Below are 57146 nucleotides of genomic sequence, written 5' to 3' on the forward strand. Positions count from 1 at the left end.
GAAAATTTACACCCGCACTGGCGACAAAGGCGAAACCGGGCTTGGCGATGGTCGCCGGGTGCCCAAGGATCACCCGCGGATCGAAGCCATTGGCGAAGTCGACTCGCTGAACAGCCAGGTCGGTGTGCTGTTGGCCGGGTTGGCCGCAGAACGCATCACATATCCGGGGTTGAACGAGGTGATCGAGGTGTTGGCGCCTTGCCAGCACCGCTTGTTCGACTTGGGTGGCGAGCTGGCGATGCCGGAGTATCAGGCGTTGGACGCGGCGGAGATCGAACGTCTGGAAGCGGCGATTGATCACTGGAATGAAGAGTTGGGACCGCTGGAGAATTTCATACTGCCCGGCGGTTCAGCATTGATCGCTCAGGCGCATGTGTGCAGATGCCTGGCGCGCACTGCGGAACGGCGGTGCCAGCAGTTGAATGCGATTGAACCGTTGGCCGGGGTTGGGTTGGCGTATATCAATCGGTTGTCGGATGTGTTGTTTGTGGTGGCGCGGGTGATTGCCAAGCGGCAGGGGGTTGCGGAGATTTTGTGGCAGGCGGCGGTGAAACCTCAGGTTTAACCGGCGCCTGCTCGCGATGGGGGTGGCAGCTACTCCAAAGAATCCGGCCAGAACGCCCGAATCCCCGCCACGCCCTGAGCCCCGGCTTCCCAGGCTTGTTGCCGCTCTGCCGGGCCAACACCGCCCAACAGGAACACTGGCTTGCTGAAGCCCGTCATCAACGCCGAAGCCTGATCCCAACCCAACGGCTGCGCATCCGGATGAGTCTGGGTCTTCTGCACCGGCGAGAGGGTCACAAAGTCCACGCCCATTTGCTCGGCCAACGCCAGTTCTTCAGCGTTATGACACGACGCCGCCAACCAGCGCGACGCCGGCAGTGGTCGCCCGGCCGCTGCGTATTTACGCAACTGGGCGGAGGTGATGTGCCAACCGGCGGACGGGAAATCACCAAGCCATTCGAACGGCCCCTTGATCATCAGTTGCGCTTTGCCCGCACACAGCCCGGCTGCGTCCACCGCCAGGTCGCGGTACTTTGGATCGTAGCCGTTGGGCGCCCGTAGCTGGATCAACTTGATCCCACCGGCGATGGCTTTCTGAATGCCGCGCAGCAAGGCCGGGGTTTCCAGATCTTCGGGGGTAATCAGATACTCCGCGGGCAAGCGTGCAGCCGCGACGATCGGCTGGTTGGCCGCCGGGAACTCGTAGTTCAGCAGGTCGCGTGGTGACACCCATTCCAACGGCTGACCTTCGGCGCCGTGGGGTTCGCCGGTAAAAGCCGAGACCTCCCAGACATCCAGTAACACGTGCTTGTCCGGGTAGTCGTGATGAACTTTGATCAGCGGTCGCGCGGCGCTGACCACAATGCCCAGCTCTTCCTGAAGCTCACGACTCAGTGCGGTTTCGACGGACTCGTCGCCCTCGACCTTGCCACCGGGAAACTCCCACAAACCGCCCTGGTGCTGAGTGTCGGCACGGCGTGCGATAAGGATCTTGCCGCTGTTATCACGGATAACGGCAGCGGCTACATGAACTCGTTTCACTGCCCGACCTCCTCCAGACCTGCCTTCTGCCAGGCCTTGAACGCCGGCCATTGGTAGATGGCTTCGACATAGGCTTCGTCCGCTGCCGGCAATTTCACCTGATAGGTGCGCAGGCGTACGGCAATCGGGGCGAAGAACGCATCGGCCAGGGTTGCGCCGCCGAACAGGAACGGACCAATGTCAGTCGCCACCGTTCGGCATTCCGCCCACAACGCCAGCATGCGCTGGATATCGGCCTGAACATCATCAGGCGTCGGCGACAGCGGCGCATTGCGGCTCAGGTCGAACGGCATGTTGCCGCGCATGGCAAAGAACCCCGCGTGCATCTGCGCACAAGCCGAACGCGCCTGGGCTCGGGCGGCGGTATCTTTTGGCCAGAGACTGGCATTGGGGAACTGCTCGGCCAGGTACTCGGCAATCGCCAGGGAATCGGCGATGGTGCCGTGTTCGGTTTTCAGCAGCGGGACTTTGCCGGTCGGCGAATGCTTGAGCAGGCGTTCGCGGGTGTCGGGTTGACCCAGTTTGATCAATTCTTCGGTGTAGGCCGCGCCGGTCAGCTCGAGGGCCAGTGCGCCGCGCAGGGACCAGGAGGAAAGCAGTTTGTCGCCGATGATCAGGTGGAGGCTCATGTTCGGGACCTTTTTTGATGAGGGGTACAGACCGGAATCTTCGGTGTCTGGCCGTCCGTCATCGCGGGCAAGCCTGCCCCCACAGTGAACGCGTTGAACACAACCTTTGTGTACGCCACTGAACCTGTGGGAGCGGGCTTGGCCGCGATGGGGGTGAATCGATCTTAAGTACGGTACTCGGCGTTGATCTTCACGTATTCGTGGGACAAGTCGGTGGTCCAGATGGTTTCGCTGCAATCGCCGCGACCCAGCTCGATACGGATGGTGATCTCTTCCTGCTGCATCACTGCAGCGCCCTGGGCTTCAGTGTAAGTCGCGGCACGCGCACCACGGCTGGCAATGCACACGTCGCCGAGGAACACGTCGATCTTGCTCACGTCCAGGTTCGGCACGCCGGCACGGCCAACGGCAGCCAGGATGCGGCCCCAGTTCGGGTCGGAAGCAAACAACGCCGTCTTGATCAGCGGCGAGTGCGCCACGGTGTAGCCGACGTCCAGGCATTCCTGGTGATTGCCGCCGCCGTTGACTTCAACGGTGACAAACTTGGTCGCGCCTTCGCCGTCGCGAACGATGGCCTGGGCCACGTCCATGCACACTTCGAAAACAGCCTGCTTCAACTTGGCGAACAACTCGCCTTCGGCACGGGTGATTTCCGGCAGTGCAGCCTGACCGGTGGCGATCAACATGCAGCAGTCGTTGGTCGACGTGTCGCCGTCGATGGTGATGCGGTTGAACGACTTGTTGGCACCGTCCAACAACAGGTTTTGCAGCACATCGCGGGAGACTTTGGCGTCGGTGGCGATGTAGCCGAGCATGGTCGCCATGTTCGGACGGATCATGCCCGCGCCTTTGCTGATGCCGGTGACGGTGATGGTCACGCCGTCATGCTGGAACTGGCGGCTCGCCCCCTTGGGCAGGGTGTCGGTGGTCATGATGCCGGTGGCGGCCGCTTCCCAGTTGTGGATCGACAGGTCGTCAAGGGCTGCTTGCAGCGCGCCTTCGATTTTCTCGACCGGCAGCGGCTCGCCAATCACACCGGTGGAGTAAGGCAGCACCAGGCTGGCATCGACGCCCGTCAGCTCAGCCAGTTTGGCGCAAGTGCGCTCGGCGGCGGCCAGGCCAGGTTCGCCAGTGCCGGCGTTGGCATTGCCGGTGTTGGTCAACAGGTAACGCACCGGGCCTTGCACGCGTTGCTTGGCCAGGATCACCGGGGCGGCGCAAAAGGCGTTCAGGGTGAAAACGCCAGCGACGGTGGAACCTTCGGCGCAGCGCATGACCACAACATCCTTGCGCCCCGGGCGCTTGATGCCGGCCGAGGCGATACCGAGTTCAAAACCGGCAACCGGGTGCAACGTTGGCAAAGGACCAAGACCAACAGCCATGAATGCGCTCCTCAAAAAATGTAGTCATCACCGTCATGCGATGAACGGCGGTATTAAATGGCAAAACGCCGCGACGGCTGATGCCGGTCGCGGCGCGGGTATTTCAGCGTTTGAAACGGGTTTTACTGAATCTGCCCGTGGCAATGCTTGAATTTCTTGCCCGAACCGCAGTAGCACAGTTCGTTGCGGCCCAGCTTCTGCTCGTTACGAACCGGTGCTGCGGCGAGGGCGACATCAATATCTTCCCCCAGCGGTTCCACTTGCTCGAGACCCGGTGCTTCTTCGTGATGGAACTGCAAGCGTGCGGCCAGTGCTTCGGCTTCCTGACGCAGGCGTTGCTCTTCGGCTTCCGGATCTTCGCGGCGAACCTGAACGTGCGACAGCACACGGATCGAGTCGCGCTTGATCGAATCCAGCAGCTCGGAGAACAGCGTGAACGACTCGCGCTTGTACTCTTGCTTCGGGTTCTTCTGGGCATAGCCACGCAAGTGGATGCCATGACGCAGGTGGTCCATGGTCGACAGGTGGTCTTTCCACAGGTCGTCGAGCACGCGCAGTACGATTTGTTTCTCGAAGCTGCGCAGCGCTTCGGCACCCGCCTGGTCTTCTTTCTCGTTGTACGCCGCGATCAGCTCTTGCATCAGCTTCTCGCGCAGGGTTTCTTCGTACAGGTGATCGTCTTCGTCGAGCCATTGCTGGATCGGCAGCGCCACACCGAAGTCGCTCTGCAACGCAGCCTCCAGACCGGCCACGTCCCACTGCTCAGGCAGCGATTGCGGTGGAATGTGCGCGCTGACGGTAGAGTTGAGCACGTCCTGACGGAAATCAGCGATGGTTTCGCCAATGTTGTCGGCGGCCAGCAACGTGTTACGCATGTGATAAATCACTTTACGCTGTTCGTTGTTGACGTCGTCGAACTCGAGCAGTTGCTTACGAATATCGAAGTTACGGCCTTCAACCTTGCGCTGAGCCTTTTCGATGGCGTTGGTCACCATACGGTGCTCGATCGCCTCGCCTGGCTGCATGCCCAGGGCCTTCATGAAGTTCTTCACTCGGTCAGAGGCGAAGATGCGCATCAGACTGTCTTCCAGCGACAGGTAGAAGCGGCTGGAACCGGCGTCGCCCTGACGACCGGCACGACCACGCAACTGGTTGTCGATACGGCGCGATTCGTGACGCTCGGAAGCAATGACCTGCAAGCCGCCCGATTCGAGCACTTGCTGGTGACGCTTCTGCCAGTCGGCCTTGATCTGGGCAATCTGCTCCGGAGTAGGATCTTCCAGGGACGCCACTTCCACTTCCCAGTTACCGCCCAACAGGATGTCGGTACCACGACCGGCCATGTTGGTGGCGATGGTCAGTGCGCCTGGGCGACCGGCCTGGGCAATGATCTCGGCTTCCTTTTCGTGGAACTTGGCGTTCAGAACCTTGTGTTCGATGCCTTGTTCCACCAGCAGGCGGGACATGTGTTCGGAGGTTTCGATGGTCGCGGTACCCACCAGCACCGGACGGCCCGCCGCCATGCTTTCCTTGATGTCCGCCACGATGGCCGTGTATTTCTCGTCGGCCGTCAGGAACACCAGGTCGTTGTAGTCCTTACGGGCCAACGGCTTGTTCGGCGGAATGACCATGACCTGCAGGCCATAGATCTGATGGAACTCGAACGCCTCGGTGTCAGCCGTACCGGTCATGCCGGACAGCTTGTTGTACAGGCGGAAGTAGTTCTGGAACGTGGTCGATGCCAAGGTCTGGCTTTCGGCCTGGATGTTCAGGTTTTCCTTGGCTTCGATGGCCTGGTGCAGGCCTTCGGACAAACGACGGCCCGGCATGGTACGACCGGTGTGTTCGTCGACCAGGACAACCTGACCGTCCTGCACGATGTACTCGACGTTGCGGTGGAACAGTTTGTGCGCGCGCAGACCGGCATAAACGTGGGTCAGCAGGCCCAGGTTGTGGGCCGAGTACAGGCTCTCGCCTTCAGCCAGCAGGCCGAGGGAGGTCAGCGATTCTTCTACGAATTGATGGCCCGCTTCGTTGAGTTCAACCTGACGGGTCTTCTCATCGACGGTGTAGTGGCCGGCCTTGGTGACTTCGCCTTCAACTTCTTCGACGTGCAATTCCAGGCGCGGGATCAGTTTGTTGATCTCGATGTACAGCTTGGAGCTGTCCTCGGCCTGACCGGAAATGATCAGTGGAGTACGGGCTTCGTCGATGAGGATGGAGTCGACTTCGTCGATCACGGCAAAATTGAGTTCGCGCTGGAATTTTTCTTCCATGCTGAACGCCATGTTGTCGCGCAGGTAATCGAAACCGAATTCGTTGTTGGTGCCGTAGGTAATGTCAGCGGCGTAAGCCAGACGTTTCTCTTCCGGTGGCTGGAACGGCGTGACCACGCCGACCGTCAGGCCGAGGAATTCGTAAAGCGGACGCATCCAGTTGGCGTCACGACGGGCCAGGTAGTCGTTCACTGTCACAACGTGCACGCCCTTGCCGGACAGCGCGTTGAGGTAAACGCCCAGTGTTGCCACCAGGGTCTTGCCTTCACCGGTACGCATTTCCGCGATCATGCCTTCATGCAAGGTCATGCCGCCGATCAGCTGGACATCGAAGTGGCGCATACCCATGACACGCTTGCCGGCTTCGCGGGCGACCGCAAAGGCTTCTGGCAACAGCTTGTCGAGGGATTCCCCTTTGGCGATGCGGGCCTTGAACTCGTCTGTCTTGGCACGCAATTGATCGTCCGAAAGGGCCACCATTTGCTCTTCGAAGGCATTGACGAATTGCACCGTCTTGAGCATGCGTTTGACTTCACGCTCGTTCTTGCTTCCAAAAAGTTTCTTTAACAAAGGCGCAAACATATCGGCAGGATCTTCCACACTAAAGGGATGGAGGGCGGCCCCGTGAGTCGCCCGTGCAGCCCTCATGGCCGCATGCGAACGAGCATTCTACCCGGAAACGATGGTGAGGAAAGTGGCGTTATTCCACGATGCATGCACTGCGCTGTAACGGGGCTCACTTAAAATAAGGGCTTTTTGCTGAACTTCAAGCCGTTCACGGCAGAAGTTACTTGTTGATTTAATGGGTAAAGCGCGCGCAAAGCAATGGGTCAGGTGCAGGAGGTGCTTTCTGCTACCATAGCGGCTCTGTTACTTCAGGTGTCTGATCATGGCATTTCGCCCTCTTACGGCCAGAGCACCCGCCGTTCTGCTTCGCGAAGCCAAGCCGCTGAAAGCTATTTTTGGCCACGCTCAACGCCTGGGTCATTTACAACGCCTGCTCGAAAGCCAGCTGCAGCCCGCCGCTCGCGAACACTGCCATGTTGCTTCGTGGCGCGAAGGCAGTTTGTTGCTGATCGTCACCGACGGACACTGGGCAACGCGCCTGCGCTATCAGCAAAAGCGTCTGCAACGCCAGTTACAGATGTTTGACGAGTTTGCCAGCCTGACCCGGATTCTGTTCAAGGTGCAGCCACCGACCGTGCAACAAGGCGCGGCGGGGCACACCATCAGTTTGTCGTCCGATGCGGGCGCGACCATTCAGGCCACGGCCGACGGGATCAGCGATCCAAATCTGCGGGCTGCGCTGGAACGCCTTGCGGCGCACGCAAAACCAAAGACCTGACACGCCGATTTTTGTAGGCGCTGGGCTTGCCTGCGATGGGCGCGCCGCAGTGCAACAGATACACCGCGTTATCGTTCATCGCGGGCAAGCCATGCTCCTACAAGGTTCAGCGGCTTTTTTTGCCGCCGAGCAACGACCCCATCAACCCGCGTACCAATTGTCGGCCCAACTGATTAGCCGCCTGTCGCATCGCCGACTTCAGGGCCTGCCCGGCCGCCGTGCCGAGAAACTCCCCGGCCTGTTCGGTGAAACTTGGCTCTTGGGGCGCAGGTTTGGACGGCGCGGCCTCGGGATCAGGCGCCAACCCCTTGCGCCCCATCAGCACTTCATAGGCCGATTCCCGATCTATCGGCTTGTCGTAGCGTCCCTGCAACGGCGAACCGGCGATCAGTGCCGCACGCTCGGCCTCGCTCAACGGCCCGATCCGCGATTGTGGTGGCGCGATCAACACACGCTGAACCATCTCCGGCGTGCCTTTATCGGCCAGCGTCCCGACCAGCGCCTCGCCGATCCCCAGCTCGGTCAACACCGACAAGGCATCGAACGCCGGGTTCGGCCGGAAGCCCTCGGCCACGGCGCGCAGGGACTTCTGTTCCTTGGCGGTGAACGCACGCAAACCGTGCTGGATGCGCAGCCCCAACTGAGCCAGCACGTCATCCGGCAGGTCACCCGGCGATTGGGTGACGAAATACACGCCCACGCCTTTCGAGCGAATCAGCCGCACCACTTGTTCCAGTCGATCCTGCAGCGCCTTGGGCGTCCCGGCGAACAGCAAATGAGCTTCGTCGAAAAACAACGCCAGCAGCGGTTTGTCCGCATCACCGCGCTCCGGTAATTGCTCGAACAGCTCGGCGAGCAGCCACAGCAGGAATGTCGCGTACACCTTCGGGGCTTCGTGAACCAGACGACTGGCATCCAGCAAATGAATGCGCCCGCGACCGTCAGCAGTTGGTTGCAGAATGTCTTCGAGTTGCAGCGCCGGTTCGCCGAACAGCGCTTCGGCGCCTTGTTGCTCCAGCGTGGCCAGCCGCCGCAACAGCGCCTGACTGGAACCGGTGGTCATCAACGCGGCGTCATCGCCGAGCAATTCGGGGTTATCACGCAGGTGATTGAGCAGCGCCTTGAGGTCCTTGAGGTCGAGCAGCAACAGCCCTTCGCGGTCCGCCACCTTGAACGCCGCGTACAGCGCCGACTGCTGGCTGTCGGTCAGTTCCAGCAGACTGCCGAGCAACAACGGGCCCATTTCACTCAAGGTGGTGCGCAATGGATGACCGGACTGGCCATGAATATCCCACAGCGTCACGGGATACGCCTGGGGCTTGTGGTTCAGCCACGGCATCCCGGCGATGCGCTCGGCGATCTTGCCTTGGGGGGTGCCAGCGGCGCCGAGGCCACACAGATCGCCTTTGATATCGGCGGCAAACACCGCCACGCCTGCGTCGCTGAAGGCTTCGGCCATGCGCTGCAAGGTGACGGTTTTACCGGTCCCGGTAGCGCCGGCGACCAGGCCGTGACGATTTGCCAGACGCATGGCCTGGGCGATGGACTGGCCGGCAAGGTCGGCACCGAGAACGAGTTGCGATGAGTCAGGCATTTGGTCACCTAATGGTTAATCTTTGATCCGGCGCGGCCGATACAAAAAACGAGACTTCACAGAAATCAGCGCCGGTATTCCCTAAGGACAGGACAGAACTATCAGCTGCTTTTCACCCTGCCCGTTTTGCGTGCCTTTATAAAAGCACGCCCTGAACAATAAGACCTTAGCGGAACCCCAAGCCATGAACAAAAACCTGCGCTTCAGCCATAAAATTTTGCTTGCCGCCGCCCTCATTGTTATTGCTGCCTTCGCCTCGTTCACCCTGTACAACGACTATTTACAGCGCAACGCCATCCGCGAAGACCTGGACAATTACCTCAATGAGATGGGCGACGTCACCGCCAACAACATCCAGACCTGGTTGGCCGGTCGTATCCTGCTGATCGATAACCTCGCTCAAAACATCGCCATCAACCCAGAACAGTCCAATGTCGCCAGCCTGCTTGAGCAGAAAGCCCTGACGTCGACCTTCATGGCGTCCTACCTGGGCGATGCCACCGGCAGCTTTACCATTCGCCCCGACGCCAAGATGCCGGCCGGCTTCGATCCACGGGTTCGCCCTTGGTATAAAGGTGCCGAAAGCAGCAGCACCGCGACCCTGACCGAACCGTACATCGACGCGGCCACTGGCCAGACCATCATCTCCATCGCCACCGCCTCGAAGAAGGCCGGGCAAAGCGTCGGCGTGGTGGGCGGCGACCTGAGCCTGCAAACCCTGATCGACACCCTCAGCGCCCGTGATTTTGACGGCATGGGGTATGCCTTCCTGGTCAGCGCCGACGGTAAAATCCTGGTGCACCCGGACAAAGCCCTGGTCATGAAGTCCCTGGGCGAGGCGTACCCGAAAAATACCCCGCGCATCAGCAGCGACTTCAGTGAGGTCGACGTCGACGGCAAGACCCGTATCGTCACCTTCACCGCGATCAAAGGCCTGCCATCGGTCAACTGGTACATCGGCCTGTCGGTGGACAAGGACAAAGCCTTCTCGATGCTCAGTTCGTTCCGTGCATCCGCCGTGGTCGCGACCATTATTGCCGTGGCGATCATCATCGCGCTGCTGGGCATGCTGATTCGCATCCTGATCCAGCCGCTGCACGTCATGACCCGCGCCATGGAAGACATCGCCGACGGTGAAGGCGACCTGACCAAACGCCTGACCATCCAGAACAACGACGAATTCGGCATCCTCGGCACCGCGTTCAACCGTTTTGTGGAACGTATTCACACCTCGATTCGCGAAGTGTCCTCGGCCACCGGGCAAGTCAACGAAGTGGCACTGCGCGTGGTGGCCGCCTCGAACTCGTCGATGTTCAACTCCGATCAGCAGGCCTCGCGCACCAGCAGCGTCGCCGCCGCGATCAATCAGCTCGGGGCCGCCGCCCAGGAAATCGCCCGCAACGCTGCGCAAGCGTCGAGTCAGGCCAGCGATGCCCGCAGCCTGGCCGAAGATGGCCAGCAAGTAGTGGACCGCAGCATCAAAGCGATGAATCAGCTGTCGAGCATGCTCAGCGCCTCGAGCACCAACATCGAATCGCTGAACAGCAAAACCGTGAACATCGGCCAGATCCTCGAAGTGATCACCAGCATTTCCCAGCAAACCAACCTGCTGGCACTCAACGCGGCCATCGAAGCCGCCCGTGCCGGTGAAGCCGGCCGCGGTTTCGCGGTGGTAGCAGATGAAGTGCGCAACCTGGCGCACCGCACGCAGGAATCGGCGCAACAGGTACAGACCATGATCGAGGAGCTGCAAGTCGGCGCCCGCGAATCCGTCAGCACCATGAGCGACAGCCAGCGCCACAGTCAGGACAGCGTTGAAATCGCCAACCTGGCGGGCGAGCGGTTGAACAGTGTGACGTTGCGCATCGGCGAAATCGACGGGATGAACCAGTCGGTGGCCACCGCGACGGAAGAGCAGACAGCGGTGGTGGAGTCGATCAACGTCGACATTACCGAGATCAATACGCTGAACCAGGAAGGCGTGGAGAACCTGCAATCGACGTTGCGCGCGTGCTCGGATCTTGAGCAGCAGGCTTCGCGGCTTAAGCAGTTGGTCGGCAGTTTCCGTATCTAGTGTCAGTTAGGGCCCCATCGCGAGCAGGCTCACTCCTATAAGGTTTTGCACTGAACCTGTGGGAGTGAGCCTGCTCGCGATAGCGGTCTATCAAACGCCACAAAAGCCCCGCTAACACCCCACCACAAAACCCCAGCCGAACATCTATCCTTCATAAAGGTCAATCAAGGGAGAACAACAGACCGGAGGGCTGCTCATCGTGCATATCGCGGACATCACCATGTTCTACGCCCCGGCCAGCGGTGGCGTGCGCACGTATCTGGATGCCAAGCACCGTCGCCTGGTGATCAAGCCAGGCATCCGCCACAGTCTGTTGATTCCAGGCGCACACCTGAGTGAAACGGATGGCGTCTACACAGTTCCCGCCCCCGCCCTGCCCTTTGGCAAGGGTTATCGTTTTCCCCTCCGCCTCGCTCCCTGGCGAAATGTCCTACAGGATTTACAGCCCGATCTGATCGAAGTGGGCGACCCGTACCTCACCGCCTGGGCCGCACTCGACGCGCGGCGCCAACTGGATGTTCCGGTTATCGGTTTTTATCACTCGGACTTGCCGCTGCTGGTCAGCAACCGGATGGGGAATTGGGTTACCACCAATGTCGAGGCCTATGTCAGCAAGCTCTATGGCAACTTCGACCGGGTGCTGGCGCCGAGCCGGGTCATGGCCGACAAATTGAGCGGGCTGGGCGTGAAAAACGTCTATGTCCAACCTCTGGGCGTGGATTTGCACACCTTCAATCCCGATGCCCGGGACCCTGGCCTGCGCGCCGAACTGGGCATTGATGAAAATACGCATCTGCTGATTTTCGCCGGGCGCGGTTCCAAGGAAAAAAACCTGCCGGTGCTGCTCAAGTGCATGGCACGTCTGGGGCCGCGTTTTCACCTGCTGCTGGTGGGTTCGTCGATGCCGGCCACGGTGCCGGACAACGTCACGGTGGTCGATGGGTTCTGCCCGGCCGCACACTTGGCGCGCTTGATGGCCAGCGCCGATGCCTTGTTGCATGCCGGCGACCAGGAAACGTTCGGGCTGGTGATACTCGAAGCCATGGCCAGCGGTATTCCGGTGGTCGCCGTGGCGGCCGGTGCCTTTCCGGAAATTGTGACCGAGCACTGCGGTTTGCTTTGCACGCCGAACAATTCAACAGCCATGGCCGACGCCGTTCGCGAGTTGTTCAGCCAGGGCAGCGTGGCGCTGGGGAAATCAGCGCGCAGTCATGTCGAGCGCCAATACAGCTGGGACATGGTGGTCAACAGCCTGCTGGGGCACTATCACGCCGTTCTCGGCAGCCAATGGCCGCTGGTGGCTCATGGTTAACCCGATGAGTCCACCCAGCGTCTTACTGGTACTGCATGACGTTGCGCCGCCCACCTTGGCCGACTATCAACCGTTCGTTGAAGCCGTCGACGCCTTGGGCGAGGTGCCGATGACCTGGCTGGTGGTGCCGGATTTTCACAAACACAACGGCCTTGAAGCTCATCCGGAATTTCGACGTGTGCTCACCCATCGTGTTGCACGAGGTGACGAACTGGCCTTGCACGGCTACTTTCATTGCGATGAGGGCCCTCCGCCCGACACCCCGCGAGACTGGTTCATGCGTCGGATCTACACCCATGAAGGCGAGTTTTACACCCTGTCGCAACGCGCCGCGCTCGACCGGTTGCGCGCCGGCATTGAGGTCTTTGATCGTTACAACTGGCCGCTGGAAGGTTTTGTCGCCCCGGCCTGGCTGATGAGCGAAGGAACGCGCGAGGCCTTGCGGCAACTGCCACTGCGCTACACCAGCGATTCGCAGCATCTATATCAACTGCCGGATTTCACACCGATGGATGCACCCGGCCTGGTCTGGAGTGCGCGCAGTGCCTGGCGCCGGGGCCTGTCGAAACTGCTCAGCGATCAGCGCGAACAACAATGGCGCGAGGCGCCGGTCATTCGGCTGGGCCTGCACCCGGTGGACATGCGCCATGAGTTCTCCCGGCATTACTGGTTGCAAACCCTCAAGCGTTTGCTCGATGGCGGGCGCGTACCGATGACCAAATCGCAATGGCTGGCGCGGCAACGCGCCCCGCTCGGCCGCGCCGCATGAGCCGGGGCATTCTGCTGTTCGTCGCCCTGCTGGCGGCGGTGCTGATCCCGCTGCTGCTGGGCGGCAACCAAACCTGGGCGCGGCTGCAAAGTTTTCCAGTGAGTTGGCTGCTGATCATGTTCGGCATGATTCTGCTGTGCTGGGGGGTGAACACCCTGCGCCTGCGCCTGTTGCTGGGCGATCAGCGCGACAAGGTCAGCCCGCTCAAAAGCCTCGGCGTCGTCATGGCCGCCGAGTTTGCCTATTGCGCCACACCCGGCGGCAGCGGCGGACCGCTGGCGATCATGGCGTTGCTGGCACGCCATGGTGTGCGTCCGGCCAGGGGCAGCGCGGTGTTCGCCATGGATCAACTCAGTGATCTGCTGTTTTTTCTCTGTGCGCTGAGCGGGATTCTGATTTATGCGCTGTTCCAGCACCTCAGCCAGCGCATGGAGTGGCTACTGACCGTCAGCGTGATTTCGATGGTCGGTGGGTTGATCTGCTGCGTGATGGTTGCGCGCTACCATCGACTGCTGATTCGCCTGAGCGGGCGGTTACTGGCTCGCCTGAATGTAAAAAGCACAACGCGCCTGCGCTGGGCACGAAAACTCCTGCACTTCCTCGCCGCATTCACGGACACATTGAAGTTGCCCTTGCAGACATTGATCACGGTGTTTGCGCTGACCTGCGTGCATTGGGTGTTGCGCTACAGCGTGTTGTACCTGGCATTGCGCGGGCTGGGAGCGGATGTGCAGTGGGCCTGGTCTTTCTTGATCCAGATGCTCTCACTGAGTGCAGGGCAATTCAGCTTGCTACCGGGCGGTGCCGGGGCGGCGGAGTTGACGTCGGCCGCCTTGCTGGCGCCGATGGTGGGGAAATCAACCGCCGCAGCGGCGATTCTGATCTGGCGGGCGGTGACTTATTACTTCTACCTGATCGCGGGTGGCCCCGTGTTTTTATTGATGCTGGGGCGGCCGCTATTGAGGAAGTTGATGAAGTTCAAGCAGGCTTGATCTTGTCTTCAGGGGCTTGCTGTAACTGTTCCCACAACTCGGCAGCACCGGGGAACTCCGTACCGTCTTCCGGGCTCATGTCATCAGGGTCATAACGACTCAGACAACCTTCGCCCAAAGTAGCGGGCGCCTTGGAAGTGGCTTTGTCCAGTGGATCGACCATGGTCAATGTCCTCAGTGCAGAAACGGCGAAGGGCCTGAAGCGATTGAACGCCCAGGCCCTTCGAATTTCAACTGTAATGCACTGTTATCAGAACACGACTGTCTTGTTGCCGTGTACCAACACCCGGTCTTCCAGGTGATAACGCAGACCGCGTGCCAACACCATTTTCTCGACGTCACGGCCGAAACGCACCATGTCTTCAATGCTGTCACTGTGGCTGACACGCACCACGTCCTGCTCGATGATCGGGCCGGCATCCAGCTCTTCGGTCACGTAGTGGCAGGTTGCGCCGATCAACTTCACACCGCGCAGGGAGGCCTGATGATACGGCTTGGCGCCAACGAATGAAGGCAGGAAGCTGTGGTGAATGTTAATGACCTTGTGCGCGTATTCGCTGCACAACGCCGGCGGCAGAATTTGCATGTATCGGGCAAGTACCACCACTTCAGCATCGTGCTGTTTGACCAGACGCGAGACTTCGGCGAACGCCGGCTCTTTGTCCTGTGGATTGACCGGCACATGGTAATAAGGAATGCCGTGCCACTCGACCATGCTGCGCAAATCGTCGTGGTTGGAAATCACGCAGGAGATTTCGCAGTCCAGTTCATCACTGTGCCAGCGGTGCAGCAAGTCAGCCAGGCAGTGGGATTCGCGGCTGGCCATCAATACCACGCGTTTTTTCTGCGCGGTATCGGTGATGCGCCAATTCATCGAGAACTCTTCAGCTATCGGTGCAAAGGCTTCGCGGAAGGCTTCGATACCGAAAGGCAGCGAATCGGCACGAATTTCGTGACGCATGAAGAACCAGCCACTGAGGTTGTCCGAGTGATGGCTCGCTTCGGTGATCCAGCCGTTATGTGACGCCAGAAAGTTACTGACTTTAGCAACGATGCCGACGCGGTCCGGGCAAGCAATCACCAGCCGAAAAGTGCGCATGAGGGGGAAACTCCAGAACTTCGCAAAGGCCGCCATTCTAGCGATTACGCAACAAAACTGCAGTATTGATGACGTCTTGCCTGGCACACGGTCTGTGGAGCCGGCCAGGAAAGCACCCGTTCCCCGCGCGGTGGTGATCTTTTAGTCGATATCAAGAGTCCATTTGTGAAGATCTGTGATGACTGCATCACACTATTTAATCAGCTCTTCAATCTGCGCCCTATTCCTGACAACTAATTTAATTAAAACGCCGGTTAAATGTTTACTTGATGAAACACCCTGACTATTATTGCGGCACTGTCCCCCTGCCATCCAGTCTCCAACATAAGGTAGTCCTCATGTCCTTGATCAACGAATATCGTGCCACCGAAGAAGCTATCAAAGAGCTGCAAGCCCGTTTGAAGAACCTGTCCCAAGACGACAAACTGCAAACCGAGCTGGAATTCGAAGGCAAACTGCGCACCCTGATGGGCGAATACTCCAAGTCCCTGCGTGACATCATCGCGCTGTTGGATCCAGAGTCCAAATCCAAAGCGCCACGCGGCGGTGCAGTAAAAACTACTGGCACCAAGCGTGCTCGCAAAGTTAAACAATACAAAAACCCGCACAATGGCGAAGTCATCGAAACCAAAGGTGGCAACCACAAAACTCTGAAAGAGTGGAAAGCCAAGTGGGGCGGCGACGTGGTTGAAGGCTGGGCTACCCTGCTGGGCTAAGCCATAGCGCTTGTCACAGATAAAAGCGTGACAAAAAATAACGCCAGCGAAAGCTGGCGTTTTTTTATGCCTGCCATTGAGGCATGTCTATTTTCGTTTTCAAAGATTCAAACGTTTGCGTAATGCTTCGACATAATTTTGCCATTCATTGAGCACCTCTCGCTGAAACGATGTAGCAGTTTCATGCAATTGGGCCGCGGCTTCTGTAAAACTATTCAGCGTATTGGGTGCGCCACATTCGGGCACTGTCAGACGTTGCTGACAGAATAATTGCCAACGCGCTTGCTCCTCGGAATTCAACGTATCGGGGAAGTTGCGTGCGCGATATCGAAACAATAATTCCGGCAAGCGTTCGTCATCGAAAGGCCACTGCTCTTGTGATAATTGGGCAGGGTCCGCGGTTCGGACTTGCTCGCATAGACGCCGGTCCCGATCACCGATAAAACCATCGTATAACTGTTGCTCGGGGTCCTGGCTCGACGTGAAATCTTCGCGGGCATAAATCGCCTGCACTTTATCTCGCCACACTAGTTGTGCGTCGATTAGCCGCAGCGACCGTTCCTGATAAAGCGCCATGTCCAGCCCCAGACGTCGCTGATCGTCAGGTCGAAGTACCGACAACGGTGCGACCACCGGGCACTTGTTGATGTGAATGAGTTTAAGCGGCACCGGCAGTTCGCCTTCGAACAGCTCATCGCGACGGGTATACAGGCGCTGACGCAAGGTCTCGGCATCCAGATCCAGCAGGCCCTGAGGATCCAGATGCAGGTCACAGACAATCAAGGCGTTCTTGTTGCGTGGGTGCCAGGCCAGGGGCAGCACCACGCCGACGTAACTGCGCGCGGCCGAGAACCGCCCGGAAATATGCACCATCGGCTGCAACAGGCGGATCTGGTCCATCACCTTTTGCTTACTGCGCAACTTGAACAGCCAGTCATACAACTTCGGCTGTTTTTCACGAATCAGCCGCGCCAGCGCAATGGTGGCGCGAACGTCCGACAGCGCCTCGTGGGCATTGCCATGATCAATATTGTTGGCGGCGGTCAGACGTTCGAGCTTGAGCGTTACTCGCCCTTCTTCATCCGTCGGCCAGACGAGCCCGTCGGGCCGCAAGGCATACGCTGCACGCACCACATCGATCAGGTCCCAGCGGCTGTTGCCGCCCTGCCACTCGCGGGCATAGGGGTCGAAAAAATTTCGATACAGGCTGTAACGGGTCATCTCGTCGTCGAAACGCAGCGTGTTGTAACCCGCACCGCACGTGCCCGGCGCTGCCAACTGGGCATGCACACGGGTCATGAAGTCCGCTTCGCTCAAGCCCTGTTCGGCGAGTCGAGCGGGCGTGATTCCGGTGATGGCGCACGCCGCCGGATGCGGCAGGATGTCCTCACTGGGCTGGCAGTAAAGGTTGACCGGCTCGTCTATTTCATTGAGATCGAAGTCGGTGCGAATCCCCGCCACTTGCAGCGGACGATCGCAACGGGGGTTGATGCCAGTGGTTTCATAGTCGTACCAGAAGATCGAGGTCACGGGCTGTTCCTGAACTGAAGATCGGCAAAGTCTAGGCGTTCACATCCCGCCCCGGCCAGTAATCTGTCATTCAATCACCTCTGGCCACTCACCGTGCAATACATAGTTATGTCGTTTTCCCCCGAGAGGCTGCTAGCATCGGGTAGACATTGAATCCCGAACAGGCCACATAAGGTTGCCCATGCTCGAGACCACAGCACTGCCAAGGAAAGCGACGCTGTCCCCGCCACTGGATACGCGGTATCAAGTCGAAACGCCCGAAGGCATCGACTTGCCACTGCGCCCGGCCGGGTTGATGGTCCGTGCGCTGGCGTTCGCCATTGATTTAGGGATACGCGGGCTGATCCTCGGCCTGTTGTTTATCGTCTTGGCGTTTCTCGGAAAGCTGGGCGCCGGGCTGGGCTCGATCCTGCTGTTCGGGGTGAGCTGGTGGTACATGGTGCTGTTCGAAGTGCTCAATCAGGGCCGCTCGCCGGGCAAACAGTGGATGGGCTTGCGCGTGGTGCAGGACGACGGCACGCCGATCGGCTGGTCCGCTTCGCTGCTGCGCAACCTGTTGCGATTTGTCGACCTGCTGCCATTCGGCTATTTCCTCGGGGCCATCAGCTGCCTGCAACACCCGACCTTCAAACGCCTCGGCGACCTGGCCGCCGGCACGCTGGTGATCTACCGCGAACAACCGCTCACCCGACCGCAACTGCCCGAAGCCACCCCCCTGCGTCCGGCCTTCACCCTGACCCTGCCCGAACAACGCGCCATCCTCGCTTTCGCCGAACGCCAGGGTGAACTCTCCAAGGCGCGTACACATGAACTGGCGTCGATCCTGGCTCAACCGTTGCAGGTCTCTGCGCCACACGCGGTGGTCGCACTCAATGGCATCGCCCGCGGCTTGTTGGGGCCCGCATGAAGCAAAGCCATTTCGAAACCCACCACAGGGCCGAGTGGGAACAGTTTTCCCTGACACTGGATCGACTGGAGCGCGGCAAGGACGTCTCCCGAATCGCCGGTTTCCCCAAGGACTATCGGCAGCTTTGCCAACACCTGGCGCTGGCTCGGGAACGCGGCTACAGCAGTTTCCTGATCGATTCCTTGCAGCAACTCGTGCTGCGTGGGCATCAACAGCTGTATCGGCACCGCAGTCAACTGGGCGCCAACCTACTGGGCTTTATCCTGGCCGACTTCCCGCGCCTGGTGCGTGAACAGTGGCGGTTCGTACTGGCCGCCGGCCTGATGTTTTTTGGCAGTCTGATCAGCTTCGCGCTGCTGGTGTATCTGTTCCCGGACCTGGTCTACAACCTGATCCCGGCCGAGCAGGTCAGCGAGATGCAAAGCATGTACGACCCCGTCGCCGGCCATTTGGGACGCACGGCGGAACGCGCCGCCAGTGAAGACTGGGTGATGTTCGGTTACTACATCATGCACAACATCGGCATCGCCTTTCAGACCTTTGCCAGCGGTTTGTTCTTCGGTCTGGGGAGCGCGTTTTTCCTGCTGTTCAACGGCTTGATCATCGGCGCAGTGGCCGGGCACCTGACGCACGTCGGCTACGGGCAAACCTTCTGGTCGTTCGTGATCGGCCACGGTGCTTTTGAACTGACGGCCATTGCCCTGGCCGGTGCCGCCGGCCTGAAACTGGGCTGGGCATTGATCGCGCCGGGACGCCTGCCCCGCGCCGAAGCGCTGCGACTGGCGGCACGCAAGAGCGTACTGCTGATCTGCGGCGTGATGGTGTTTCTGTTGATTGCGGCGTTTATCGAAGCGTACTGGTCGTCGATGACAGCACCGGAGCCCATGACCAAATACCTGGTCGGCGCCGCGCTCTGGGCGTTGGTCGCGACTTATTTGCTGTTTGCCGGACGAACTCGCCATGCGCCTGAGTGACGCCACCGTCGTGATCCGTCCGCGCACCACCTGGGAAGCCATGGACCTGGGCGTGCTGATGAGCCAGCGCCATCGTCGCCTGCTGATGACCAGTTGGGCCATCGTCACCTTGCCGATCTTCGCCCTGCTCAGTGCAATCTTCTGGGATTCGCCGTCCCTTGCCGTGTTCCTCTTCTGGTGGCTCAAACCGGCGTTCGATCGCTTGCCGTTGTACATCCTGTCCAAAAGCCTGTTCGGTGAAACGCCGACACTCAAACAGGCGCTGCGCGAATGGCCGCGCCTGCTCAAGCCGCAACTGCTGGCCAGCCTGACCTGGCGCCGCCTGAGCCTGAGCCGTAGTTTTGTCATGCCGGTGGTGCAACTCGAAGGCCTCCACGGTCACGCGCGCGAACAGCGCTTGCAGGTACTGCTGCAGCGCAATGCCGGTGCCGCGCAATGGCTGACCATTATCGGCGTGCACCTGGAGAGCGCGCTGTGGATTGGCCTGATGGTGCTGTTCTACCTGCTCCTGCCGCAGCAGATCGAACTCGACTGGAGCTGGCAGACCTTGATCACCGCCGCCGTGCAGGACTGGCGATGGCTGGAACACCTTATCAATGCTTTTTACGTGCTGGTGCTGATGGTCTGGGAGCCGATCTATGTGGCCTGCGGCTTCAGTCTTTACCTGAACCGCCGCACGGTGCTGGAAGCGTGGGACATCGAACTGGTGTTCCGCCGTTTGCGCCAACGCCTCAGCACAACCGCCCTTACCCTGTTGCTGGCGGCAATCCTGTGGATACCGGGCACACAACACGTCTGGGCCGCTGAGCCCATCATCACACCGGACAGCCCACGCCTGCTCAATCAACCGCTGACCAGCCAGGCGTCAAAAGACAGCATCAAAGCCCTCCTCGAACAGCCACCGTTCAAAAACAAGGAAACGGTGACCCGCTATCGGTTTGGCGAAGAAAAACCCGATACCAAAACCACGGACGACAGCAAGACACCCGAATGGCTGAAGGCGTTGCTTGCACTGCTCGACAGCCAGCGGTTCGGCGTCCTCGCCACCTTGATTGAAGTGCTGCTGTGGGGCGCGGTGATGGCTGGCGTCGGCCTGCTGATCTGGCGTTACCGTGACTGGTTGCAGGCGTTCGTGAGTCGTCGCCCCTCATTGAAAAGAAAAATCGCCCGTCCAATACCGCAGCAGGCTTTTGGCCTGGACCTCAACCGTGAAACCCTGCCCGACGACATTGCCGCCAGCGCCGAAAGCCTCTGGCAAACCGATCCGCGCGCAGCCCTTGGTCTGCTCTATCGCGCCCTGCTCAGCCACTTGCTGCACGACCACCACATCGCGCTGAAAACCGCCGATACCGAAGGCGAAGTCCTCCAACGCATCGAACAACTGCAACAACCGGCGTTGCTGGCCTTTAGTAAAACCCTGACTCGTCATTGGCAAAACATGGCTTACGGTCATCGTCTTCCACCCGCGCATTCACAACAGGAACTGTGTGACGGCTGGCGAACGTTGTTCGGCCCGGGAGCCGCCCATTGAGCCGGCGTTCAGGGTTGTTTGTCGGCATGGTCATCGCCCTGCTGGTCGGCGCACTGGGTATTTACCTGTACCTGAAAGCCACGCCCTTTCAGGAGGAAATCGATCACGGCCCATCGCCTGAAGCGCAGGCCAATCCTTACCTCGCCGCTGAACACTTTTTGCGCAAGCAGGGCCTGACCGTCAGCCATGCCAACGGAATTGACGTGTTACCCACCCTCGATCCCCGTCAGCACAGCCTGCTATTGCTGGGTGACCGCTACAACATGACCCCACGCCAGATTGATCAGGTGATGAACTGGACTCGGGCCGGTGGCCGCTTGTTGTTTGTCGCCCAGTCGTTGTGGGATGAAAAGACCGGCCAGAGCAACGATCTGCTGCTCGACCGGGTGCAGTTGCACCAGACCTTGAGCAAAGACCTCAAGGAGCCACCGCCCGACATCCTCGACGATCCCTATCCCAAACTGACCAAGCTGTATCTGGAAGATGAAGAAGCACCGGCCTACGCCAGCTTCGACACGGCATTCCACCTCGAAGACCCGAAGAACCTCGCGCAATCCTGGGCCAACAGCGGCAAGGCCACGCACATGATGCAGCTCAACCACGGGCTCGGTTCGATCATCGTGGTCACCGACGCCGACCTGTGGAAAACCCCCGCCATCGACCAGTACGACAACGCCTGGCTGCTCTGGTATCTGACGGCGGACACACGCGTGACGTTGTTGTTCAACACCGATCACGACAGCCTGTTGACCTTGCTGTGGCGTTATTTCCCACAGGCATTGGTGGCCTTGATTGCGCTGATCGCCCTCGGGTTCTGGCACGTTGGCGTACGCCAGGGGCCGCTGCTGGAGCCTGCCACGAAAGGCCGTCGCCAACTCCAGGAGCACCTGCGCGCCAGCGCCGATTTCATGTTGCGTCGCCAGGGTCAGCAGCACCTGCTGCAAGCGTTGCAACAAGACATCCTGCGCCGTGTGCGGCGCCGTCATCCCGGTTTCGAACAACTCGGCGTCGCCGAGCAATGGCTGGTGCTCGCACGCCTGACCGGCCAACCCACACGCGCTATCAGCCAGGCCATGAGCCCGCGACCGAAACAGCGGCTGTCCAGCGCTGACTTCAGCCGTCAGGTCGCCCACCTGCAAACCTTGAGGAACACGCTATGAGTGAACAGATCGAGCCCGGCTCGCCGACTCACGTCGCCCAGCAACGCCAGCGTGCCAGTCAACTGGCCCAGGCGGTGCGCGGCGAATTGCAGAAAGCCGTGATTGGCCAGGACACCGTGATCGACGACGTGCTGACAGCGCTGATCGCCGGCGGTCATGTGCTGCTCGAAGGCGTGCCGGGGCTGGGCAAGACCTTGCTGGTGCGCGCCCTCGCCAAGTGCTTCGGCGGCGAGTTTGCACGCATCCAGTTCACCCCCGACCTGATGCCCAGCGACGTCACCGGGCACGCGGTCTACGACTTGAACACCGAGCAGTTCAAATTGCGTAAAGGCCCGTTGTTCACCAACCTGCTGCTGGCCGACGAGATCAACCGCGCCCCGGCGAAAACCCAGGCCGCGCTGCTCGAAGCCATGCAGGAACGCCAGGTCACCCTGGAAGGCCGCGCCCTGCCCATCGTGCAACCGTTCATGGTGCTCGCCACGCAAAACCCCATCGAACAGGAAGGCACCTATCCCCTGCCCGAAGCCGAGCTTGATCGCTTCATGCTCAAGGTGCGCATGGATTACCCCGACGTCGAGCAAGAGCTGAACATGGTCCGCCAGGTCAGCCGCTCGACCCGCGCCGACATGCTCGATGTGCAACCGCTGCGCACCCTGATGCAAGCCAAAGACGTGTCGGCCTTGCAGCGCATTGCCAGCGACTTGCCGCTGGACGACCAGGTGCTCGACTACGCCGTCCGCCTGGCCCGCGCGACCCGGACCTGGCCCGGCCTGATCCTCGGCGCCGGTCCTCGGGCGTCCATTGCACTGGTGCGCTGCGCCCGGGCCCGTGCCTTGCTGCGTGGCGGTGAATTTGTGATTCCGGACGACATCAAGGGCTGTGCGCTGGCGGTATTGCGTCATCGCGTACGCATCGCGCCGGAGCTGGATATCGAAGGGCTGGACGTCGATCAGGTGCTCGGGCAATTGCTCGACCAAGTACCGGCGCCGCGCCTGTGAAACCCTCGCGCCTGCTGCTGATCTGGCTCGCAATCCTGCTGGCCATCGGCATCGTGCTGGGCGCGTCGCGGGCGCTGGACATCACCGTCCCATCGCCCCTTCTGTCGATCAACTGGGGACTGCTGCTGGCCCTGTTCGCGCTGGCCGTGCTCGACGCCTTGCGCCTCAAACGCCTGCCCTCGCCGCGCCTGCGCCGACACATGCCCGGCAGCCTGGCGTTGGGTCGGTGGAGTGAAGTGCGACTGGATGTTGAGCATGCGTTCACCCAACCGCTGAACGTGCAGCTTTTCGACCATGTGCCGTCGGGACTGAGTGTTGAAAACCTGCCGCTGACCGTCGAATTGCAACCCGGCCTACAGAGCCAGATGGGCTATCGACTGCGCCCGCTCAAACGCGGCCACTTCAGCTTCGAACACTGCGAAATCAGCCTGCCCAGCCCGCTCGGATTATGGTCCGACAAACGCCTGCTGAACGCAGTCGACTCCACCCGCGTCTACCCCGACTTCGCTCGCCTCTATGGCGGCGAACTGTTGGCGGTGGACAACTGGATCAGCCAGCTCGGTGTACGCCAAAAACAACGTCGGGGGCTGGGCCTCGAATTTCATCAACTGAGAGAGTTCCGTGAAGGCGACAGCCTGCGCCAGATCGACTGGAAAGCCACCGCCCGCCAACGCACACCCATCGCCCGCGAATATCAGGACGAGCGCGACCAGCAGATCATCCTCATGCTCGACTGCGGCCGGCACATGCGCAGCCAGGACGGCGAACTCGCGCATTTCGATCACGCACTCAATGCCTGCCTCTTGCTCAGCTACATCGCCCTGCGCCAGGGCGATGCGGTGGGTCTGAGTACGTTCGCCAGCGATCGCGCGCATTACCTGGCCCCGGTCAAAGGCACTGGCCAATTGAACGTCTTGCTCAACAGCGTCTACGACCTCGACAGCACCCAACGCCCCGCCGATTACCAGGCGGCCGTCACGCAACTACTGGCCCGCCAAAAACGCCGGGCACTGGTGGTGCTGGTCACCAACCTGCGCGATGAAGATGATGAAGAGTTGTTGACCGCGGTCAAACGCCTGAGCAAGCAACATCGGGTGCTGGTGGCGAGTTTGCGTGAAGACTTGCTCGACCATTTGCGGCACGCGCCGGTGCAAACCTTGCCGGAGGCGCTGACGTATTGCGGGACGGTGGATTACCTTAATGCACGGGCAGAACTCCATGAGCGGTTGAGCGCTCATGGAGTGCCAGTGCTTGATGCCCAACCAATGGAGTTGGGGGCAGAATTGGTGACTCGCTATTTAGGTTGGAAAAAATCCGGAACAATTTAATGGCGAGCCGCAATTGATTGGTCTGGTCTTGAGATGCAAATAAATACTGTAAACGAGCACTAATCACTTCCGCTCATCCTAAAAATCGAAAAAAACCTGACTAACAGCCTCATATCTCAATCACAAGGAATTGTTCATGGACGAGAAAACTATATTCGCTTCAGTGCTAACGAAAATCTATGAGAACCAACTGGCGCTGGGAGCGGCAGTAGAAGAGCTATCAAATTGGGTGGAGCAACATGGGGCTATCGAAGTAGCGGGTAACATCCAAGGTGCGCTGGAAGCACTCGATCGAAACCAAGAATTTATAACGTTGGCACTTCTCTCTATCTCTACAGATTTTAATGAACCACGGAATCCAAAAAAGCCCGGATCCTAACGCCTAGCTAACCTTCAATTTCCTGCCGTCTTTCCTCAGCTATTCCCCTAGCTCTTTATCGCCTAATAGCTAGGGGAAGATGCTCCGCCACGCGACGTCATACATTCATGACAGGCAACCCACTTTTTGCACCCGCCACATGGTGGAGCATAGCCGTGCAAACGACTACATAATGAAGCGCCACTGCCTACAGATCTCATCGACCCTGTCTGATTGTGGCAAGCCCCGTCCCAACATAAGGTTCTCCTACCGACCGCCGCCCATTTCGTCTCGTACAGAAGTGGTGTAGCCCAACAAGGAGTGAACCAATGCCCCCCAGATCCGTGTTACCCAGAATGAATCTTCCTTCCCCCTACAGTTTCCTCGATTCGAGAAAACTCCACGAAGCTGCCAAAAAAGCTCTAGATCACTATCTCAAACGGAAAAACACTGAATCGTGCTTTGCCGACGAATGCGCTAATGAGGAAAGACACATGAAAATGTTCACCGTTGTCCCGGACGCCAATCCCGAAGCCTTGACCATCGAGACCTACGAAACGTTTTCGACGGTCAGCATTCTGCTGCTCGACCTGGCTGAAAGCCTGGACAACACGCCGCGGCATCTGGCGATGGCGATTTATCGGATGAGCGAGTTGGGGTTGATGCTGGTGGAGCGGTCGCTGGATAACGAGAAGGCGATCAAGGTGACCGCCGCTTAACTACCCGTCGATTGTGCTGACGTCTTCGCGGGCAAGCCCGCTCCCACAGGGATCGGCGGCGAACACACAGTTTTGTGAACGACGCCAGACACTGTGGGAGCGGGCTTGCCCGCGATGGCGATGGTGAAAACGCCAATGAACTTCAGGCAGACGCCGGCATCGGCTGAAAACTGAAGTACTGCGTCAGCGCCTCCACCAATTGCCCATACTCCGGCGGTGCCCGTTGCAGGCTGAACCCGGCGTCGTAATGGTGGGGGGTTGCGTCTTCATGGCACCACAGGCAACACGCCGAAAGGTCGATGACCTGCTGGCAACCGTCGGTGGCGGGGATTTTCAGACGCAGGTCAAAGTCGACACCCACCATCATGGGCAACTGACTGATGAGCATCAGCCCGTCTGCAGACACGTTGCCGAGAAAGCCGATGGGTTTGTCGGTGACGCTGTTGAACACTCTCAAGAAATACGGCAGCTGATGCCGCTCGATCCGGCGGTCGGTAAACATGCGCAAATGGCCCAGCAAGGCCCTTAAGCAGGGCCGCACTAATGCTTCGGAACGGGCTCTTCCATTTCGTCCATGGAAGTGAACACGCTCTCCCCGTTCCCGGTGCGACAGTCCGTGCAACCGCTGACGCTTACTCCTGCCGATCACAGGTATGACCTCGGCTTTAAAGGCAAGGCTCTAAAACCGATCTCCTGGACTATAGCTCACCCCCGCCGAGCGGCCAGGGAAAACGGCAATCAGTACGTCGCCGGGCGTGGGCTCGCAGCGTTGCGCAGTGGGTAATGGCCCGTACTCTGCAGGGTTTCCAGACGAGCGCGGGCGCGGTAGGCGTATTCGCTTTGCGGGTAGGTGGCAATGATGTACTGGTAAGTCTGCGCCGCATCGACGAACAGCATCTGCCGTTCCAGGCACTGGCCGCGCATCATCGACACTTCTGGCCACACATAAGGCCGCGCACGGCTGGAGCGCTCGACTTTCGACAGTTCGAGCATGACCTGCTCGCAATTGCCACGATCGTAGGCGCTGTACGCGAGGTTTAAATGATGGTTCATCGACCAACGGGCACAACCCGTCACACTGAGGGCAAGGACGGCAATGAGCGCAAATCGCATGGGGGGATCTCCTGTCTTGAGCGCTGTATCGGCCTGCTGGCGAAAATCTTCAGGAATGTTCATTTCAATAAACAAACGAAAAAGTAGTGCATACGAACAATGACTACACCCACGGAGCATAGTAGCCTCACTCAGCGCTTGAACTCAGGAGTCTTTGAATGTCCGTCCGTCGTACCAAAATCGTCGCTACCCTTGGCCCGGCCAGTAACTCGCCGGAAGTTCTCGAACAGCTGATTCTGGCTGGCCTGGACGTCGCCCGCCTGAACTTCTCCCACGGCACCCCCGACGAGCACAAGGCTCGCGCGAAGCTGGTGCGTGACCTCGCTGCCAAGCACGGCCGCTTCGTTGCCCTGCTGGGTGACCTGCAAGGCCCGAAAATCCGTATCGCCAAATTCGCCAACAAGAAGATCGAGCTGAAGATCGGTGATCAATTCACCTTCTCCACCAGCCATCCTCTGACCGAAGGCAACCAGCAAGTGGTCGGCATCGACTACCCGGACCTGGTCAAAGACTGCGGCGTGGGCGACGAGCTACTGCTCGACGACGGTCGCGTGGTAATGCGCGTTGATACCGCCACCGCCACCGAGCTGAACTGCACCGTGCTGATCGGCGGTCCGCTGTCCGACCATAAAGGCATCAACCGTCGCGGCGGTGGCTTGACCGCTCCGGCCCTGACCGAGAAAGACAAGGCCGACATCAAACTCGCTGCCGAGATGGAAGTCGACTACCTCGCCGTGTCCTTCCCGCGTGACGCCGCCGACATGGAATACGCCCGTCAACTGCGCGACGAGGCCGGCGGTACTGCCTGGCTGGTGGCGAAGATCGAACGCGCCGAAGCCGTGGCTGACGACGAAACCCTCGACGCGCTGATCCAGGCGTCCGATGCGGTCATGGTTGCCCGTGGTGATTTGGGTGTGGAAATCGGCGACGCTGAGCTGGTGGGCATTCAGAAGAAAATCATTCTGCACGCACGCCGCCACAACAAGGCTGTGATCGTGGCGACCCAGATGATGGAGTCGATGATCCAGAACCCGATGCCGACCCGCGCCGAAGTGTCCGACGTGGCCAACGCCGTGCTCGACTACACCGACGCCGTGATGCTTTCGGCCGAAAGTGCTGCCGGTCTGTACCCGCTGGAAGCTGTTCAGGCGATGGCGCGCATCTGCGTCGGCGCTGAAAAGCACCCGACCAGCAAGACTTCCAGCCACCGTATCGGCAAAGTGTTCGAAAGCTGCGACCAGAGCATCGCGCTGGCGGCCATGTACACCGCCAACCACTTCCCGGGCGTGAAAGCGATCATCGCCCTGACCGAAAGTGGCTACACGCCGTTGATCATGTCGCGCATCCGCTCTTCGGTGCCGATCTACGCGTTCTCCCCACACCGCGAAACCCAGGCCCGCGCGGCCATGTTCCGTGGTGTCTACACCGTACCGTTCGACCCGGCATCGCTGCCGCCTGAGCAAGTCAGCCAGGCCGCGATCGACGAGTTGCTCAAGCGCGGCGTTGTGGAGAAAGGCGACTGGGTCATCCTGACCAAAGGCGACAGCTACCACACCATCGGCGGCACCAACGGGATGAAAATCCTGCACGTTGGCGACCCGATGGTCTGAGTGACCGGCCGCTGAAAAACAAAAGCCCCGCCATGTGAATGGCGGGGCTTTTTGCATTCTGGTCAAACAGCTGGGTTGTCTGGGCGGGCCTCATCGCGGGCAAGCCCGGTTCCCACTGGTTTTGAGTCGAACTCCAGTTTGTGATCACTACCCACCACTGTGGGAGCCGGGCTCGCCCGCGATGAGGCCGGCCCAGTCACCGAAGATTCAATGCCGCTTGATAAACCCGGTCAACGCCGCCAACGCTTCTGGCGACCGCAGCCGCTGGGTGAATAACGCGCCCTCTTCTTCTATCACCTTGCGCAGCAATTCCCGGTCCGGCGCTTTCATCAATTGCTTGCTGATGCGCACCGCTTCCGGTGGCAACGATTCAAAGCGCAACGCCATCTCCCGCGCCTTGGCCAACGCCGCTTCGCCACTGCCCAACGCCTCGGTGGCAATTCCCCACTCGGCCGCTTGTACACCGCTGAACCCTTCACCCAGCAGCAACAACTCCGCCGCTTTGGCATGCCCAATCAAACGCGGCAGGAGCAGGCTGGAGCCGAATTCCGGACACAACCCGAGATTGACGAACGGCATCCTCAGGCGAGCATCCCGACTGACATACACCAGATCGCAATGCAGCAGCATCGTCGTGCCAATCCCCACCGCCGCACCCGCCACCGCAGCGATTACCGGTTTACGGCATTCCAGCAAATTGAGCATGAAATGAAACACCGGGCTGTCGAGGTTGCCCGGCGGTTGCTGGATGAAGTCGGCGATGTCGTTGCCGGCGGTGAAGCACTCGGCGCTGCCGGCGATCAGCACGGCGTTGATTTCAGGGTCGGTGTCGGCCTGCTTCAGCGCTTCGGCCAAGTGGCTGTACATGGCGCGCGTCAGGGCGTTTTTCTTTTCGGGGCGATTCAGGCGCAGCGTCAGCACACCGCGTTCGCGTTCAATCTGGATGGCATCGGTCATGGTGGGTCTCGCGTCTGAAAAAATCAGCGCTCAACCACGAGGCAGGAACACATCGGCCAGCAGTTGATTGCGCGGCAAACCCGCGAGGTACAGGCGCCGGGAAAAGGCGTCGACACTGTCGGGGGCTCCGCAGACTAAGGCCAGGGTTTGCCGGGAGACAAGCCGCAGTTGCGCCAATGCCTGCGGCAACTCGGCCGGGGTCCAGTGTTCGACGCTGAGGTTTTCACGGCCCTCGGCGATGGCTTGCAGGGGTTTGGCCAGGTAATGCTCATTGGCATCATGGGCAAGGTGAATGACGCGGATAGCGCCCTGATGATCCTGACGCAAGGCTTCGCGCAAGACTCCGAACAAAGGGCCAAGACCGGTGCCGGCGGCCAATAGCCACAGCGGTCGAGTGTGCCAGTCCGGATCGTAATGCAAGGCCCCACCGCGCAGTTCGCCGAGGCGAATCGGGTCACCGATTTTCAGCTGACGGGCCGCATCGCTGAATGCCCCCGGCTGACGGCAATCCAGGTGAAATTCCAGAAAGCGGTCTTCTTCCGGCAGGCTGGCCAATGAATAAGGCCGCGCCACGTTGCCGGCCCACAACACCAGATGTTGCCCAGCGCTATAGCGCAGCGGACGCTCGGGGGTCAGGCGCAAACGCAACACACTGGCGCTCAACCAATCCACGGCGGCCACCTCGGCCGGGCGACCGTCCTGTTGCGGGTCGAAGGTGTGCACGTGCAGGTCTTCGACTACCTGGCATTGGCATGCCAGGCGCCAGCCTTGTTGGCGCTGCTCGGCGCTCAAGGCATCCGGGCGGCTGTCGCCCGGCAAGCCTTGCACACATTGCACCAGGCAGGCATGGCAACTGCCGGCGCGGCAACTGTAGGGCACCGGCACGCCGTTTTGATTCAAGGCGTCGAGCAGGTTGCTGCCCGGCGCCACCGTAAAGTGGCGCTCGCCGACGCGTAACTCAGGCATCGACGTTCTCCCAGGCCGCCGCGCACCGGTTGCGCCCGTCACGCTTGGCGCGGTAAAGCGCCTGGTCCGCGCGCTGCAAGGCATCGTCGAGATCGTCGCCCAGTTCCAGCAATGTCATGCCCGCCGACAAGCTGAGATGGGCGACATCGAGGCCGATCAACTCGACATCGGTGAAGGCGATACGCAACCGTTCACAGCACGCGGTCAAGCGTTCGGCATCGCAATCGGGCACCAGCACCACAAATTCTTCGCCGCCATAACGCGCCAACACGTCGCCGTCGCGCAGGCATGCGGTCGCGACACCGGCAAAGGCTTGCAAGACCTGATCGCCCGCCGCATGGCCGTGCACATCGTTGATGCGTTTGAAGTGGTCAAGGTCGATCAAGGCAAGGCCATGCATCACGCCGGCGTCCATGGCATTGAGTTCGCGGGAGGCCAGGCGCAGAAAATGGCGGCGGTTGAACAGCCCGGTGAGTTCGTCGGTGGCGACCAGGTCTTCGAGCTGGCGCATCATCCCCCGCAAGGTGTCCTGGTGCGCTTGCAACGCGAAGCGCCGTTGCCGCATGCGTTGACGCGACGCCTGGACATAGCGGGCGTAAAGCACCAGCCAGATCAACACGATAAACAGCACAGACACTTGCAACCCGGCCAGCGCCGGGTCGGGCAATTGAAAGCGGTAGCCCTCCCACAGCGTGATCGCGCTGAAACTGAAAAACACCAACAGCGCACACCGCACCAACGCTCGACGCGACAGATGGAACAGCCCGAACAGCAGAATCAGCACATAGAACACCAGGAACGCGCCGCGTGCTTCATCCAGATTGGCGATCAGCCAGGTTTGCCAGCCCAGCCCCATCAGCACTTGCACTTCGGTCAGGCTGGGGTCGGAAAAACGCAGGTTGCAGCCGCTGTAAAACACCGCGAACAACGCCGCCTGGCTGATGATCACCATGGCCGTGCCGACAGCAACACTGGTTGCGGGTTCGTTGTAGTGGCCGGTGAAAAATGCCAGCCACAGCAACATCAAAGCCAGGGCGTAAGTGCCGGCAGCGAGGGCAAAGCGTTTGAGTAAAAGCCGTTGGATGGCGTTATGGGTCAATCGTTGACTCACCATGCGAAAAGAGGCTGTTTGAGTGTCCTACTCTACAGGCCGTCTGCCACTTTAGTGGCGAGCCGGACAAATGACCATTCAATTTTCGGGGCAAAAAACTGGCGTCAAAAGCATGGCCCGTTTTCCCTAAAATTCAACCCTTGCCCCGATCCCTGTAGCCGCTGGCGAAGCCTGCGGCTACAGGGATCGGGGCATTATGCGACCAACGATTGACTGCCGGCGCGTGTACCCGCCCGCGAGGCGCGGTATACTGCCGCGCCTTTTTAGCGTCGCGCCAGCAGCCCCGGCGTGCCCTGACTCTTCGAGCCAGCTTCAAGTTGCAAGCTCCAGGCAGCAAGCTCAAAGCAGTACACACTGCTCTTGCTTGCCGCTTGTAGCTCAAAGGAAGCTAGCTCGAAGAGCTATTGAATGTTCCCGTCTTTTAGAGGAGCGCGACTCATGACCGTGATCAAGCAAGACGACCTGATTCAGAGCGTTGCCGACGCCCTGCAGTTCATTTCCTATTACCACCCCGTTGACTTCATCCAGGCGATGCACGAAGCCTACCTGCGTGAAGAATCGCCGGCCGCCCGCGACTCCATCGCACAAATCCTGATCAACTCGCGCATGTGTGCCACCGGCCACCGCCCGATCTGCCAGGACACCGGCATCGTCACCGTGTTCGTTCGTGTGGGCATGGACGTACGTTGGGATGGCGCCACCATGGGCCTGGACGACATGATCAACGAAGGCGTGCGCCGGGCTTACAACCTGCCGGAAAACGTTCTGCGTGCCTCGATCCTCGCCGACCCGGCGGGCGCTCGTAAAAACACCAAGGACAACACCCCGGCCGTTATCCACTACTCCATCGTTCCGGGTAACACCGTGGAAGTGGACGTGGCAGCCAAGGGCGGCGGTTCCGAGAACAAGTCGAAAATGGCCATGCTCAACCCATCCGACTCGATCGTCGACTGGGTATTGAAGACCGTTCCGACCATGGGCGCCGGCTGGTGCCCACCGGGCATGCTCGGCATCGGCATCGGCGGCACCGCCGAGAAAGCCGCGGTGATGGCCAAGGAAGTGTTGATGGAATCCATCGACATTCACGAGCTGAAAGCGCGTGGTCCGCAGAACCGTATCGAAGAGATGCGTCTGGAGCTGTTCGAGAAGGTCAACCAACTGGGCATCGGCGCCCAGGGCCTGGGTGGCCTGACCACCGTGCTCGACGTGAAGATCATGGATTACCCGACCCACGCCGCTTCCCTGCCGGTGTGCATGATCCCGAACTGCGCCGCCACCCGTCACGCGCACTTCGTGCTCGACGGTTCCGGCCCGGCCTCGCTGGAAGCGCCACCGCTGGACGCCTACCCGGAAATCGTCTGGGAAGCCGGCCCGTCGGCTCGTCGCGTCAACCTCGACACCCTGACCCCGGAAGAAGTGCAGAGCTGGAAGCCGGGCGAAACCGTCCTGCTCAACGGCAAGATGCTCACCGGTCGCGACGCCGCGCACAAGCGCATGGTCGAGATGTTGAACAAGGGTGAAACCTTGCCGGTGGACCTCAAGGGTCGCTTCATCTACTACGTCGGCCCGGTTGATCCGGTGCGCGAAGAAGTGGTGGGCCCTGCCGGTCCGACCACCGCCACGCGGATGGACAAGTTCACCCGTCAGATCCTTGAGCAAACCGGTCTGTTGGGCATGATCGGCAAATCCGAGCGCGGCCCTACCGCTATCGAAGCGATCAAGGACCACAAAGCCGTTTACCTGATGGCAGTCGGCGGCGCGGCTTACCTGGTGGCGCAAGCCATCAAGAAATCCCGCGTTGTTGCCTTCGCCGAACTGGGGATGGAAGCCATCTACGAGTTCGACGTGAAAGACATGCCGGTGACGGTTGCGGTTGATAGCAAAGGCGAGTCGGTACACATCACCGGTCCTGCGATCTGGCAGAAGAAGATCAGTGAAAGTCTGGCAGTAGAAGTGCAGTAAGCGCTTCAAGCTGCTGATAAGGCCGGGGCCTCTTACAGAGGCCCCGGCCTTTTTTTCGGCCAAGTTTTAATGTCATATTGTGTTTAGCAAATCGGTCGAAAAATCGGCATAGCCTCAAAACACTTGAATGAACGAAGCAGCATGAAAGGTGCTACCCAGGCGTGGCTCATGATTTCAGGCTCTCCGTGCTATCGTGCGCGCCCGTATTGCTAACTGTTTCCGACACCATGTTTGCTCGTTCGCGCACATTACGCCTGACGCTATACACCTTGCTGATCGTTGCCGGTGCCGTACTGGCCGCCGGATTTGCCCTGCGCCACACCGAACGCCAGGCCTTAGTTGAAGACGCCGCGCGCGCCAATCAGCAATTGGCGCTGTACGCCAATTCCCTGCACACCCTGATCGACCGCTACCGCGCCCTGCCTGCCGTGCTCGCGCTAGACCCGGAGTTGCGCGCCGCCCTCAACGGCACGGTATCGCCAGAGCAACAGGACGCACTGAATCGCAAGCTGGAAAAAATCAACGGCGCCGCCCAGTCCTCGACCCTCGAACTGCTCGACCGCACCGGCCTCGCCGTGGCCGCCAGCAATTGGCGTTTGCCCAGCAGTTACGTCGGCCACAATTATGGCTTTCGCCCCTACTTCAGCGAGACCCGCACCCAAGGCACCGGGCGCTTTTACGCGGTGGGCGTGACCAGTGGCATTCCGGGGTATTTCCTGTCCAGCGCAGTCACCGGCGACAACGGCGAGTTTCTCGGTGCCATGGTGGTGAAGCTCGAGTTTCCGGAACTGGAACGCGAATGGCGCCAGGGCAGCGACACGCTGCTGGTCAGTGACGCACGCGGGATCATCTTCATCGCCAACCAGCCGGGCTGGCGTTATCGCTTGTTGAAACCGCTGGACGACAACGATCACGCCGCGCTCAAGGCGACCCGCCAGTACGACAAGCAACCGCTGACACCGCTTGAGTTTCAATCCCTGCGCCGCTTCGACGACAACAGCGATCTGGCACGGGTGGTCGGCCCTGACGGGACGGCGGATTACCTGTGGGAATCGCTGCCACTGGCCACCGAAGGCTGGACGCTGCACCTGTTGCGTCGCCCGCAAGTCGCGTTCGAAGACAGTCGCAATGCCGCGCTGGCCGCTGCCGGGTTATGGCTGGCGTTGGTGTTTCTGTTGCTGTTCCTCAATCAACGCTGGCGCCTGGCGAAAATGCGCCAGCGCAGCCGCGAAGAGCTTGAGCAACTGGTGGAAGAACGCACCCGCGACCTGCGCACCGCTCAGGACGGGCTGGTGCAATCGGCCAAACTGGCGGCGCTCGGCCAGATGTCTGCCGCCCTCGCCCATGAAATCAATCAGCCACTGACCGCCCAGCGCATGCAGCTTGCTACTCTGAGGTTGCTGCTCGATCACGGCCGGGTCGACGACGCCTACAAGGCGCTGAAACCGGTGGACGACATGCTCACACGCATGGCCGCCCTCACCGGCCACCTGAAAACCTTCGCTCGCAAAAGCCCCAGCGGCCTGCGCGAACGACTGGACCTGGCGGCGGTGGTCGACCAATCGTTGCAGTTACTCGATGCGCGACTGCGCGATGAACAAGTCAGCACGGTGCTGCACCTGACGCGCCCGGCGTGGGTGCGGGGTGATGCGATTCGTCTGGAACAGGTGCTGATCAACCTGCTGCGCAATGCCCTCGACGCCATGCACGACAAGCCCTGCAAACGCCTGGAAATCCGCCTCGAAGCCGACGAACAATTGTGGCGCCTGACGGTCAGCGACAATGGTGGCGGCATCGCCGAAGAACACCTGCCGAACGTGTTCGATCCATTCTTCACCACCAAACCGGTGGGCGATGGCCTGGGGCTTGGGCTGGCGGTATCGTTTGCCATCGTTCACGAAGCGGGCGGACGCCTGAGTGCCAATAATCACGGCAACGGCGCGGTGTTCACCCTGACCTTGCCCATCGATCTGGAGGCGCCTGCCGCATGCTGAATTCAGTGATGGTGGTCGACGACGAAAGCAGCATTCGCAGCGCCGTCGAACAATGGCTGAGCCTGTCGGGTTTCGAGGTGCAGTTGTTCAGTCGCGCCGATGAATGCCTGGCGCAATTGCCCGCGCATTTTCCCGGGGTGATCCTCAGCGATGTGCGCATGCCCGGCATGACCGGGTTGGAGTTGTTGGCCGAAGTCCAGCGTCGTGATGCGGACTTGCCGGTGATTCTGTTGACCGGCCACGGCGATGTGCCGATGGCGGTCGAAGCGATGCGCGATGGCGCGTATGACTTTCTCGAGAAGCCCTTCAGCCCGGAAACCCTGCTGAGCAGTTTGCGCAGGGCGTTGGACAAGCGTCGGCTGGTTCTGGAGAACCGTGCCCTGCACGAACAGGCCGACAACCGCGCCAAACTCGACGCCACCCTGCTTGGCGTGTCCCGTGGTTTGCAGACGCTGCGTCGGCAAGTGCTGGACCTGGCGGCGTTACCCGTCAATGTGTTGATCCGCGGTGAAACCGGCAGCGGCAAAGAGCTGGTCGCGCGTTGCCTGCATGACTTCGGGCCGCGAGCCGACAAGCCGTTTGTGGCGCTCAACTGCGCGGCGATACCGGAGCAGTTGTTCGAAGCTGAATTGTTTGGCCACGAGAGTGGCGCGTTCACTGGTGCTACGGGTAAACGTATTGGCAAGCTTGAATACGCCGATGGCGGCACGCTGTTTCTCGACGAAATCGAAAGCATGCCGCTGGCCCAGCAGGTGAAGTTGCTGCGGGTGTTGCAGGAGCAGAAGCTTGAGCGCTTGGGGTCGAATCAGAGTATTCGCGTGGATTTGCGGATCATTGCCGCGACCAAGCCGGACCTGCTGGATGAGGCACGGGCCGGGCGTTTTCGTGAGGATTTGGCGTATCGATTGAATGTCGCCGAGTTGCGGCTGCCGCCGTTGCGTGATCGGCGCGAAGACATTCCGTTGTTGTTCGAGTCGTTTGCACAGCAGGCTGCCGAGCGTTTGGGCCGGACCTTTCCACCGTTGACCGGACCGCAGTTGAGTCATCTGCTGAGCCACGACTGGCCGGGCAATGTGCGCGAACTGGCGAACGTTGCCGAACGGCAAGTGCTGGGGCTGGGCGAGCCGGAACCGGCGGGGATTGATCCGGGGCAGTCGCTGGCGGCGCAGCAGGAAGCGTTCGAAGCGCATTGCCTGCGCGCGGCGTTGACCCGGCATAAGGGCGATGTGAAAGCAGTGCTTGAAGAGCTGCAACTGCCGCGCCGGACCTTTAATGAAAAGATGCAGCGGCATGGACTGACGCGCGAGATGTTCCTGACTGACAGCTGATATTTGTGGGGCCTGGACTGGCCCCATCGCGAGCAGGCTCACTCCTACATTTGAATCGTGTACACCGTCCCCCTGTAGGAGTAAGCCTGCTCGCGATGAGGCCGGCCCATGCAAAGCAATTCCATACCCGCTAAGCAAAAATCCGCTCATACCCCATCCAACATAAGCGGATTTCCGCTCACCCAATCCGCAAAACCCCTCTAAACCGCCCCTCTCCCCCTTGGCACACCTCCTGCTATAGCCCCCACAGGCTGCGTTTCAACGCGCTCCACAAAAACAATTAAACGAAGGATCCTTCAATGGATAACTCCAACGCCCTGCCCCTTGGGTCGGCTGCCGTGCCGGCTAAAGAAAGAACCACTGCCAGTCGCATCAAATCGATTTTCAGCGGCTCCGTCGGCAACATGGTCGAGTGGTACGACTGGTACGTCTACGCCGCCTTCTCCCTGTACTTCGCCAAGGCCTTTTTCCCGAAAGGCGACACCACCGCCCAACTGCTGAACACCGCCGCGATCTTCGCTGTGGGCTTCCTGATGCGCCCGATCGGTGGCTGGCTGATGGGCCTCTACGCCGACAAGGCCGGGCGCAAGAAAGCGCTGATGGCTTCGGTGTACCTGATGTGTTTCGGCTCGCTGCTGATCGCCCTGAGCCCGGGTTATGAAACCATTGGCATCGGCGCACCGATCCTGCTGATTTTCGCCCGTCTGCTGCAAGGCCTGTCGGTCGGTGGCGAGTACGGCACCTCGGCGACGTACCTCAGCGAAATGGCGACCAAGGATCGTCGCGGTTTCTACTCCAGCTTCCAGTACGTGACCCTGATCTCCGGCCAGCTCATCGCCCTGGCGGTGCTGATCGTGCTGCAACAGACCTTGACCACCGAGCAACTGTACGACTGGGGCTGGCGCATCCCGTTCGCCATCGGCGCACTGTGTGCCGTGGTCGCGCTGTACCTGCGTCGTGGCATGGAAGAAACCGAGTCGTTCACCAAGAAAGAGAAGGCCAAGGAAAGCGCGATGCGCACCTTGATGCGCCATCCCAAGGAACTGATGACCGTGGTCGGCCTGACCATGGGCGGTACCCTGGCGTTCTACACCTACACCACCTACATGCAGAAATACCTGGTGAACACGGTCGGCATGAGCATCTCCGACTCGACCACGATTTCGGCGGCGACGCTGTTCCTGTTCATGTGCCTGCAACCGATCATCGGCGGGCTGTCGGATAAAGTCGGTCGTCGGCCGATCCTGATTGCCTTCGGTATTCTGGGGACGCTGTTCACCGTGCCGATCCTGACCACCCTGCACACCGTTCAGACCTGGTGGGGCGCGTTCTTCCTGATCATGGCGGCGCTGATCATCGTCAGCGGCTACACCTCGATCAACGCAGTGGTGAAGGCCGAACTGTTTCCGACTGAAATCCGTGCACTGGGGGTTGGCTTGCCTTACGCCCTGACCGTGTCGATCTTCGGCGGTACGGCTGAATACATCGCGCTGTGGTTCAAGAGCATCGGCATGGAAACCGGGTATTACTGGTATGTCACGGCGTGTATTGCGGTGTCGTTGCTGGTGTATGTGACCATGAAAGATACCCGCAAGCATTCGCGGATCGAGACTGACTGACCGCTGGATTGAGGGTGGCTGTACTGGCCTCTTCGCGAGCAGGCTCACTCCTACACTGACCGGGTTCTTTTCATGAGAATGCGGTCAAATGTAGGAGTGAGCCTGCTCGCGATGGGGACGCCTTGGTCTCAAGTCAACTCAGCAGCCGTCCGCTTCCCATATTTATTCTGAGCAAACGAAGCCCCCGCAATCATCACCACCAGAATCCCCGCCAACACCCAGGCCCGAATCGTCGGTCAGGTAATCACCCAGCGCCGTGCCCAAGGTGTTGGAAAACAGAATCGCCATCCAATAGAACATCTCGCCGCGAAAGGTCTGGACCTTGGTGACGTTCAGCGAATCACCGCTCAAGCGCCACGCCGCAAAAATCCCGATCAGGATCGCAATCAGGATCATCGAGCCGGTGGCGTAGCCCAAGCCGAGGGTGCGGTCCATGAAGTCCGACATCGTGGTGCCGGCCGTACTGGTCGCCAACACGTTCGCCGCCGATGGCTATGACAAAACCGGCTCGGCGTCCTACGAGCACGGCGCCAGTGCCTCCATCGAACGCACGCATTCTGACAGCTTCGACAAAACCGGCACCGCCGAAGCGATCGGCTGATCACAAGAGCCCCCCCTGTAGGAGAGAGCCTGCTCGCGATGGCGGTGTGTCAGTCACATAAATGCTGAATGACACACCGCCATCGCGAGCAGGCTCACTCCTACATTGGAATCTCATTGCTGGAAATTATCGGCTCGGCCTTGCACCATGGTGGTCTCCCGAGAGCTCCTGGAATGAACCCCATGCCCGACGACATCCACTATTACGAACCCGCCAACGGCCATGGCCTGCCCCACGACCCGTTCAACGCCATCGTCGGCCCGCGCCCAATCGGCTGGATTTCCTCGCAGGATGCCAATGGCCGCTTGAACCTGGCGCCGTACAGTTTCTTCAACGCGTTCAACTACATTCCGCCGATCATTGGTTTTTCCAGTGTCGGGCGCAAAGACAGCCTGAATAACATCGAACAGACCGGCGAATTCGCCTGGAACCTCGCCACTCGCCCATTGGCCGAGCAGATGAACCAGAGCTGTGCGATGGTCGGGCCAGAAGTGAATGAGTTCGAGTTGTCCGGATTGACGCCCGCCGCCTCGACAATCATTCAGGTGCCACGGGTCGCCGAAAGCCCGGTGTCCTTTGAGTGCAAGGTCACGCAGATCATCCAGTTGCAGCGCGCGGACGGGAATGTGGTGCCGAGCTGGCTGATTCTCGGCGAAGTGGTCGCCGTGCATATCGCCAAATGGCTGTTGAAGGATGGGGTCTACGACACCGCCGCGGCAGAACCGATTCTGCGCGGCGGCGGGCCGGCGGATTATTTTCAGCTGGGGCCAGAGGCGTTGTTCAAGATGTATCGCCCGGGGGCGAACAGGTAACTCACCACAGCAGGTCGGTGTCTTCCTTGACGTCCTTGAGGCGGGTCAGCTCTTTGGCGGCGGCTTCATCGGCTTCATGAGCGGTCTTGAAGGTCTGGTCTTCGAGGACTTTGTGAAAGCGCGGTGCGCCTGCGCCATCCAGGGCTTTGACGGCGATGGCGGCGTGGTATCCACCCTCACCCGGTACTACTGCGGAAACGGCTTCGAAGTGTTCAAAGGCTTTACGTGCCATGTCGCGGATCCTGGCTGGTAGATAATGCGGTCATTAAACCCTCAACCCGCCATTTTGTGTACCCACGACTGGGTCTGACCCAAGGCCTGGGCCGCCGACACTTCCTTGAAGGTGTGGAAATCCAGGCTGTTGACCACCAGGTCCTGCACCAATTCGGCAAACACGTCCATCGCCGGGGTGCTGAAGTACGCGGTCATGGCCTGCTGGTTGATCCAGAAACCGGACACCAGCCACAACTCGGTATCGCATTGCGACTGTTGCAGGGTAAAGCTCAGGCAACCCGGTGCAGTGCGCGTCGGCTCGATCAGGGCGCTCAGGCGCGCACCGAGTTCCACCGAACGCCCGGCGTGGGCACGGACAAAAGCCATATGACTGACGGGGATCTGCGTAGACATGTTCAACCCTCCCAGGTACTCGAGTGGCAGCCGTGGGACGGGCTGCGACAGGATCAAAGGTTAATCGCGCACCCGCCAGCGCGGTTAGTCGATTCCTGCCGGCTTGTTGCACAATCCTGCGCACGTCGTAAAAAACCTCTACCCGCCAGCAAAAGGTTTTCAGGCCAATGAAACAGGGCTTTCAAGCAAGTTTTGCAGGGACTGCCCACTGCCAGAGGCACCGCTAATTCACCCCGTGCAGAATCAGGCAAGGTTGAGGCAGGATGTGTCTACCGCTTCGTCTTGCACAAACATAAGCTGAGCCCATTATCCACGCCCCACCGAGGATGCCTTGCATGTCGTCGCTCGATCATTTTCAAGCCCCGCTGGATGCCGAGATGGAGAAACAGCGCGCGGAACTGGCCGCGATCATCCGTCGCTATACAACCGATGATGGCAATTATGAGACCGCCGTCGGCTCGTTGTTCATGGCCAAACACAGCAAGTCCCACGACTTTGCACCGGTGCTGGCGCAACCGGCGTTGTGCATCATGGCGCAGGGGCGCAAAGAGGTGCGGCTGGCGGACGAATACTTCAATTACGACCCGCTGCACTACCTGGTGGTCTCGGTCTCGATGCCCCTGAGCGGCAGGATCGTCAATGTCACCTCGGAAGAACCGATTCTCTCGGTGCGGCTGGACATCGACCCAGCGGAAATCAGCGCGCTGATTGCCGATGCCGGACCTTTAGGTGTGCCGACCCGCCCCACCGGTCGTGGCCTGTATGTCGAGCGGGTCGACAGCGCCATGCTCGATGCCGTACTGCGTCTGGCACGTTTGCTCGACACCCCGAAAGACATCGCCATGCTCGCGCCGTTGATTCGTCGGGAGATTCTTTATCGGTTGTTGCGCAGCCCGCAGGGGCATCGGCTGTATGAGATCGCGATCGCCAATAGCCAGAGCCATCGCATCAGCCAGGCGATCCAGTGGCTGAACGGCAACTATGAGCAGCCGCTGCGCATTGATGATTTGGCGAAAGAGGTGAACCTGAGCGTGTCGACGTTGCATCACCGGTTCAAGGCGATGACGGCGATGAGTCCGTTGCAGTATCAGAAGCAGTTGCGGTTGCAGGAAGCGCGGCGGTTGATGCTGGCGGAAGGGTTGGAGGCTTCGGCGGCGGGGTATCGGGTGGGGTATGAAAGCCCTTCGCAGTTCAGCCGTGAATACAGTCGGTTGTTTGGGGCGCCGCCGTTGCGGGATTTGGCGCGGTTGCGGTTGAGTGTCTGATCCAGAGTTTTCTGGTGTGGCGGATGGCCCCATCGCGGGCAAGCCCGCTCCCACAGGGAATTATTGGCAGTCACAAAATGGCGTGAACACCGACGATCACTGTGGGAGCGGGCTTGCCCGCGAAGAGGCCAGCAAGGCTGGCATCAATCCTGAATCAGGCACCGAGTACGCGGCAAGCCTCAGCCGGCAACGTCACCGACACCGGGTTGCCAATGCTCAACCCGAACCCCTGGCACGGTGTGCTCAGCGCGGTAAACGACACCCCGGAACACTCCACGGTGGTTTCAATCGTCGCGCCGATATCACGCACGAACGTCACCGTACCCAGCAAACGATTCCCCGCCGTCGCCTGCGGGTGCGACAGTTGCAGGTCTTCCGGGCGAATCAGCATCTTCACTTTCTCGCCGACCACAATGCTGCTGCAGATCGGCACGTCCAGTGCATCGCCCCCCGGCAGACCGACCTTGCCATTGCCCAACGCCGTGGCCGGGAAGATGTTGCCGGAACCGATAAAGTCCGCGACAAATTCGTTGGCCGGGTGGCGGTAGATTTCAATCGGCGTGCCGACTTGCTGCACGCGGTGCTCGCCCAGGACCACGACGATATCGGCCATGGTCATGGCTTCACGCTGATCGTGGGTCACCATGATCGTGGTGATGTTCAGGCGTTGTTGCAGCTGACGGATTTCCACCTGCATCGACTCGCGCAGCTTGGCGTCCAGCGCCGACAGCGGCTCATCCAGCAGGAGGATTTTTGGTCGCGAAGCAATCGCCCGGGCAATCGCCACGCGCTGACGCTGACCGCCGGAGAGTTTGGCCACCGGGCGATCAATCATTTCCTGCAGCTGAATCAGCTCCAGCAACTCCACCACACGCGCCTGCTGATCAGCCTTGCTGACGCCACGCAGTTTCAGCGGATAGGCGATGTTCTCGCCCACGGTCATGTGCGGGAACAAGGCCAGGGATTGAAACACCATGCCGAAATTACGTAGATGCGCCGGGGTGTGGCCGATGTCTTCACCGTCCAGGCGAATCTCGCCGCCGGTGAGGGTTTCGAGGCCGGCGATCATGCGCAGCAGCGTGGTTTTACCGCAGCCCGACGGGCCGAGAAAACACACCAGCTTGCCCTCGGGCAAATGCAGGTTTACATCCTTTACCGCGCAGGCCGAGCCGTAGTGTTTCTCGACGTTTTCCAGAATCAGACCAGACATGTGAATCACCTCAAGAAATCAGAACGAAACGCCACCTTCACCAACCAGCTTCTCCAGCGCCCAGATCAGGACGAAGTCGATCAGCACGATCAGCACGGCAAACGAGAAAACGGTAGGGTCGAGCGAAGACACGGTGCGGCTGTACATCCAGATCGGCACGGTCATGACGTCGATGGTGTAGAGGAAATAGGTCACGGTGAATTCGTTGAACGAGACGATGAACGCCAGCAGCATCCCCGCCAGGATCCCCGACTTCATCAACGGCACCACCACATCGACAATCGCTCGGGTCGGCGAAGCACCGAGCATTTGCGCGGCCTCCTCGACTTCGCTGCCGATGGACAGCATCGCCGCAGTGCAGTTTTTCACCACGAACGGCAACGCCAGAATCACGTGGGCAATCACCAGCCGCGAGGTGGTCATCTGGAACGGCAGGCTGTCGAACACCAGCAGCAACGCCAGGCCCAACACCACCATTGGAAACACCAGCGGCAACGACATCAGTTGCAGCGCCACGGCCTTGCCGCGGAACTCGCAACGGGTCAGCGCGTAAGACGCCGGCACGGCGATGATCGTGGCGAAAACCATGGTCAGGCACGCAACCATCAGGCTGGTGGTCATGGCTTTGCCCAGGCTCAGCACGTCACTGGCGTCCGGCGAGACGAAGGTGTGCCAGGCCGCTTTGTACCATTGCAGGCTGTAGCTGCTCGGCGGGAAGTCGAGGTTCGACGAGCCGCTGAACGACATCACGATCATGGTCAGGATCGGCAACACCGCCAGCAGCAGGATGAAGCCGGAGAGGATGCCGGCAAACTTGCCGGTTTCGCCCGGCAGCAGCCCGTAACGTTTCTTGGTCAGGGTACTCATTGCGAAGCCTCCAGCATGCGCCGACGGCGGCCAGTGATGTATTCGGACAAGGTCATGATCGCGAGCGTGGTGACGATCAGCACCACACCGGCGGCGGACGCGGCGGGCCAGTTCATCAGCGGGGCGATCTGGTCATGGACCATCACCGCCAGCATCGGCACGCGTCGACCACCGAGCAGCAACGGCACCACGAAACTGCTGGCGTTGTAGGCGAACACCAACGTCGCGCCGGTGATGATCCCCGGCATGCTCATCGGCAACACCACCTGGCGGAACACCTGGAAGCGACTGGCGCCCAGGGTCGCAGCGGCTTCTTCGTAAGTACGGGCGACGCCGCGCATGGCGCTGGCGATTGGCAACACAGCGAGCGGGAACGCGGTTTGCACCAGGCCCATCAGCACGCCGTTCTGGTTGTAGAGCAGCATGATCGGACGCTTGATCAGACCGAGGCCCATCAACGCCTGATTGAGCATGCCGCCCGGACCGAGGATCACCAGCCAGCCGTAGCTTTGCAGCAGCAGGTTGACCAGCAATGGCAATAGCACCGCGGCGAGGAACACCCGGCGCACGAACGGTGAGGTCAGGCGCGACATGGTGTAGGCCACCGGGATCGCCAGGACCACAGCGATCGCTGCGCTGATCAGTGCCAGACGCAGGGTCAGCAGCAAGGATTTGAGGTAATACGGTTCCAGCAATTGGGCGTAACTGGCCAGGCTGAACCCGGTCCATTCCGCGCCTTTGGTGCCCACGCTCATGCGCAGGACCAGCAGGCTGGCGGCGATCAGCACACCCAGAAACAGCATCGACGGCGACAGGAAAAACCAGGCGCGGGTCGTTGGCGAAACACCCCGACGGGCACGCTCGGGGGCGATGCTTACCGGATGAGTCAAAGGTTGGTGTTCCATAGCAAGGGTCTCGTCAATGGAAAGCAGCTGACCAACACACCTTTCAAAACCACCACGAACCCTGTGGGAGCGGGCTTGCCCGCGATAGCGATCTGTCAGTCACATCAATATCGACAGGGAGGCCGTCATCGCGGGCAAGCCCGCTCCCACAGTGTTTTGCAGTGTTCTAAAAACGTGTGTTTGTCACTCAATCAGGAAGAAAAGATTTCCGTGTAGCGACGAATCCATTGGTCATGCACGGTGGCCAGGAAGGCGTTGTCGTGCATGATCGCCTTCTCGGCAATCTGCTCTGGCGTGAGGATGTACGGGCTCTTGCGCGCTTCGGCGGAGATGATCGCCTTGGCGTTGACCGGGCCGTTGTAGATGTCTTCAGCCATCTTGCCCTGCACCAGCGGGTCCAGAGAGTGGTTGATGAAGGCGTACGCCATGTCGGTGTCGCCCGGACGGTTCTTCGGCATCACCGATTGCATCAAGTCGGTGTAGAAACCTTCCTTCATGCCAAAGGTTGCGCTCAGGCCGTAGGCCGGGTCGCGGATCTGTTTCGGGAAGAATGCCGGTGCGTACAGGCCGCCCATGTCCAGCGAACCGGTGCGGAACAGCTCGGCGATCTGGTTCGGGTTTTCACCCAGGGTGACCACGCGATCTTTCAGCTCGGCGAGTTTCTTGAAGCCCGGCTCAATGTTGTGCTCGTCACCACCGGCCAGTTTGGCGGCGATGATGATCAGGTCCATGGCCTCGGTCCAGTTCGGCGGCGGCAGGAAGATGTTTGGCGCAGCGTCGGCATCCCACAGGGAGGCGTAGCTGGTTGGCGCTTCTTTCTGGGTGCGGGTGCTGTAGACCAGGCTGTTGCACCAGAGCAGGTAACCGATGCCGTGGCCATTGGCGCCGGTGCGGTATTTTTCCGGGACATCGACCAGGTTCGGGATGCGGTTGAGGTCGGGTTTTTCCAGCAGGTTGGCGGCGGCCAGACCTTCGGCGCCGACGCCGGCGAGGGTGATGATGTCGTACTGCGGACGATCACCGCCGGCCTTGAGTTTGGCGACCATTTCCGAGGTGCTGCCGGTGCGGTCAGCGATGACTTTGCAGCCGTACTTGTCTTCGAAGGTCGCGGCGATGTTGCGCAGGGCTGCCAGGCCAGTGTCATCGGACCAGGTCAGCAAACGCAGGGTCTTGCCCGCAAAGCGTGTGTCGCTGGCATTGGCCTTCATGAACGGCATGCTCATGGCGGCCGCTGCCACCGAGGCTACGCCTACGGTCTTGATGAATTGACGTCTGTTCAGATCATGTTCGCCCATTACGGACTCCCTTTGTTTTTGTAGGTATAAGGCAGGTCGAAACTGTTGCATCCGCGCGACCGGATCTGCATTAGCCCCCGTATTTTCGGGGGTTTGGCTGAACCGGCAAGTTCATCCTGAGGTCGTGTAAAACACCTGACTATCGATAAAAACTCATCGAAGCCATGACGCCAGCGCATGCCTCCTTTCGAGGCATGCGCTGACCTTTTTCGTGCCGTCAGACCGCCCGAATCACGTGTTTGATTTCCTGGAACGCCTGCAAGCCCCACGGCCCCAACTCGCGGCCGATGCTGCTCTGCTTGTAGCCGCCCCAGGCGGTTTGCGGAAAGATCACCTGCGGCGCGTTGATCCACACAAGGCCCGCCTGCAAAGCGTTGGCGACCCTATCAGCGGCCTCGACATTACTCGTGACCACGCTGGCCACCAGACCGAACTGGCTGTCGTTGGCCAGGGCAATCGCCTCGGCTTCGGAGGCAAAACTGCGTACGCAGATCACCGGGCCGAAAATCTCTTCACACCACAGCGCACTGTCGAGGGGCACTTCAGTGAAAATGGTCGGCTGCAAAAAATAACCGCGCGGCAGGTCGGCCGGACGATTGCCACCACAGATCAGCTTGGCGCCGGCGCTCAAACCACGATCGATGTGGCCGAGCACACGCTGGTATTGCGCCTGATTGACCAGAGCACCCATCTCCACCGCCGGGTCGAACGGGTCGGCCACGCGAATGGCTTCGGCGCGCGCCTTCAGGCGCAGCAGGAATTCATCGGCCAGTTCATCGGCGACCAGCACACGGCTGGTGGCGGAACACATTTGCCCGGCGTTGAAGAAACCACCGCCACAGGCCACTTCCACCGCCAGGTCGAGGTCGGCATCGGCCAGCACCAGCAACGACGATTTGCCACCCAGTTCCAGGCTCACGCCTTTGACGGTTTCCGCCGCACGCTGCATGACTTGCACGCCCACCGCGTTGCTGCCGGTGAAAGAAATCTTGGCGATGCGCGGATCAACCGACAGTGGCGCGCCAACGGCCAGACCGGTGCCGCACACCAGGTTGAAAACGCCGGCCGGCAACCCGGCTTTAGCGATGATCGACGCCAGTTCCAGCTCCGGCAGCGGTGTCACTTCCGAAGGCTTGAGCACTACGCAGCAACCGGCGGCCAGGGCCGGGGCGAGTTTCCACGCGGTGGTGACCATCGGGAAATTCCACGGCACGATCAGGCCGACCACACCGGCCGGCTCGCGGCGCAGACGCGCGCTGAAATCGTCGCTCGGCAATTCAACGGCGCTGTCTTGTTTAGCGTCGAGGCCTTCGGCCAGACCGGCGTAATACTCAAACGTCGCGATCACGTCGTCGACGTCGATGGCCGCTTCGAACAATGGCTTGCCGTTGTTGCTCGACTGCAAATGCATCAACTGTTCGCGACCGGCCTGCACGCCTGCGGCGATATTGCGCAGGATCGCGCCGCGCTCGGCTCCGGTGGTTTTCGACCAGGCGGCGAAGGCGTGGGTGGCCGCGCTCACCGCCTGATCGACAGACTGTGCATCGCCGCCATTGACCGTGGTCAACAAGGCTTCGGTCGCCGGGTTGATCACACGCAAGTGTTCGTGGCCGGCCGACCATTGGCCATTGATGAACAGACCGTCGAGCGTGGTTGGAAAACTCATTTCGACACCGCCTTCATCCACTGGGTCTGATCGATTTCAATCAGGGTCGGGCCTTGGCGATCCGCCGCGGCACGCAGTGCTGTGCGCAGTTGCTCGACACCGCTGATGGCTTCCGCCGCGCAGCCCAAGGCCTTGGCCACACCGATGAAGTCCGGGGTGTAGATGTCCACGCCGACCGGCTCGATGGCGCGGTTGACCATGTATTTCTTGATCTCTTCGTAGCCCTGGTTATTCCACAGCAGCACGATCACCGGGGTGCGCGCTTCAACGGCACTGGCCAGTTCCGGCAGGGTGAATTGCAGGCCGCCGTCGCCGATCAGGCACACCACCGGAGGACGCGAACCGCCTTCGACGCTGCCGCCGAGCCAGGCGCCAATCGCCGCCGGGAGGGCGTAACCCAAGGTGCCGTAACCGGTGGACGAGTTGAACCAGCGACGCGGGCGCTCGGGGTTGAAGGTCAGGTTGCCGGTGTACACAGGCTGGGTCGAATCGCCGACGAATACCGCGTCTGGCAGCTCGTGCAGGACGGTTTCGAGAAAGCGTGTTTGCGCCAGGGTCGGGGCATCCCAGCTCTCGGCGAGTGCCTCACGCAAACGGGAGGCACGCACGTGACCCCAATCATTGGCGCGCTCGGCCAGGGACTTGTGGGACAGCGCGCTCAGCAATGCCTGAGCAGCGTTGCGCGAGTCGGACACCAGCGCCACGTGCGGCGGATAGTTGCGCACGGTCTGGTCCGGGTCGATGTCCACGCGCAGCAACTGGCCAGGAATCTCGAAACCACCGGCGAAGGTGACGTCGTAGTCGGTCTCGGCCAGTTCGGTGCCGATGGCCAGGACCACGTCGGCTTCGGCCACCAGTGCGCGAGTCGCGACCAGGCTCTGGGTCGAACCGATCAGCAACGGGTGACTGGATTCGAGCATGCCTTTGGCGTTGATGGTCAGGGCCACCGGCGCGTCCAGCAGTTCGGCCAGTTCAGTCAGTTCGGCAGCCGCATCGATGGCACCGCCACCGGCGAGAATCAGCGGGCGCTTGGCGCCGGCCAGCAATTCGGTCATGCGCGAGACGGCGGTCGGCGATGCACCGGCGCGGTCAATGTTCACCGGTACGCTGGTCAGCAGGTCATCGGCTTCTTCAACCAGCACGTCCAACGGAATTTCGATGTGCACCGGACGCGGACGGCCAGCCTGGAACAGCGCAAAGGCACGGGCCAGCACGCCCGGCAACTCGGACGCCGACATCAGGGTGTGGGAGAACGCCGCCACACCGGCGACCAACGCGCCCTGGTTCGGCAGTTCATGCAGCTTGCCGCGACCGCCGCCCAACTGGCTGCGCGATTGCACGCTGGAGATCACCAGCATCGGGATCGAATCGGCGTACGCCTGGCCCATCGCGGTGGTGATGTTGGTCATGCCAGGGCCGGTGATGATGAAGCACACACCCGGTTTGCCGCTGGTGCGGGCATAACCGTCGGCCATGAAACCGGCGCCCTGTTCGTGACGCGGAGTGACGTGGTTGATGCTCGAACGGGCCAGCCCGCGATACAGCTCCACGGTATGAACCCCGGGAATGCCGAACACCTGCTCAACCCCGTAATCTTCGAGTAACTTGACCAATACTTCGCCGCACGTCGCCATTGTGTTTTGCCCTTCTTGTTCGTTTGAGACGCCGGGCCTGCGCAGTGTTTATGATGAGTGGGCAGGTCCAGGGATGGCCTCATTGGAACGGGCGACACGTAGCCGCAACAATGGATAAAAAGTCATACTAGCCATGTCCTCACGTCATACCTTGGATCCCAATGAAACGACTGCCTCCCCTGCCGGCGCTGCACACTTTTCTGATTACCGCGCAGTGCTGCAACTTCACCCGGGCCGCCGAACAGCTGCACATCACCCAAGGCGCGGTAAGCCGGCAGATCGCCGGGCTCGAAGATCACCTCGGTTATGAACTGTTCATCCGCCAGGCTCGCGGCCTCGATCTGACGGCCGAAGGACGGGAATGGCTGCCACGGGTGCAGCAGATTTTCGGCCTGATCGATGAGGCCGTTGAACAGATCGGCGAGAAGCGCGAAACCCTGCAACTCAAGGCGCCGACCTGCGTGATGCGCTGGCTGTTGCCGCGTCTTTTGCAGTGGCAACGGGAGCGGCCGGACGTGCCGGTGGAACTGACCACCACGGTCAAGCACGGCGTGGATTTTCATCGTGAGCAGTTCGATGCGGCGGTGATGTACGGCGTGCCATCGGACAGCACGTTGGCCTCGCAACGCCTGTTTGAAGAAATATTGACGCCGGTCTGTTCCAAACCGCTGCTTGAAGGCCCGGTGCCGTTGCAGACCCCGGAAGACCTTCAGCGGCACATGCTGCTGCACCCCACCCGTGATGAGCGTGACTGGAAAGCCTGGCTGGCCACGGCCAATGTGCGACTGAACAATGTCAGCAAGGGTCAGCACTTCGAAACCCTGGACCTGGCGATGTCGATGGCCTCACAGGGGACGGGGGTAGCGATTGGCGACTGGTCGTTGATTGGCGATGACTTGAGCGCCGGGCGACTGGTGATGCCGTTTGAGTTGAAGGTGAAAACGGGGTTGGCGTATTACCTGGTTTTGCCGCACAAGCCCGCACCTTCGCCGAAGTTGCAGGAATTGTTGGTGTGGTTGGTGGAGCAGGCTCAAGCGCGGTGAAAGCCTAAAATCTTGCTGCAATCCCCTTGTAGGAGTGAGCCTGCTCGCGATGGCGTTGGGTCAGTCGACATCACTGTTGAATGATCAACCGCTATCGCGAGCAGGCTCACTCCTACAGGGGATCGGTGATCTCAGTAGCCTACTGTGAACCGCTGGCGGTAGTGCTTCGGCACTTCCACTTCATCGATCATCGCAATCGCATAGTCGGCAAACGTGATCCAGCTGCGCCCTTCACGGCTCACCAGCAAATCATCCTGGCCGATCCGGAACACCCCCGTGCGTTCCCCTTCGACAAACTCCGCCGACGGTGACAAGAAGGTCCAGTCCAGGTCCTTTTCCTGTCGCAGGTTCTCAAGGAACAACGCCCCGGCACCCGCCTCGGCTTTGTACGCATCGGGAAAGCCCTCGCTGTCGATCACGCGAGTTCCGCCCGGCAACAACAACGAACCGGCACCGCCCACCACCAGCAGACGTTTCACCCCGGCCTTTTTCACCGGCCCGATCACCGCCGCGGCGGGCAGCGTCGAGAAATGCGCGGCGCTGATGACCACGTCATGACCCGCCACAGCGGCTTGCAACGCTGCGCCATCAAGGGCATCGACATGCTTGCTGACCACACCGGCACGCTGACCGATCTTCGACGTGTCGCGGGCAATGGCGGTGACGCTATGACCACGACGCAGGGCTTCTTCCAGCAATTGGCTGCCGGCACGGCCAGTGGCCCCGATGATTGCGATTTTGCTCATGACGTTCTCCAGTTGGCTTGGATGTAGATGTTGATCGTTCCCACTCTGCGTGGGAACGATCATTCACAGGTGTCCGGTCATTCGCCCCACTTCATCTCGCCCTTGGCGACTTTGGCGCTCAGCTCCAGCGAGCTTTCTTCGCCCAGCGTCGGGAAGCGTTTTTTCATCGCGGCGATCAGTGCGGCGGAATCCTTGGCCTTGGCGGTTTCTTCGTCGAACGCCTTGATGTATTCAGCCGTGAACCGCACGGCCGCCAGGGAGCGGGCGCTGTCACCGAGGTAATGACCCGGCACGATGGTGTTCGGTTTCAAGGTTTCGATGGCGTGCAGCGTCGTCAACCAATCGGCGTGGGACTGCGGGGTTTGCGTGTCGGCCATCCAGACATGGATGTTTTCTGCCACAACCACCCCACCGACAACCGCTTTGATCGATGGAATCCAGACGAAGGTGCGGTCCGGCTGCTTGCTGTCCAGCCCCACCACCTGCAATTTCTGCCCTTCCAGTATCAGGCTGTCGCCCTTGAGCACGCCGGGCACGATGGTTTTCGCCGGTACGTCAGCGCCCATTTTCGGGCCCCAGAACGCCAGTTTGCCGTCGACGGTGTGCTTGATGTGGTCCACGGTTGGCTGCGAAGCCAGCACTTTGGCGTTGGGGAACGCGGCGGTCAGGGTGTCGAGGCCGAAGTAATAATCCGGGTCGCCATGGCTGATGTAGATGGTGGTCAGTTGCTTGCCGCTGGCGCGGATTTTCTCGACCACCTGCTCGGCTTGGGATTTGCCGAACTGCGCATCCACCAGAATCGCTTCTTTCTCACCGCTGACCAGCACCGACGTCACCGGGAAGATCGCCTTGTCGCCGGGGTTGTAGACATCCAGGGTCAGGGTCGAGGCCGCCGCTGCATGGGCCGCGAAGCCGAGAGCGGCGGTGGCCAGCAAAATACGCTTGAGGGTGGTGAAACCGATCATCTGTTGCTCCGTAATCCGAATGCCATGCTTGGCGATGGGAGGGAGCTTAGTTGCATGACTCAGTACAAAAAATGCGATGCTTGAACATAGTTTGTTTCTGAAAGCGGGCAAATCATGGATCGTCTTCAAGCAATGCGCGTATTCGTCACGGTGGTCGACCTCGGCAGCCAGTCGGCCGCCGCCGATCATCTGGACCTGTCACGGCCGGTGGTTTCACGTTATCTGGCGGAACTGGAGGACTGGGTCGGTGCCCGGTTGATGCACCGCACCACCCGCAAATTGAGCCTGACCGCCGCCGGCGCCGAGATGCTGCCCCGCTGTCGGCAGATGCTCGACTTGTCCACCGACATGCAAGCCGCCGTGAGCGAGCCGGACGATGCACCGCGTGGGTTGCTGCGCATCAGTGTCAGCACTTCGTTTGGCCAGGCGCAACTGGCGGACGCCATGGCGGCCTACGTCAAACGTTACCCTGGCGTCAGCATCGACCTGCAGATGCTCGACCGCACCGTGAACCTGGTGGATGAGCGCATCGATCTGGCGATCCGCACCAGCAACGACCTGGACCCGAACCTGATCGCCCGACGGCTGACGGTCTGCCGCTCGGTGATCTGCGCCTCCCCGGGCTACCTGCGCGAACATCCAGCGCCGCAGCGGGTCGAGGACCTGAGCCAGCACAATTGCCTGACCCATTCCTACTTCGGCAAAAGCCTTTGGCATTTCGAGGAGGACGGCGAGCCGGTCTCGGTGACGGTGCAAGGCAACATCAGCGCCAACGAAGCCAGCACTTTGCTGCGCGTAACCATCGCCGGCGCCGGGGTGGCGATGCTGCCGAGTTATCAGGCCGGTGTGCATATTCACAGCGGCGAACTGATCCGCCTGTTGCCCGAGGCCGAGCCCCGGCAGATGAATATTTATGCGGTGTATGCGTCACGCAAACACATGCCAGCGGCGTTGCGCAGCCTGCTGGATTTCCTGGTGCTCAGATTTCCCGAAGAACCAGCGTGGGATATCGGCCTGTAACTCGCCGCAACCTTTGAGCTCGCTCCCACAGTAGGCACATCAGTGTTCTGAATATCGGGGTACGTACGATGCAGCTTTAGTGGCAACTCACCCGCGCTGACCTATGCTCAAAGTAATACCCAAGGGTATTTCGTTCAGAGGTCCACGCCATGAACATCAAAACAAGAAGGTACCTCACCATTTTCATCACCTGCGCGGTGACGCTGGCGCTGTATGGCACCGCAGCCTGGCGGGTCGAGCAGGCACGGCAACTGCCCCGTGAATTTGCGAGCTGCAACTTCGAACGCTGCATCCCCCACAACGCGACCCTCAATGCCCTGCGGTGACCCAGGGGATCAGGCCTCGTTGTCCTGATCGGCCTTCAAGCGGTCGCGGAACGCCTTGGGCGAAATACCCACGCGACGCCGGAACAGGCGTGTGAAGTTTGTAGGATCGGAAAACCCCAACACATCGGACATTTCATAAATGGTCATGCTGGTGTAGGTCAGCAACCGCTTGGCCTCCAGCAATTGCCGTTCGTGCATAATCTGCAACGCCGGTTGCCCCGCCAGTTCACGGCACGTGCCGTTGAGGTGGGACACGGAAATCCCCAGCCGATGCGCGAGGTCTTCGACCTTGACGTGCTGACGGTAAGTCTCTTCCACCAGCTGGATAAACCCGTTGAGGTATTCCCGGGCGCGCTGCGGACGCTGGCTGGCGTTGCGGCGGGTGATCACCTGCCGGCTGACCCAGACCATGATCACGCTGACCAGTGAATGCATGAGCATTTCACGCGCCGGTTGGTGACCGGTGTATTCGTCTTGCAGCGCTGAAAACAGGCTGTTGAGGTAGTCACCGTCCTTGCCCGCCGGGTAGCTTTCAGCCTGGGCCAGCGCATTCACCGAGTTGCCCAGTTGCGCTTGCAGATGGGCGATCAGCGGCGCGGCGAGGGTCAAGACAAACCCTTCGACGTCTTCGGAAAATCGATAACCGTGCACCGACAACGGCGGCAGGATCAGCACGGTCGGCTCAGTCAGTTGCGTGCGTTTACCTTCGATCTCAAGCTCTGCCTGACCTTTGAAGATGAAGAGTAACTGACACAAATCGGCGTGACGGTGGGGTTTGATTTCCCATTGGTGTTCGCGGCTGCGTTTGGAAATGGTTTCGCAGTGCAGCAAGTCGGGGGTCGGCCAGTCCAGGCTTTCACCGTAGAGCTTGAACACTGGAATCGAAGGCAGGTCAGGCTTGTTCATCACTTCAATCCAGGCCTCGGGGGGTTACGGGCGATAATCGCACCGATTGGCAGAAAGAACAGGTATCGGCTCAGTTTTCACCTTCAATTGACAGACTCGCAAGGGAAAAATGCAAGCACTCGATCCATAAAAATAATTCACCGGCCTTGGTCGCGTGGAGCTTGCGAGTCCTGACAACAATGAAAACGCTGAAAACCCAAATCGCCATCATTGGCGCCGGTCCTGCCGGTTTACTGCTCGGTCAATTGCTGCACAACGCCGGTATCGACACCCTCATTCTTGAACGCCAGAGCCCAGATTATGTGCTCGGGCGAATCCGTGCCGGGGTCCTTGAACAAGGCATGGTAGAGCTGTTGCGTCAGGCTGGTGTGGGTGGGCGGATGGATGCCGAAGGCCTGGTGCACACCGGCTTCGAACTGGCACTCGATGGCCGTCAGGTACACATCGATTTGCAGGCATTGACCGGCGGCAAAACCGTGATGGTGTATGGCCAGACCGAGGTCACCCGTGACCTGATGGCCGCTCGTCGGGAGGCCGGCGCGCAGACGATTTATGACGCCGTCAACGTCATGCCACACGGGATGAAAAGCGCAGAACCTTTCGTCACCTTTGATAAGGATGGCGAGACGTATCGCCTCGATTGCGACTACATCGCCGGGTGCGACGGTTTCCACGGTGTGGCGCGCCAATCGATCCCCGACGACTGCCTCAAGGTGTTCGAGCGGGTCTATCCGTTTGGCTGGCTCGGCATCCTCGCCGACACGCCGCCGGTGCACGAAGAACTGGTGTACGCCCGCCACGAGCGCGGTTTTGCTTTATGCAGCATGCGCTCGGCGACCCGCACCCGGTATTACCTTCAGGTACCGGCCGAGGACCAGGTGCAGGACTGGTCGGATCAGCGTTTCTGGGACGAGTTGAAATTGCGCCTGCCGCCAGCGTTGGCAGCGTCGTTGGTCACCGGCCCGTCCATCGAAAAAAGCATCGCGCCGTTGCGCAGTTTTGTCGTTGAACCGATGCAATTCGGGCGCATGTTCCTGGTCGGCGACGCGGCGCACATCGTCCCGCCCACCGGCGCCAAGGGCCTGAACCTGGCCGCCAGTGACGTCAGCACGTTGTTCAATATTCTGTTGAAGGTCTATCGGGAAGGACGCGTGGATTTGCTGGAGAAATACTCCGAAATCTGCCTGCGCCGCGTGTGGAAAGCCGAGCGGTTTTCCTGGTGGATGACGTCTATGCTGCATCGCTTTGACGACCATGACGCGTTCAGCCAGCGCATCAGCGAGTCGGAACTGGACTACTTTGTCGGCTCCGAAGCCGGTCGAAAAACCATTGCAGAAAATTACGTCGGGCTTGCGTACGAGGCTATCGAATAGCTTGCTACCGACTTACACTGCGAGCATTCCCGCTCGCCTTGCCACTTGCGGGTCCATCTCTGCCCGCAGGTTTCACCGTGACCAATCTCAACCAGCCTGACACGCCCAAACCGGCCATTCGCAGCGTGCTGATCGCCCTGATGCTGGCGATCTTTCTCGGCGCGCTGGACCAGACCATCGTCGCTGTCTCGATGCCGGCGATTTCCGCCCAGTTCAAGGACGTCAGCCTGCTGGCCTGGGTGATTTCCGGGTACATGGTGGCGATGACGGTGGCGGTGCCGATCTACGGCAAGCTCGGCGATTTGTATGGTCGGCGCAAGTTGATGCTGTTCGGCATGGGCCTGTTCACCCTCGCCTCGTTGTTCTGCGGCATGGCCCAGAGCATGGAGCAATTGGTGCTGGCGCGGATCATTCAGGGCATCGGTGCCGGCGGGATGATTTCGGTCAGTCAGGCGATCATCGGCGACATCGTCCCGCCCCGGGAGCGCGGTCGTTATCAGGGTTACTTCAGCAGCATGTACGCCGTGGCCAGCGTGGCCGGCCCGGTGCTGGGCGGTTACATGACCGAGTATTTGTCGTGGCGCTGGGTATTCTTGATCAATCTGCCCCTGGGACTGGGTGCCTGGGTGGTGGCCCATCGAACGCTGGTCGGGCTGCCGGTGCCGCAGCGCAAACCTGTGATCGACTACCTCGGCACGTTGCTGATGATCATCGGCTTGACCGCGTTGTTGCTGGGCATCACGCAGGTCGGTCAGGGTCATTCGTGGCGCAGCGCGCAAGTGCTGGGACTGTTTGCCGGCGCGGTGGTGATTCTTGGGATGTTCGTCTGGCATGAGCGCCGGGCACGGGAGCCGTTGTTGCCGATGCATCTGTTCGCCAACCGCAACGCGATTTTTTGCTGGTGCACGATTTTCTTCACCAGTTTCCAGGCGATCTCGCTGATCGTGCTGATGCCGCTGCGCTTCCAGAGCGTCACCGGCGCCGGTGCCGACAGCGCCGCACTGCACCTGTTGCCGCTGGCGATGGGTTTGCCGATTGGCGCCTATTTTGCCGGACGCCGGACCTCGGTGACCGGGCGCTACAAACCAATGATCCTGAGCGGCGCGGCGCTGATGCCGATGGCGATTCTGGGCATGGCGTTCAGCCCGCCTCAGGCGTTTGTGCTCAGCAGTTTGTTCATGTTGTTGTGCGGGATCGCCAGCGGCATGCAATTCCCGACGTCTTTGGTCGGCACACAGAACTCGGTGGACCAGCGCGACATCGGTGTCGCCACCAGCACCACCAATCTGTTCCGCTCCCTGGGCGGCGCGGTGGGGGTGGCGTTGATGTCGGCGCTGCTGCTGGCGTTGTTGCAGGATTCAAGCTTCGCGCACATTGCCGGTTCGTCGCTGATCGTCGAGGGCAGTTCCGGGAATGTCTTGCTCGACGGTTTGAACGCCGCGCCGGGCGATGCGCAAAACGCCTTGCGTGCGGAGTTGTTGCTGACGTTCAGGTATTTGTTGATGGTGAGTGCGGCGGTGTCGTTGCTGGGACTGGCGGCGGCGATTGCGATGCCGAATATGTTGCTGCGGGGGCGGGAAGACAAGGTCCGGTAGACACACCGAGTCGTCTGCCAATCGCGAGCAGGCTCACTCCTACAGGGGATCTCCGGTGCTCACAATATTTGTGTACGGGCGGAGATCCAGTAGGAGTGAGCCTGCTCGCGATAGCTATCTGTCAGTCACAGTGATTCAAGGGCTGTAATACCCGACTGCCACCAGAAAATGCCCGACCTTCTTCAGGTAGGCATGCTTGTCCTCAACCTTGTTGGTCACCGGGTTTTTCCAGCGGTATTCGTATTCGCCGTAATCCTGCTTGGCCATCAACGCCAGGATCGGCTCGCCCACCGGTTTGCCCTCCGGGTCCTTGATCTTGCCGAAGTCGGTGTTGATCAGCCGCAGGTTGGTGCCGTGGGCCACGTAGCGTTGGGTGTCCAGGTCGACGACGA

The 57146-nt window shown here is 60.4% G+C and carries 54 protein-coding genes and 1 pseudogene (2 of these 55 cut by a window edge); 29 read left to right on the top strand and 26 right to left on the bottom strand.

Annotated elements, in window-relative coordinates:
* Positions 1–565: the 3' portion of a cob(I)yrinic acid a,c-diamide adenosyltransferase gene (locus SB725_RS18200; protein WP_027922927.1), read on the top strand. It extends 17 nt beyond the left edge of the window; 565 of the gene's 582 nt are visible here — the last part of the coding sequence; its start codon lies beyond the left edge, outside the window; it ends in the stop codon at positions 563–565.
* Between the two features lie 29 nt (positions 566–594).
* On the opposite strand, the gene SB725_RS18205 is transcribed toward SB725_RS18200, so the two are convergent.
* From SB725_RS18205 to argJ, 3 genes are all read right to left on the bottom strand, one after another.
* Positions 595–1545: a Nudix family hydrolase gene (locus SB725_RS18205; protein WP_027922926.1), complete on the bottom strand. Its 951-nt coding sequence runs from the start codon at positions 1543–1545 to the stop codon at positions 595–597.
* Positions 1542–2174, bottom strand: a complete 633-nt coding sequence (locus tag SB725_RS18210) for a glutathione S-transferase family protein (protein ID WP_027922925.1) — start codon at positions 2172–2174, stop codon at positions 1542–1544. Before SB725_RS18210 ends, SB725_RS18205 begins: the two co-directional genes overlap by 4 nt.
* A 164-nt stretch (positions 2175–2338) precedes the next feature.
* On the bottom strand, positions 2339–3556 hold the full coding sequence (gene argJ, locus SB725_RS18215) for a bifunctional glutamate N-acetyltransferase/amino-acid acetyltransferase ArgJ (RefSeq protein WP_027922924.1): 1218 nt from the start codon (positions 3554–3556) through the stop codon (positions 2339–2341).
* Between argJ and SB725_RS18220 the strand changes: the two genes are divergently transcribed.
* Complete coding sequence (locus SB725_RS18220) at positions 3555–3707, top strand: hypothetical protein (RefSeq protein WP_155953712.1); 153 nt, start codon at positions 3555–3557, stop codon at positions 3705–3707. The genes argJ and SB725_RS18220 overlap by 2 nt on opposite strands.
* Here the strand turns inward: SB725_RS18220 and secA are convergent.
* Positions 3679–6414 (bottom strand): preprotein translocase subunit SecA, encoded by a 2736-nt coding sequence (gene secA, locus SB725_RS18225; protein ID WP_027922923.1) that lies wholly within the window; start codon positions 6412–6414, stop codon positions 3679–3681. The two genes, SB725_RS18220 and secA, sit on opposite strands and share 29 nt — an antisense overlap.
* A gap of 307 nt (positions 6415–6721) precedes the next feature.
* Here secA and SB725_RS18230 point away from each other — a divergent pair, with 307 nt between their 5' ends.
* Positions 6722–7177 carry a DUF721 domain-containing protein gene (locus SB725_RS18230; protein WP_027922922.1) on the top strand — a complete coding sequence of 152 codons (456 nt, stop codon included), beginning with the start codon at positions 6722–6724 and terminating at the stop codon, positions 7175–7177.
* A gap of 106 nt (positions 7178–7283) precedes the next feature.
* On the opposite strand, the gene SB725_RS18235 is transcribed toward SB725_RS18230, so the two are convergent.
* Positions 7284–8771, bottom strand: coding sequence for a helicase HerA-like domain-containing protein (locus SB725_RS18235; protein WP_027922921.1), 1488 nt, complete (start codon positions 8769–8771; stop codon positions 7284–7286).
* 184 nt (positions 8772–8955) lie between these two features.
* On the opposite strand from SB725_RS18235, the gene SB725_RS18240 reads away from it, so the two are divergent.
* The 4 genes from SB725_RS18240 to SB725_RS18255 all read left to right on the top strand — a co-directional run bounded on the left by SB725_RS18240 (position 8956) and on the right by SB725_RS18255 (position 13918).
* Positions 8956–10845, top strand: coding sequence for a methyl-accepting chemotaxis protein (locus SB725_RS18240; RefSeq protein ID WP_027922920.1), 1890 nt, complete (start codon positions 8956–8958; stop codon positions 10843–10845).
* A gap of 190 nt (positions 10846–11035) precedes the next feature.
* Positions 11036–12157, top strand: a complete 1122-nt coding sequence (locus SB725_RS18245) for a glycosyltransferase family 4 protein (RefSeq protein ID WP_410922502.1) — start codon at positions 11036–11038, stop codon at positions 12155–12157.
* A complete protein-coding gene (locus tag SB725_RS18250) occupies positions 12150–12926 on the top strand; it encodes a DUF2334 domain-containing protein (protein WP_027922918.1) in 777 nt (258 codons plus the stop codon). Before SB725_RS18245 ends, SB725_RS18250 begins: the two co-directional genes overlap by 8 nt.
* Entirely contained in the window at positions 12923–13918 is a 996-nt protein-coding gene (locus SB725_RS18255) for a YbhN family protein (RefSeq protein ID WP_027922917.1), read from the top strand. The genes SB725_RS18250 and SB725_RS18255 overlap by 4 nt, the downstream gene beginning before the upstream one ends.
* Here the strand turns inward: SB725_RS18255 and SB725_RS18260 are convergent.
* On the bottom strand, positions 13905–14081 hold the full coding sequence (locus tag SB725_RS18260; protein ID WP_172825932.1) for a hypothetical protein: 177 nt from the start codon (positions 14079–14081) through the stop codon (positions 13905–13907). The two genes, SB725_RS18255 and SB725_RS18260, sit on opposite strands and share 14 nt — an antisense overlap.
* 87 nt (positions 14082–14168) lie before the next feature.
* Complete coding sequence (gene purU, locus SB725_RS18265; RefSeq protein ID WP_027922916.1) at positions 14169–15017, bottom strand: formyltetrahydrofolate deformylase; 849 nt, start codon at positions 15015–15017, stop codon at positions 14169–14171.
* A 338-nt stretch (positions 15018–15355) separates the two neighbouring features.
* Between purU and mvaT the strand changes: the two genes are divergently transcribed.
* The gene (gene mvaT, locus SB725_RS18270; RefSeq protein WP_007945872.1) at positions 15356–15733 is read left to right on the top strand and encodes a histone-like nucleoid-structuring protein MvaT; all 378 of its coding nucleotides are present in this window, start codon (positions 15356–15358) and stop codon (positions 15731–15733) included.
* A 99-nt stretch (positions 15734–15832) separates the two neighbouring features.
* Here the strand turns inward: mvaT and sbcB are convergent, their stop codons facing one another.
* Positions 15833–17263, bottom strand: a complete 1431-nt coding sequence (gene sbcB, locus SB725_RS18275) for an exodeoxyribonuclease I (protein ID WP_027922915.1) — start codon at positions 17261–17263, stop codon at positions 15833–15835.
* A gap of 181 nt (positions 17264–17444) precedes the next feature.
* Here sbcB and SB725_RS18280 point away from each other — a divergent pair, with 181 nt between their 5' ends.
* The 8 genes from SB725_RS18280 to SB725_RS18315 all read left to right on the top strand — a co-directional run bounded on the left by SB725_RS18280 (position 17445) and on the right by SB725_RS18315 (position 25238).
* A complete protein-coding gene (locus tag SB725_RS18280) occupies positions 17445–18170 on the top strand; it encodes an RDD family protein (RefSeq protein ID WP_027922914.1) in 726 nt (241 codons plus the stop codon).
* The gene (locus SB725_RS18285) at positions 18167–19144 is read left to right on the top strand and encodes a stage II sporulation protein M (RefSeq protein WP_059182256.1); all 978 of its coding nucleotides are present in this window, start codon (positions 18167–18169) and stop codon (positions 19142–19144) included. The genes SB725_RS18280 and SB725_RS18285 overlap by 4 nt, the downstream gene beginning before the upstream one ends.
* Positions 19131–20675: a DUF4129 domain-containing protein gene (locus SB725_RS18290; protein ID WP_027922912.1), complete on the top strand. Its 1545-nt coding sequence runs from the start codon at positions 19131–19133 to the stop codon at positions 20673–20675. Before SB725_RS18285 ends, SB725_RS18290 begins: the two co-directional genes overlap by 14 nt.
* Positions 20672–21835 carry a DUF4350 domain-containing protein gene (locus SB725_RS18295; RefSeq protein WP_059182254.1) on the top strand — a complete coding sequence of 388 codons (1164 nt, stop codon included), beginning with the start codon at positions 20672–20674 and terminating at the stop codon, positions 21833–21835. Before SB725_RS18290 ends, SB725_RS18295 begins: the two co-directional genes overlap by 4 nt.
* Positions 21832–22833 (top strand): AAA family ATPase, encoded by a 1002-nt coding sequence (locus SB725_RS18300; RefSeq protein ID WP_027922910.1) that lies wholly within the window; start codon positions 21832–21834, stop codon positions 22831–22833. Before SB725_RS18295 ends, SB725_RS18300 begins: the two co-directional genes overlap by 4 nt.
* Positions 22830–24161 (top strand): DUF58 domain-containing protein, encoded by a 1332-nt coding sequence (locus SB725_RS18305; RefSeq protein ID WP_410922446.1) that lies wholly within the window; start codon positions 22830–22832, stop codon positions 24159–24161. The genes SB725_RS18300 and SB725_RS18305 overlap by 4 nt, the downstream gene beginning before the upstream one ends.
* A 136-nt stretch (positions 24162–24297) precedes the next feature.
* Positions 24298–24540, top strand: coding sequence for a hypothetical protein (locus SB725_RS18310; protein ID WP_027922908.1), 243 nt, complete (start codon positions 24298–24300; stop codon positions 24538–24540).
* A 308-nt stretch (positions 24541–24848) separates the two neighbouring features.
* Positions 24849–25238 carry a DUF6124 family protein gene (locus SB725_RS18315; RefSeq protein WP_081743928.1) on the top strand — a complete coding sequence of 130 codons (390 nt, stop codon included), beginning with the start codon at positions 24849–24851 and terminating at the stop codon, positions 25236–25238.
* Positions 25239–25380: 142 nt separating this feature from the next.
* Here SB725_RS18315 and SB725_RS18320 read toward each other — a convergent pair whose 3' ends face one another.
* Positions 25381–25740 (bottom strand): PilZ domain-containing protein, encoded by a 360-nt coding sequence (locus SB725_RS18320; RefSeq protein ID WP_410922447.1) that lies wholly within the window; start codon positions 25738–25740, stop codon positions 25381–25383.
* A 236-nt stretch (positions 25741–25976) separates the two neighbouring features.
* On the bottom strand, positions 25977–26351 hold the full coding sequence (locus SB725_RS18325; RefSeq protein WP_027922905.1) for a tetratricopeptide repeat protein: 375 nt from the start codon (positions 26349–26351) through the stop codon (positions 25977–25979).
* 158 nt (positions 26352–26509) lie between these two features.
* Between SB725_RS18325 and pyk the strand changes: the two genes are divergently transcribed.
* Positions 26510–27961: a pyruvate kinase gene (pyk, locus tag SB725_RS18330; RefSeq protein WP_027922904.1), complete on the top strand. Its 1452-nt coding sequence runs from the start codon at positions 26510–26512 to the stop codon at positions 27959–27961.
* A gap of 207 nt (positions 27962–28168) precedes the next feature.
* Here pyk and SB725_RS18335 read toward each other — a convergent pair whose 3' ends face one another.
* Genes SB725_RS18335 through SB725_RS18345 form a run of 3 tightly spaced genes read right to left on the bottom strand, consistent with a single transcriptional unit; the run spans position 28169 to position 30983 of the window.
* A complete protein-coding gene (locus tag SB725_RS18335) occupies positions 28169–28918 on the bottom strand; it encodes an enoyl-CoA hydratase-related protein (RefSeq protein WP_410922448.1) in 750 nt (249 codons plus the stop codon).
* 30 nt (positions 28919–28948) lie between these two features.
* Positions 28949–29884: an iron-sulfur-binding ferredoxin reductase gene (locus tag SB725_RS18340; protein WP_027922902.1), complete on the bottom strand. Its 936-nt coding sequence runs from the start codon at positions 29882–29884 to the stop codon at positions 28949–28951.
* On the bottom strand, positions 29877–30983 hold the full coding sequence (locus SB725_RS18345; protein ID WP_027922901.1) for a GGDEF domain-containing protein: 1107 nt from the start codon (positions 30981–30983) through the stop codon (positions 29877–29879). Before SB725_RS18345 ends, SB725_RS18340 begins: the two co-directional genes overlap by 8 nt.
* Before the next feature lie 450 nt (positions 30984–31433).
* Between SB725_RS18345 and SB725_RS18350 the strand changes: the two genes are divergently transcribed.
* From SB725_RS18350 to SB725_RS18365, 4 genes are all read left to right on the top strand, one after another.
* Positions 31434–32957 (top strand): fumarate hydratase, encoded by a 1524-nt coding sequence (locus SB725_RS18350; protein ID WP_019581511.1) that lies wholly within the window; start codon positions 31434–31436, stop codon positions 32955–32957.
* Positions 32958–33184: 227 nt separating this feature from the next.
* On the top strand, positions 33185–34951 hold the full coding sequence (locus SB725_RS18355; protein ID WP_410922449.1) for an ATP-binding protein: 1767 nt from the start codon (positions 33185–33187) through the stop codon (positions 34949–34951).
* Positions 34945–36279, top strand: a complete 1335-nt coding sequence (locus SB725_RS18360; protein WP_059182251.1) for a sigma-54-dependent transcriptional regulator — start codon at positions 34945–34947, stop codon at positions 36277–36279. Before SB725_RS18355 ends, SB725_RS18360 begins: the two co-directional genes overlap by 7 nt.
* Before the next feature lie 299 nt (positions 36280–36578).
* Entirely contained in the window at positions 36579–37898 is a 1320-nt protein-coding gene (locus SB725_RS18365) for an MFS transporter (protein WP_027922898.1), read from the top strand.
* A gap of 207 nt (positions 37899–38105) precedes the next feature.
* On the opposite strand, the pseudogene SB725_RS18370 reads toward SB725_RS18365, so the two are convergent.
* Positions 38106–38375: pseudogene (locus SB725_RS18370) on the bottom strand (hypothetical protein); the annotation flags it as partial.
* Here SB725_RS18370 and SB725_RS18375 point away from each other — a divergent pair.
* Positions 38332–38499, top strand: coding sequence for a hypothetical protein (locus SB725_RS18375; protein WP_410922450.1), 168 nt, complete (start codon positions 38332–38334; stop codon positions 38497–38499). The pseudogene SB725_RS18370 and the gene SB725_RS18375 sit on opposite strands and share 44 nt — an antisense overlap.
* Positions 38500–38681: 182 nt before the next feature.
* Entirely contained in the window at positions 38682–39311 is a 630-nt protein-coding gene (locus SB725_RS18380; protein WP_027922896.1) for a flavin reductase family protein, read from the top strand.
* Position 39312: 1 nt separating this feature from the next.
* On the opposite strand, the gene SB725_RS18385 is transcribed toward SB725_RS18380, so the two are convergent.
* Together SB725_RS18385 and SB725_RS18390 are read right to left on the bottom strand one after the other, a co-directional pair.
* Positions 39313–39543, bottom strand: coding sequence for a hypothetical protein (locus SB725_RS18385; RefSeq protein WP_410922451.1), 231 nt, complete (start codon positions 39541–39543; stop codon positions 39313–39315).
* 41 nt (positions 39544–39584) lie between these two features.
* Positions 39585–39938 carry an antibiotic biosynthesis monooxygenase family protein gene (locus tag SB725_RS18390; RefSeq protein WP_410922452.1) on the bottom strand — a complete coding sequence of 118 codons (354 nt, stop codon included), beginning with the start codon at positions 39936–39938 and terminating at the stop codon, positions 39585–39587.
* A 335-nt stretch (positions 39939–40273) separates the two neighbouring features.
* Between SB725_RS18390 and SB725_RS18395 the strand changes: the two genes are divergently transcribed.
* Positions 40274–41203, top strand: coding sequence for an AraC family transcriptional regulator (locus tag SB725_RS18395; RefSeq protein WP_027922893.1), 930 nt, complete (start codon positions 40274–40276; stop codon positions 41201–41203).
* Between the two features lie 154 nt (positions 41204–41357).
* Here SB725_RS18395 and SB725_RS18400 read toward each other — a convergent pair whose 3' ends face one another.
* From SB725_RS18400 to SB725_RS18425, 6 genes are all read right to left on the bottom strand, one after another.
* The gene (locus SB725_RS18400) at positions 41358–42413 is read right to left on the bottom strand and encodes an ABC transporter ATP-binding protein (RefSeq protein ID WP_027922892.1); all 1056 of its coding nucleotides are present in this window, start codon (positions 42411–42413) and stop codon (positions 41358–41360) included.
* 18 nt (positions 42414–42431) lie between these two features.
* Positions 42432–43280, bottom strand: a complete 849-nt coding sequence (locus tag SB725_RS18405) for an ABC transporter permease (protein WP_027922891.1) — start codon at positions 43278–43280, stop codon at positions 42432–42434.
* Complete coding sequence (locus SB725_RS18410; protein WP_027922890.1) at positions 43277–44185, bottom strand: ABC transporter permease; 909 nt, start codon at positions 44183–44185, stop codon at positions 43277–43279. The genes SB725_RS18405 and SB725_RS18410 overlap by 4 nt, the downstream gene beginning before the upstream one ends.
* A 191-nt stretch (positions 44186–44376) precedes the next feature.
* Positions 44377–45480, bottom strand: coding sequence for an extracellular solute-binding protein (locus SB725_RS18415; RefSeq protein ID WP_027922889.1), 1104 nt, complete (start codon positions 45478–45480; stop codon positions 44377–44379).
* 217 nt (positions 45481–45697) lie between these two features.
* Entirely contained in the window at positions 45698–47146 is a 1449-nt protein-coding gene (locus tag SB725_RS18420) for an aldehyde dehydrogenase family protein (protein ID WP_410922453.1), read from the bottom strand.
* Positions 47143–48780, bottom strand: coding sequence for a 5-guanidino-2-oxopentanoate decarboxylase (locus SB725_RS18425; protein ID WP_410922454.1), 1638 nt, complete (start codon positions 48778–48780; stop codon positions 47143–47145). Before SB725_RS18425 ends, SB725_RS18420 begins: the two co-directional genes overlap by 4 nt.
* Positions 48781–48941: 161 nt before the next feature.
* On the opposite strand from SB725_RS18425, the gene SB725_RS18430 reads away from it, so the two are divergent.
* Positions 48942–49823, top strand: a complete 882-nt coding sequence (locus SB725_RS18430; RefSeq protein ID WP_410922455.1) for a LysR substrate-binding domain-containing protein — start codon at positions 48942–48944, stop codon at positions 49821–49823.
* 131 nt (positions 49824–49954) lie between these two features.
* On the opposite strand, the gene SB725_RS18435 is transcribed toward SB725_RS18430, so the two are convergent.
* Positions 49955–50569 (bottom strand): NAD(P)-dependent oxidoreductase, encoded by a 615-nt coding sequence (locus SB725_RS18435; protein ID WP_410922456.1) that lies wholly within the window; start codon positions 50567–50569, stop codon positions 49955–49957.
* Between the two features lie 77 nt (positions 50570–50646).
* Complete coding sequence (locus tag SB725_RS18440) at positions 50647–51534, bottom strand: MBL fold metallo-hydrolase (RefSeq protein WP_059182248.1); 888 nt, start codon at positions 51532–51534, stop codon at positions 50647–50649.
* A 114-nt stretch (positions 51535–51648) separates the two neighbouring features.
* On the opposite strand from SB725_RS18440, the gene SB725_RS18445 reads away from it, so the two are divergent.
* Together SB725_RS18445 and SB725_RS18450 are read left to right on the top strand one after the other, a co-directional pair.
* Positions 51649–52554 (top strand): LysR family transcriptional regulator, encoded by a 906-nt coding sequence (locus SB725_RS18445; protein ID WP_218186575.1) that lies wholly within the window; start codon positions 51649–51651, stop codon positions 52552–52554.
* Positions 52555–52703: 149 nt separating this feature from the next.
* Positions 52704–52880 carry a hypothetical protein gene (locus SB725_RS18450; protein WP_170219114.1) on the top strand — a complete coding sequence of 59 codons (177 nt, stop codon included), beginning with the start codon at positions 52704–52706 and terminating at the stop codon, positions 52878–52880.
* 9 nt (positions 52881–52889) lie between these two features.
* Here the strand turns inward: SB725_RS18450 and SB725_RS18455 are convergent, their stop codons facing one another.
* A complete protein-coding gene (locus SB725_RS18455) occupies positions 52890–53786 on the bottom strand; it encodes a helix-turn-helix domain-containing protein (RefSeq protein ID WP_027922882.1) in 897 nt (298 codons plus the stop codon).
* Positions 53787–53965: 179 nt separating this feature from the next.
* Here SB725_RS18455 and pobA point away from each other — a divergent pair, with 179 nt between their 5' ends.
* Both pobA and SB725_RS18465 read left to right on the top strand, forming a co-directional pair.
* Positions 53966–55159 (top strand): 4-hydroxybenzoate 3-monooxygenase, encoded by a 1194-nt coding sequence (gene pobA, locus SB725_RS18460; protein ID WP_410922457.1) that lies wholly within the window; start codon positions 53966–53968, stop codon positions 55157–55159.
* A gap of 77 nt (positions 55160–55236) precedes the next feature.
* Positions 55237–56754, top strand: a complete 1518-nt coding sequence (locus tag SB725_RS18465; RefSeq protein ID WP_027922880.1) for an MDR family MFS transporter — start codon at positions 55237–55239, stop codon at positions 56752–56754.
* A 135-nt stretch (positions 56755–56889) separates the two neighbouring features.
* On the opposite strand, the gene SB725_RS18470 is transcribed toward SB725_RS18465, so the two are convergent.
* Positions 56890–57146: the 3' portion of a cache domain-containing protein gene (locus tag SB725_RS18470; protein ID WP_027922879.1), read on the bottom strand. Its footprint extends 592 nt past the window's final position; the window shows 257 of its 849 coding nt (coding positions 593–849); its start codon lies off the right edge, out of view; its stop codon occupies positions 56890–56892.

The sequence above is a fragment of the Pseudomonas sp. SIMBA_041 genome (genome assembly GCF_046535095.1).
In the GTDB taxonomy this organism is placed as follows: Bacteria; Pseudomonadota; Gammaproteobacteria; order Pseudomonadales; family Pseudomonadaceae; genus Aquipseudomonas; species Aquipseudomonas mucoides.

Coding starts and splice junctions, on each gene's coding strand:
- SB725_RS18210 (WP_027922925.1), bottom strand. CDS start 2,174: ATGAGCCTCCACCTGATCATCGGCGACAAACTGCTTTCCTCCTGGTCC.
- SB725_RS18220 (WP_155953712.1), top strand. CDS start 3,555: ATGAATGCGCTCCTCAAAAAATGTAGTCATCACCGTCATGCGATGAAC.
- argJ (WP_027922924.1), bottom strand. CDS start 3,556: ATGGCTGTTGGTCTTGGTCCTTTGCCAACGTTGCACCCGGTTGCCGGT.
- secA (WP_027922923.1), bottom strand. CDS start 6,414: ATGTTTGCGCCTTTGTTAAAGAAACTTTTTGGAAGCAAGAACGAGCGT.
- SB725_RS18230 (WP_027922922.1), top strand. CDS start 6,722: ATGGCATTTCGCCCTCTTACGGCCAGAGCACCCGCCGTTCTGCTTCGC.
- SB725_RS18235 (WP_027922921.1), bottom strand. CDS start 8,771: ATGCCTGACTCATCGCAACTCGTTCTCGGTGCCGACCTTGCCGGCCAG.
- SB725_RS18240 (WP_027922920.1), top strand. CDS start 8,956: ATGAACAAAAACCTGCGCTTCAGCCATAAAATTTTGCTTGCCGCCGCC.
- SB725_RS18250 (WP_027922918.1), top strand. CDS start 12,150: ATGGTTAACCCGATGAGTCCACCCAGCGTCTTACTGGTACTGCATGAC.
- SB725_RS18255 (WP_027922917.1), top strand. CDS start 12,923: ATGAGCCGGGGCATTCTGCTGTTCGTCGCCCTGCTGGCGGCGGTGCTG.
- SB725_RS18260 (WP_172825932.1), bottom strand. CDS start 14,081: ATGGTCGATCCACTGGACAAAGCCACTTCCAAGGCGCCCGCTACTTTG.
- purU (WP_027922916.1), bottom strand. CDS start 15,017: ATGCGCACTTTTCGGCTGGTGATTGCTTGCCCGGACCGCGTCGGCATC.
- mvaT (WP_007945872.1), top strand. CDS start 15,356: ATGTCCTTGATCAACGAATATCGTGCCACCGAAGAAGCTATCAAAGAG.
- SB725_RS18280 (WP_027922914.1), top strand. CDS start 17,445: ATGCTCGAGACCACAGCACTGCCAAGGAAAGCGACGCTGTCCCCGCCA.
- SB725_RS18285 (WP_059182256.1), top strand. CDS start 18,167: ATGAAGCAAAGCCATTTCGAAACCCACCACAGGGCCGAGTGGGAACAG.
- SB725_RS18290 (WP_027922912.1), top strand. CDS start 19,131: ATGCGCCTGAGTGACGCCACCGTCGTGATCCGTCCGCGCACCACCTGG.
- SB725_RS18300 (WP_027922910.1), top strand. CDS start 21,832: ATGAGTGAACAGATCGAGCCCGGCTCGCCGACTCACGTCGCCCAGCAA.
- SB725_RS18310 (WP_027922908.1), top strand. CDS start 24,298: ATGGACGAGAAAACTATATTCGCTTCAGTGCTAACGAAAATCTATGAG.
- SB725_RS18315 (WP_081743928.1), top strand. CDS start 24,849: ATGCCCCCCAGATCCGTGTTACCCAGAATGAATCTTCCTTCCCCCTAC.
- SB725_RS18320 (WP_410922447.1), bottom strand. CDS start 25,740: ATGTTTACCGACCGCCGGATCGAGCGGCATCAGCTGCCGTATTTCTTG.
- SB725_RS18325 (WP_027922905.1), bottom strand. CDS start 26,351: ATGCGATTTGCGCTCATTGCCGTCCTTGCCCTCAGTGTGACGGGTTGT.
- pyk (WP_027922904.1), top strand. CDS start 26,510: ATGTCCGTCCGTCGTACCAAAATCGTCGCTACCCTTGGCCCGGCCAGT.
- SB725_RS18335 (WP_410922448.1), bottom strand. CDS start 28,918: ATGACCGATGCCATCCAGATTGAACGCGAACGCGGTGTGCTGACGCTG.
- SB725_RS18340 (WP_027922902.1), bottom strand. CDS start 29,884: ATGCCTGAGTTACGCGTCGGCGAGCGCCACTTTACGGTGGCGCCGGGC.
- SB725_RS18350 (WP_019581511.1), top strand. CDS start 31,434: ATGACCGTGATCAAGCAAGACGACCTGATTCAGAGCGTTGCCGACGCC.
- SB725_RS18355 (WP_410922449.1), top strand. CDS start 33,185: ATGTTTGCTCGTTCGCGCACATTACGCCTGACGCTATACACCTTGCTG.
- SB725_RS18360 (WP_059182251.1), top strand. CDS start 34,945: ATGCTGAATTCAGTGATGGTGGTCGACGACGAAAGCAGCATTCGCAGC.
- SB725_RS18365 (WP_027922898.1), top strand. CDS start 36,579: ATGGATAACTCCAACGCCCTGCCCCTTGGGTCGGCTGCCGTGCCGGCT.
- SB725_RS18375 (WP_410922450.1), top strand. CDS start 38,332: ATGAAGTCCGACATCGTGGTGCCGGCCGTACTGGTCGCCAACACGTTC.
- SB725_RS18380 (WP_027922896.1), top strand. CDS start 38,682: ATGCCCGACGACATCCACTATTACGAACCCGCCAACGGCCATGGCCTG.
- SB725_RS18385 (WP_410922451.1), bottom strand. CDS start 39,543: ATGGCACGTAAAGCCTTTGAACACTTCGAAGCCGTTTCCGCAGTAGTA.
- SB725_RS18390 (WP_410922452.1), bottom strand. CDS start 39,938: ATGTCTACGCAGATCCCCGTCAGTCATATGGCTTTTGTCCGTGCCCAC.
- SB725_RS18395 (WP_027922893.1), top strand. CDS start 40,274: ATGTCGTCGCTCGATCATTTTCAAGCCCCGCTGGATGCCGAGATGGAG.
- SB725_RS18400 (WP_027922892.1), bottom strand. CDS start 42,413: ATGTCTGGTCTGATTCTGGAAAACGTCGAGAAACACTACGGCTCGGCC.
- SB725_RS18405 (WP_027922891.1), bottom strand. CDS start 43,280: ATGAGTACCCTGACCAAGAAACGTTACGGGCTGCTGCCGGGCGAAACC.
- SB725_RS18410 (WP_027922890.1), bottom strand. CDS start 44,185: ATGGAACACCAACCTTTGACTCATCCGGTAAGCATCGCCCCCGAGCGT.
- SB725_RS18415 (WP_027922889.1), bottom strand. CDS start 45,480: ATGGGCGAACATGATCTGAACAGACGTCAATTCATCAAGACCGTAGGC.
- SB725_RS18420 (WP_410922453.1), bottom strand. CDS start 47,146: ATGAGTTTTCCAACCACGCTCGACGGTCTGTTCATCAATGGCCAATGG.
- SB725_RS18425 (WP_410922454.1), bottom strand. CDS start 48,780: ATGGCGACGTGCGGCGAAGTATTGGTCAAGTTACTCGAAGATTACGGG.
- SB725_RS18430 (WP_410922455.1), top strand. CDS start 48,942: ATGAAACGACTGCCTCCCCTGCCGGCGCTGCACACTTTTCTGATTACC.
- SB725_RS18435 (WP_410922456.1), bottom strand. CDS start 50,569: ATGAGCAAAATCGCAATCATCGGGGCCACTGGCCGTGCCGGCAGCCAA.
- SB725_RS18440 (WP_059182248.1), bottom strand. CDS start 51,534: ATGATCGGTTTCACCACCCTCAAGCGTATTTTGCTGGCCACCGCCGCT.
- SB725_RS18445 (WP_218186575.1), top strand. CDS start 51,649: ATGGATCGTCTTCAAGCAATGCGCGTATTCGTCACGGTGGTCGACCTC.
- SB725_RS18450 (WP_170219114.1), top strand. CDS start 52,704: ATGAACATCAAAACAAGAAGGTACCTCACCATTTTCATCACCTGCGCG.
- SB725_RS18455 (WP_027922882.1), bottom strand. CDS start 53,786: ATGAACAAGCCTGACCTGCCTTCGATTCCAGTGTTCAAGCTCTACGGT.
- pobA (WP_410922457.1), top strand. CDS start 53,966: ATGAAAACGCTGAAAACCCAAATCGCCATCATTGGCGCCGGTCCTGCC.